Origin of the sequence: Nocardia sp. NPDC020380, assembly GCF_044386975.1 — a bacterium.
Taxonomy (GTDB): Bacteria; Actinomycetota; Actinomycetes; order Mycobacteriales; family Mycobacteriaceae; genus Nocardia.
The window spans coordinates 338894-394810 of the sequence record NZ_JBIRVQ010000010.1 but is presented as its reverse complement, the minus strand read 5'-3'; the positions used below and the strand labels follow the sequence as shown (position 1 = coordinate 394810).

Here is a 55917-nt window from a genome sequence, read left to right as displayed (position 1 = left end):
CTGCCCGCCGCCCTCCGCGCCGAAACCGAGGGTCAGCTCACCGTCGACCTGCGCTCGGGCACCTACCAGAACCTGGGCCGCGTCCCCGGCGCGGTCACCGCCACCGTCCTCACCGAACGCCCCGACGGCAGCCGCACCGTGGTCAGCCACTTCAACAAGCACCACAAGGGCCTGCTCGCCCGCGCCCTCGTGCTCTCCCGCAGCGAGCCCTCGGACATCAAGGGCCTCGCCGCCATCGCCGAGAAATCCGGCCTCCGCATCGAAATCGCCTCCCCGACCGAACTTCTCGTGCTGACTTCCTGACCTGCCGACTGCGGGCAGGTCAGCCGGCAGGACTTGCAGTGTCAAGGCCGGCTTCAAGTATTCCGGCACGGTCGTCGCCGGCCGGCCGGGCAACTCGGCTTGCCACGGTGTGGCGGCGCAACCTGCCGGACATCAGTGCTGCGTCAGCGCCGACTTCAAGTACTCGGCCATAGTCGTGGTGGGTCGGCCGAGCAGGTCGGCGAGTGTGGGTGAGACAGGGGCGAATTCGCCGTTCCGGCTAGCTTGGAACAGGCCTACCAGCAGGTCGGCGGCTGATTCCGGGACGCCGTGGCCGATCAGGGCATCGCGATAGTCGTTGTCGGACACGATGATCCGGCGGATGGGGCGACCACTGAGTTCGGCCGCCCGGTCTGCCACCTCGGCCATGGTCAGGGCTTCGGGACCCGTGAGGGGTGAGGTGACGGCGGCGGGGGCCGGGGTGGTCAAGAGGGTTGCGGCGGCGTCGGCCAGGTCGGCGTGGGCGGTCCAGGACACCGGACCGTCCTCTGGCGCAACGAGTTCGCCGGTCTCCACCGCATCGCCGAGCAGCATCACGGCGGACTGCGCGTAGAAACCGTTGCGCAGCACTGTGAACGGGACACCGCTGTCCAACAGGGCGGCCTCGGTCGCGGCGTGGTCGGGCATCGGCGGGAAGGGTGAGTTCGGGTTCGCGCCCATGTGGCTGGTGTAGACGATCCGCCCGGCCCCGGCTGCCGCGGCGGCGTCGATGGCGGCGCGATGCTGAGCGACGGCCGCTGACCCGCTGGAATTGCTCGAGACGATCAGCACCTGGTCCGCGCCTTCGAAGGCGGTCGCGAGGCTCGCCGGGTCGGTGAAATCTCCCTGCCGTACGCGCACGCCGCGCGCTTCGAGTGCGCCCGACTGCTGTGGGTCGCGCACGCTGACGCCCAGCTCCCCGGCGGGCACCCGTTCCAGCAATCTCTCGACGACCATGCGTCCGAGCAGGCCATTTGCTCCGGTAATGACGATCACGGCCAAACCTCCATGTTGTTTCCACTGATAACATAATCACGGTACCACTGATAACAGTGATCTGTTACCGTTGGAAACGTGGAGAGTGAAGAGACCGTCGAAGGCCACCGCGAGCGCATCGTGGCCGCTGCCGCCCGGCTGCTCACCGAGGGCGGTCCGGACGCGGTATCGACCCGCGCGGTGAGCACCGCCGCGGGCGTGCAGCCGCCGACCATCTACCGGCTGTTCGGCGACAAACAGGGCCTGCTCGACGCGGTCGCCGCGCACGGCTTCGCCGCCTACCTCGCCACCAAGACGACGCGCGAACCCACCGGCGACCCGATCGAGGACCTGCGCACCGGCTGGGACCTGCACGTCGGCCTGGGTCTCGCCGATCCGGCGCTGTACACCCTCATGTACACCCGCCCGGGCACGGGCGCGGCCACCCCGGCCGCCGTCACCGCCTTCGCCATGCTCGCCGCACTCATCCGCCGCATCGCCGAGGCCGGCCGCCTGCGCATCCCCGAAGAGCGCGCCGCGGCACTGGTGCACGCGGCGGGCAGCGGCACCACCCTCGCGCTCATCGCCACACCCGAGGGGAATCGCGACCCGGAACTGTCCAGCACCGCACGCGAAGCCGTCATCGCCGCCATCACCACCGGCAGTGCCGGATCAACCACCGACAGTGAGTCAGCAATGGCGAGTCCGGCATCAACCACCGCCGGCGCGGCATCGTCGACAGTCGGCGCAGCAACAACCTCCGGCGGTGTAGCACCGGCGACGGCGGCGGTCACGCTACGGGCCCTGCTGCCCCGCGTCGAGGCCCTGACCATGGCTGAGGTCGGCTTGCTGCGCGAATGGCTGGACCGCATCGCCGGCCACACCCCCTGACCGCCGGATTTCATATACGGCTCTTTCCCGGGCAGCATGGCCGCGGCTCGATAGAGTGGCCTGGTGGAACCCAAAGACCTGGACCCCGAAGTGCTGGAGCTGGCGAGCAAGATCTTCGATCTGGCCCGCAGCGGTGACGCCACCACCCTCGGCGTCTACCTCGACGCCGGTGTACCGGTGAACCTCACCAACGAGAACGGCGACACGCTGCTCATGCTGGCCGCCTACCACGCCCACCCGGAGGCGGTGAGCGTGCTGCTGGACCACAAGGCCGACCCCAACTTCGGCAACGACAAGGGCCAGACACCCTTGTCCGGCGCGGTTTTCAAGGGCGAGGACGTCATCGTCAACGCCCTGCTGACCGCCGGCGCGGACCCGGACGCGGGCAGCCCCTCCGCCCGCGACGCCGCCGAAATGTTCGGTCAGACCAAGTATTTGAAGCTGTTCACGAAATAGACACAGCACCAAGTAAATACCGTCTCACAGCCAGTCATTGCGGTGGAAATTCGCATAGAGCCCACCGCAGATGACGAGCATGACCGCGATGACCGCGGGATACCCGAAATGCCAAGTCAATTCGGGCATGTGCTCGAAGTTCATACCGTAGATTCCGGCGATCATGGTCGGCACCGCAGCCAGGGCCGCCCACGCCGAAATCTTGCGCATATCGGTGTTCTGCTGCACACCGACCTTCGCCAACGCGGCATTGATCAGGGCGCTGAGCGATTCGTTGAAATTCATGATCTGCTCGGTGACCTGAGTGTGGTGGTCGGCGACATCCCGCAGATAACTCCGGATCTGATCCCGCAATGGCAGCGTGTCGTCCTGCACGAGCGTACGCAGCGCCAGGCCCAAAGGCCGCACCGCACCACGCAATTCGACGACTTCGCTCTTGAGCTGATAAATAGCTTCCACCGCGATCCGGCTCCCCGGCCGGAAGACGGCCTCCTCCATCTCGTCGATGTCCTTGTCGATGGATTCGATGACGCCCAGGTAGGAGTCCACGACATGGTCGGCCGCCGCGTGCATGACCGCGCTCGGCCCCAGCCGCAGCCGAGACGGGTTGGCCTCCAGCTCATCCCGCACCCGCAACAACCCGCCGAAGTCCCCGTGCCGCACGATAATGACGAAATCCGGCCCGAGAAAGATCATGATCTCGCCCGTATCGACGATTTGCGCACTTGCACTGGTCAATTCGTGTTCGAGATAGCGCACGGTACGCATGACGAGAAACAGCGTGTCGCCATAGCGTTCCAGCTTCGGCCGCTGATGTGCGTGGATGACGTCCTCAGCGGCGAGCTCGTGTAATCCGAAAGCCTGCGCCACATCGTCCATCGTGGCTTCGTCCGGCTCCAGCAGCCCCAGCCAGACGAAACCGTCCTTTCGCGCCCGCACATCCGCGAGGGCCTCGCGATAAGTGAGCTGATCCGAGAATCGCCGGCCATTGAGGTAAACAGCGCAAACCATCTCACCGGATCGGATATCGGCCACGGCCCGACAGTAGACACAGAATCGTCCGGCCCGCGGACGACATTCGCCGCGCGGGCCGGATTCTTCGCGAGAGCCGCGGTTACTGCGTGCGCTGGTAGCTGCGGAAGGCGGACAGGGCCCAGACGAAGGCGAGTGCCGCCAGCGCGGTCAGATACCCCAGGTGCGCGGCCACGAACCCCGCGTCCGCTGTGCCCGCCAGCCCGCTCCGGCCGATATCGACCGCCCACGACACCGGGTTGAACTTCGAGATGTCCTGCACCCACCGCGGCATGAGCGCGGGCGACATCATGCCCGAGGACAGGAACGTCAACGGCAGGATGATCAACTGCGACATGCCGATCAGCGCGATCTGGCTCCGCGAGATCAGCGCCAGCGCCACCGAACCCGCGCAGAAGATGGCCGCCAGCAGCGTCGCCGCCGCCAGCGCGAGCAGCATGCCGGCCACCCCGCCCGGATACCGTGCGCCCCCGGCGAATCCGATCACCAGTACCAGCGCCGACTGCACCAGCCCGATGAGCAGCTGCACCCCGAGCTGCCCCGCGATCACGGCGCTGCGCGAAATCGGCGCGGTAAGAATCTGATTCATGACACCGTTGTCGATGTCCTCGATATAGCCGGTGCCCGCCCACACGCCGGAGTAGAGCACGGTCATCATGAGCACGCCCGGGGCCAGGAACGTGATGTAGTTGGCGGCCCCGAAGCCCGGAATGTCACCCACCGACTTGAAGACCTGCCCGAACAGCAGGATCCACACGATCGGCTGCAACAGCGCGGCGAACACGCCCCAGGACTCCCGCAGGGTGTTCACCATCCACCGCCGGAAGACCTGCCCGGCCGCGACCAGCCAACCGGCCGTGGGCACTTCGAACGTGGCGGTGTTCTCGTAGGTCGCGAGCGCGGTCATGCCGCCACCCCCGTCCGGCCGTTGTCGGCCCGGTACGAGCGGCCCGCGTAATGCAAGTACACATCGTCCAAACTCGGCCGCGACACCGACACCGCACCGAAAGCGATTGCCGCGGCATCGAATTCGCCGATGACCCGGCCGACCACGCCGGACAGGTCGTCGGTGCGGGCGATCAGCTTCCCGTTCGGTCCGTCCTGCTCGACGATCACATCGTGCAGCGCCGGAATGGCCTCGCCCACCGCGCGCACGGCGGCGATATCCGGTTCGATGAGCTCCACCGTCAAGGTGTCGCCGTCCAGGGTCGACTTCAGTTGCGCCGGAGTGCCTTCGATGACGGCCCGGCCGTGATCGATGATGACCAGCCGGTCGGCCAGCTCATCGGCCTCCTCCAGATAATGCGTGGTCAGCACCACGGTCAAGGCCGCCTCGGTGGCCAGCCGCCGGATCTCCGACCACATTTCGGCCCGCGCCTGCGGATCCAGGCCGGTGGTCGGCTCGTCCAGGAACAGCACCTGCGGACGATGCACCAGCCCGACCGCGACATCCAGCTTGCGCCGCATACCGCCGGACAGCTTGGCCACCTTGCGATTCCGGGCCTCGGTCAGCTGGAACTGCTCGAGCAGCCGCTCCGCGCGGTCCGCGGCATCGTGCCGCGTCATCCCGTGCAGCCGGCCCGCCATGACGAGATTCTCGAACGGGTTCTGCCGCGGGTCCGCGCCCGAACCCTGTGAGACATAACCGATCCGCTGCCGGATGGCCGCCGCGTCGGTGGTGACATCGAACCCGGCCACGCGCGCCGTACCGGAGGTGGCGGCGGACAAGGTGGTGCAGATCTTGGTGGTGGTGGATTTGCCCGCGCCATTGGGGCCGAGCATGCCGTAGACGGTGCCCGCGGCAATGCCGAAGGTCAGCCCGTCCAGCGCCCGGACATCGGGCTCGCGCCGCCCGCCCGGATAGATCTTGACGAGATCGGAGACCTCGACCGCGGTCGAGGGCATGGATGTACGAGACATGAGTGGGTCCTCGTGTTCGGGGATGCGAACGACCGCGGGACCGCAGATATGCTGTGAGTGCAGTTCGAGCATCGGCGGTTTGCTGCCGGTCGTTCGGATCCGGCTCCGGCTCGGGTGTTGGCGCACCCGGGCCGTTGTCGTTGCTGGGAGAGGAAGCTGTCGTTGCTGGGGGAGAGATCAGCTCGGTGGTTTCGGCATCCCCCGTTCTTCCATGAACTTGTCGGTCTCTTCCGGTGGCACGCGGCCGCCGGGGTACTTGTCGGCCAGCGCCCGCATCGCGTGCCAGCCGTCGAGGCCGCCGAATACGCCCGATTCGATGCGGCCGGCGAGCTCGGCCGTGAAATCCCGTTCGGCTTCGAGCATGCGGACCTCGTAATTGCCCTCGACCATGAGCAGTTCGGGCAGCCAGTCCTCGACCTCGGCGGCTTGTGCGCGGGCCGCGCCGATCTGCCCGTCCAGCAAGGCAACTCGCCGGCGCAGCAGCTCGGTGACCTCCTCGGGCCCCAGCACCGGCAGGAAGGACAACGCGGCCATGAACCGCGGATACTCCTTCTCCGGCTCGGACAGCCAGGCCCGCATCCAGTCCCGCGTCTCCGTATATCCGGCGTCGGTCACCCGATAGATGGTGCGGGCCGGCCGATTACCGTCCTGTTCCGCGCCGACGACCTCGATGAAACCCTGCTGCAGAAGCGACTCCACCACGGCGTAGAGCGCCCCGAAGTTGATTCGGACACTGCCTTCTTTGCCACGCTGCTTCAGGGTTTGCGAGAGCTGGTACGGATGCATAGGACGCTCGGACAACAGGGTGAGCACTGCGAGCGCCAGCGGGTTCACCCGCCGGAAGGGCCGCTTCCCTGCCATGCTCGCCTCCGAGTACTCTGACCGAAGTATTTCCTTACTCTGGTCAGAGTATCCCCGTCGCGGCACCGGGACAAGAGTCCGGGCTCAATTGCTATAAGACCTGGCCACGTCGTCGAGCAGGTGCTCGAGGGTGTCGTAGTCAGGCGGATCCACCACATTCACGAGATCCGGAATCACCGGCGCGTGATGCTCGGCCGTCACCTTGGTGAACAGGCTCGGGTCCTGCGGCCGGAAACCGTGCTCGGCGGCCAGCCGCTGCAGGTCCGGATCGGTGGCCAGCAGCTTGCCCACGCTGTCGCCCTTGTCGTCCAGCGGCACCACCGTGTGCTGTGACAGCACCGTCGGCTTCGGATACATGAGCACCATGTCCGGCTTCAGCTGATCGTGCACCGCGGCGTCCACGTACTGCGCCTCGTAGATCCACGCCATCGGGATCGGGCCCATGCCGTTGGCCAGGTACTCCTTGAACGGCGCGTCCGAACTGCTCTCGGTGTAGCCCTGCCGGGTGAACAGGCGCGAAATGCGGGACACCGCATAGTCTTCCGCCTTGGTGCCGCGCACGATGGTGTTGTCATTGGCGACGTACGCCGTCACCGCCACGTACATGGCCGCCGAATTCGAGGTCCGCGGATCGGTGGTGGACACCAGCACGTTCTTGCTCACCGGATAGCTGGTATTGCCCGCCAGTTGATCCCACTGCGTGCCCTGCTCCGCCAGCTCCAGATACTTCTGCACATCGAAAGCCGGTGCGGGGCCGGGCGTCACGATCCCGGCCGCCGTCAGCAGATCGGCGATGGGCTTGAAGGTCGCCACGGCCATGGGGGAGGAGAACGGCGTGTACTTGCCGCTCACCCCGCGCTGCCGCTGGATCCGCTCGGCCGCCGACGAACTGGACGGGAACGCGAAGTCGTAGTGGCTCAGATCCACCGAGGTCGCGATCTGCCGCGACCCGGCCGGATCCACATCCACCCGCAGGCCGTGCTTCTTGAAGACATCCGCCACCTTCGAGTCCGCGAAGAAGTCGGATTTCTCCGACCCCACCACGCCGTGCACGACGGTCAGCGCCGCCGCTGGCGCACCCGCCGCGGGCGCCGAATCCGGTTGCCGCACCGACAGTGCCACGGTCACGCCGAGGACCACCACCACGCCCGCGGCGACGGCGCCCACGAGCTTCTTGTCGGCGGTCACCTTCCCCAAGATGTCCTGGAGATTACGGCCATCCGAATTCGAATTGTCGCCCAATGGAATTGATGGTGATTTATCCAGAACAACTGTTACCGCTTCGGTTTTCGCGCCGGGCTGCGCCAATTCCCTGCGCGCTATTCGCTCCACCAGAATCGGCACGAACTCACGCACCTTGTGCCCGGTGAACCGGCCCCGCACCGCCCCCACCACGGCCTCGACCCGCTCCTGCGTATGTGCCTCGCCATAGTCGTTCACCAGGCGATTCGTCACCTCGCGCAGCGCTTTTTCTTCCCGGGCAGCATCGACCGCCACAGTATCTCCCTCGACCTCACACCGGAATCGAATTGCGCGGCAAAGAAATACGCCACCGCGCAATCCGACACCCTACCGTGGAAATCGAATTCAGGGCTTGCCGGGAAATGCGATGGTCGCCGGGTTGGTGCCGAGGATGGCCTGCCAATTGGCCAACCGCACAGCGGAATCGGTGAGCGCCTCGATCCCGGTCCGGCGGGTGGCCGGCAGATCCGACTGCTCCACCACCGACCGCCACGCCACCGCGCAATCCGATTCCACGGTGACCGCCAGCTTCGCGGCCGGAATCGGATCGTCCACCGGGAACGGCGCGGTATACGCCGCAGCGGAATCGGGCACCGGCGCACCGGCGGCCTTCAGCGCATCGATGGTGGCATCCCGCCGGGCCCGATGCGCGGCGGTGTACTCCGCCACCAGCTTTGCCCGATCGGTATTGGCGTAGGCGGCGATGACCCCGTACGCGTAGACAGCGGCGTACTCGGCGCTCAAGGCATCGGTGAGCGCCTGCTGATCTGCGGTTGTCATGCGAGCAGTACCCCCACGTGAGTCGCGCAGGCGGCACTGATCGAGGCGAGCAGGCCGGCGCGGTATCCGGTCGATTGGGCCGAGAGATCGGCGGCGGAACGTTGCGATTGGCCCAGGTCGGTACGCAATTGGCCGATCGACGGCGGCGACGCCACCGTCGGCGTGATCGGCGGCGTGCGCTTGCTCGGCGTGGTGCCGTCCCCGTAAACGCCGATGGCACGGTCGATTTCGGTGCGCAGCGCATCGGCGTGCGCGGTGCGCTGGGTGGCGATGGTCTGCAGGGCCCCGGCGCGATCCGGCGTGGTGGCGATGGCGGCGGTCGCGGCCGCCGCGTCGGTGCGGGCCGCGGCCTCCTGCACCAGCAGCGGATCCGGCGCCGACGGCGACTCGTCCTTCGAGCATGCGGCCAGCGCCCCGACCGTGATAACCGCCACAGCCCCGCCACCGGCCAACCGCAGTGCCGACCGGCGATCGACGGTCACCCCGCGAGGGTTGCTGAGCTCGGCGGACGGAGGTTCGGGCGGCAGCGGGGACGGGCCTGTTCGGTCCGGTCGGACCACTGCACCGGCCGGGCGGCCGCTCTGACTGCTGGACACGGCATACATCGTGCCAGTCGTTGCGGCCGGCTTGCCGACTCAGGGCCGTCGGATAGGCTGTGATCTCGCACGATTTGTCGTTGCCACGGGCGCGTCACTCCTGGACACGCCGCCGGCCCGGCGGACCCCACCATGCCGAACTCGAGCAGGTTGGCTGGTCCTTTACACTCTTTCCGCGCGTTACGCTAGAGCTTCGGTCGGGTATTTCGCCGACGCCGCCGCGAGCGGCTCGCCGACCATGCCCCACCAGGATCTATACCGACAACTCAAACCGTCACAACTGAACCAGGAGCCGCCCAACATGCCGATGCCGACCGAGGAAAGGGTGAGCCAGCTAGTTGCTGGGCTCGTCGAACGCCGAGGGTTCGACCTCGAAGGCGTCGCGATTTCGGCCGCGGGTGCGCAGACCAAGGTGAAGGTGACCGTCGACAGCGATACGGCCTCCGATCTGGACGCCGTCGCCGACCTGAGTTCGGAGATCTCGCAGGCCCTCGACGACGCGGGCGACTTCGGAGAGACGCCCTACCTGCTGGAGGTCACCACCCCCGGCGTGGACCGGCCGCTCACCCAACCCCGGCATTGGCGCCGCGCACAGGGCCGCAAGGTCAAGCTCGTGCTGCGCCCCGGGGTCGAGTCGCCCGAAGAAAAAGGCAAGCCACAGTTCGAAGCCCGCGTCGGCGTTCTCACCGATGATTCGGTGGCGCTGGTGCTGGGCGGTAAGCGGAAGCCACACCGGGTGACGGTGCCGCTGGCCGATATTCAGTCCGCGGTGGTCCAGGTGGAGTTCAGCCCGCCCGGAGCGGCGGAACTCGAACTCGCGGGGGGAGTAGCGCAGGGCCGTCCCCAGCCCGGCGCCCAGGAGGAATCCGAAGCATCGCAGGAATTCGACACCGCAACAGCATCCGAAACAGCCACAGCCACAGCAGCGGCCGTATCACTGACCGAAGGGATCGTGGAATGAACATCGAAATCGAAGCCCTGCGCGCGATAGTCGCCGACAAGGGGATCTCGATGGAGACCGTGATCTCCGCGATCGAGTCGGCACTGCTCACCGCCTACCGGCACACCGAGGGCCACCAGCCCAACGCCCGCATCGACATCAACCAGAAGACCGGTGTCGTGCGCGTGATGGCCCGCGAGGTCGACGCCGACGGCAATGTCATCTCCGAATGGGACGACACCCCCGAAGGTTTCGGCCGCATCGCCGCCACCACCGCCCGCCAGGTCGTGCTGCAGCGCCTGCGCGACGCCGAGAACGAGAAGTCCTTCGGCGAATTCTCCACGCACGAGGGCGATATCGTCGGCGGCGTCGTGCAACGCGACGCCCGCATGAACGCCCGCGGCACCATCGTGGTCCGCATCGGCTCGGAAGCCCATGGCGCCGAAGGCGTCATCCCGCCCGCCGAGCAGGTGCCGGGCGAGACCTACGAGCACGGCGACCGCATCAAGTGCTACGTGGTCGGCGTCTCGCGCGGTCCGCGCGGCCCGCAGATCACTCTCTCGCGCACGCACCCGAATCTGGTGCGCCGCCTGTTCGCGCTCGAGGTCCCCGAAATCGCCGACGGCTCAGTCGAAATCGTGGCCGTGGCGCGGGAGGCGGGGCATCGCTCCAAGATCGCGGTACGCTCCACCGTGCCCGGTGTGAACGCCAAGGGCGCCTGCATCGGCCCGATGGGTCAGCGCGTGCGCAATGTGATGAGCGAGCTCGCCGGCGAGAAGATCGACATCATCGACTACGCCGAGGATCCCGCCGCTTTCGTCGGGAATGCTCTGTCCCCGTCGAAAGTTGTATCCGTCACCATCGTGGATCCCGAGGCCCGTGCCGCACGGGTCGTGGTCCCGGACTTCCAGCTCTCGCTGGCGATCGGCAAGGAGGGGCAGAACGCCCGCCTCGCCGCCCGCCTCACGGGCTGGCGCATCGATATCCGCAGCGACGCGGCGCCCGATGTGACCGGATCGATGCGCACGGAGGCGCATCGGGGTTGATCTTGCCGCGCGGCGGTGACCATGGAAAACATGGTCCGATCGCGCCCGGGATTTGTGAAACGGACCCCGCGGGTGACAGGTTGGTAACTTCCAAGGGGTACGGATGCGGAGATCGGGACGTGACAGCGGTAGAGTGGACGCAGGCTCAGCACGAGTCTCCGGCTTCTCTGTGCGCCGAGCGGATGCAATCAAGATCAGCACCCGTCCGGACCTGCATCGGATGCCGGAAACGAGAGCTGGCTGCCGAGTTGGTGCGGGTCGTGGCGCAGGGCATTGCCGCCGAGGGTGAGAACTTTGGCGTCGAGAGCATTGCGATCGTTCCGGATCCGCGGCGCAGACTTCCCGGAAGGGGTGCGTGGTTGCACCCCTCATCGGCTTGTCTGAGTCAAGCAATTCGGCGCCGAGCATTCGGCAGAGCACTACGAGTGTCCGGAAATCTGGATATCTCAGCCCTGGAGCAGTACGTAGAGAACAGGCACGAGCACTCATGAGCACACCGTGAAGTCCAAGCGATGATCGACCATCGGCATTAATCGAGGTCGTGCGGGTCAACCGTCCTAAGACGGCGAGCCACGCTCGACCTCTGAGTGAGGAGAGCAGTGGCAGGCAAGGCCCGCGTGCACGAGTTGGCAAAAGAACTCGGTGTCACGAGCAAGGAACTACTCGCAAGGCTCAAGGAGCAGGGCGAGTTCGTGAAGTCGGCGTCGTCGACGGTGGAAGCACCCGTCGCACGCCGTCTGCGTGAGTCGTTCGCGTCGAAGGACGCCTCGTCGAACGGCGCGTCGAAGACCGGCGGCGCACGGCCCGGTCCCAATGCGGCACGACCCGCCCGTCCGGGCGATTCGGCGGCCGCCAAGCCCAACCCCGGCGCTTCGGGCGGACCTCGCCCCGGCGCCCCCCGTCCGGCTGCACCCGCGCCGGCTCCCGCTGCGAAGCCGGCCCCGGCCGTCGCCGAGCAGTCTGCACCCGCTGTCCGCGCCGAGGCTCCCGCCGCGCGCCCGGCTCAGCAAGGTGGCCCGCGTCCCGGCCCGGCGCCCAAGCCGATTCCGCCGCGTGCACCCGAAACCTCCGCTCCCGCAGCGGCTTCCGCGGCTCCGGCCGCACCGGCTCCGGCGGCGCCCGCCGCGTCGGCTCCGAGCGCTCCCGCGCCGCAGTCGGGTCAGCGTCCGGCTCCGGGCGGACAGCGTCCCGGCCAGTCCGGTCAGCGTCCGGCCCAGCCGCAGCAGCAGGGCGGCAGCCCGTCCGCCGCTCCGCGTCCGGGTGGCCCGAAGCCGGGTCCGAAGGCGCCGCGCGTCGGCAACAACCCCTTCTCTTCCGCACCGGAGCGTCCCGCGCCGCGTCCGGCCCCGCGCCCGGGTGGGCAGCAGGGTCAGGGCGGCCCGCGTCCGGGCCCGCAGGGCGGTCCCCGTCCGGGTCCCGGCCAGGGTGGCCCGCGTCCGGCTCCCGGCCAGGGCGGTCCCCGTCCCGGTCCGGGTCAGGGTGGTCAGCGTCCGGCCGCCGCGCAGGGCCAGGGTGGCCCGCGTCCCGGCGGTCCGCGTCCCAGCCCCGGTTCGATGCCCCCGCGGCCGAACCCGGGTGCCATGCCCGCACGCACCAACCGTCCGGGCGGAGGCCCGGGTGGCGGTGCGGGTCGTCCCGCGCGTCCGGGTGGTCCCGGCGGCGCCGGTGCCGGTCGTCCCGGTGGCGGCGGCGGTGGCGGCTACCGCGGTGGCGGTGGCGGCGCTCCCGGCGCAGGTGCCGGTGCAGGTGCCGGTAACACCGGTGGCGGTGCCGCGGGTGGTTTCCGCGGTCGTCCCGGTGGCGGTGGCGGTGGCGGCCGTCCCGGTTCGGGTGGCGGTCGCGGCGGTGCCGCGGGTGCCTTCGGACGTCCGGGTGGCGCGCCCCGCAAGGGCCGCAAGTCGAAGCGGGCGAAGCGCGCCGAGTACGAGTCGATGCAGGCTCCCGCCGTCGGTGGCGTGCGGCTGCCGCGCGGCAACGGCGAGATCATCCGTCTCGCCCGTGGCGCGTCGCTGTCCGACTTCGCCGAGAAGATCGGCGCCAACCCGGCCTCGCTGGTACAGGCGTTGTTCAACCTCGGTGAGATGGTCACCGCTACCCAGTCGGTGAGCGAGGAGACCCTCGAGCTGCTGGGTTCGGAGATGAACTACGTCGTGAACGTGGTCTCCCCGGAGGACGAGGACCGCGAGCTGCTCGCCAACTTCGACCTCACCTACGGCGAGGACGCCGGCGACGAGGACGACCTGCAGATCCGCCCGCCGGTCGTGACCGTCATGGGTCACGTCGACCACGGTAAGACCCGACTGCTGGACACCATCCGTAAGGCCAACGTCCGTGAGGGCGAGGCCGGCGGTATCACCCAGCACATCGGCGCCTACCAGGTGCTGACGCACGTCAACGACGAAGACCGGCTCATCACCTTCATCGATACCCCGGGTCACGAGGCGTTCACCGCCATGCGTGCCCGTGGTGCGAAGGCGACCGATATCGCGATCCTCGTGGTCGCCGCCGACGACGGCGTCATGCCGCAGACGGTGGAGGCCATCAACCACGCGCAGGCCGCTGACGTGCCGATCGTGGTGGCGGTCAACAAGATCGACAAGGAAGGCGCGAATCCGCAGAAGATTCGCCAGCAGCTGACCGAATACGGTCTGGTCGCCGAGGAATACGGCGGCGACACCATGTTCGTGGACATCTCGGCGAAGCAGGGCACCAATATCGAGCAGCTGCTCGAGGCGGTCGTCCTGACCGCGGATGCCTCCCTGGATCTGCGGGCGAACCCGGACATGGACGCGCAGGGTGTGGCCATCGAGGCCCACCTCGACCGTGGCCGTGGTCCCGTGGCGACCGTGCTGGTCCAGCGCGGCACCCTGCGGGTCGGCGACTCGATCGTGGCGGGTGACGCCTACGGCCGCGTCCGCCGCATGGTCGACGAGCACGGCGACGACGTCGAGGCGGCCCTGCCGTCGCGGCCCGTCCAGGTCATCGGTTTCACCTCGGTGCCGGGCGCGGGCGACAACCTGCTCGTGGTCGAGGAAGACCGGATCGCGCGTCAGATCGCCGATCGCCGCAACGCTCGCAAGCGCAACGCCCTGGCCGCGCGCAGCCGCAAGCGGATCTCCCTGGAAGATCTGGATGCCGCCCTGAAGGAGACTTCGGAGCTGAACCTGATCCTCAAGGGCGACAACTCCGGTACCGTCGAGGCCCTCGAAGAGGCGCTGCTCGGTATCGATGTGGGCGACGAGGTGCGACTGCGCGTCATCGACCGCGGTGTCGGTGGCGTCACCGAGACCAACGTCAACCTGGCGTCGGCGTCCAACGCGATCATCATCGGCTTCAACGTCCGTGCCGAGGGCAAGGCGACCGAGCTGGCGAACCGCGAAGGCGTGGACATCCGCTACTACTCGGTCATCTACCAGGCGATCGACGAGATCGAGAAGGCCCTCAAGGGTCTGCTCAAGCCGATCTACGAGGAGCACGAGCTGGGCCGGGCGGAGATCCGCCAGATCTTCCGCTCCTCCAAGTTCGGCAATATCGCGGGTTGCTGGGTGCTCTCGGGCTCGGTCAAGCGCAACGCCAAGGCGCGCTTGCTCCGCGACAATGTCGTGGTCGCCGAGACCATGACCATCGCCTCGCTGCGGCGTGAGAAGGACGACGCCACCGAGGTCCGCGAAGGCTACGAATGCGGTATGACCGTGACCTTCAACGACATTCGCGAGGGTGACATCATCGAGGCCTACGAGCTGCGGGAGAAGCCGCGCGACTAGGCAGTACGCGATCCCGCCGGGTCTTCGGGCCCGGCGGGATTGTGCCGCTTCCCTTTCCGTCCTCGCCGGGTAACAGCGCGCGCATTCCCCGGGGCGCGTTCATATGACTGAAAAGATGTTCTTCGGAGCGCTCGAGTTCGATATCTTGCTCGGTGATGTGCATTCACTGAAGGAGAAGCGCTCCGTCATCCGCCCCATACTCGCGGACCTGAAGCGGTTCGAGGTGAGTGTGACCGAGGGCGGCGACCATGACCGGTACCGGCGGACATTGCTCGGTGTGGCAATGGTCAGTTACGGCATGAATCACCTGACCGAGGTGCTGGACAAGTGCGAACGGCACGTCGCGAATCGTCCGGAGTTAGAGTTGCTGGCGGTACGCCGCCGCGTCTTCGGACCCGAAGATTAATTACCGGCGGAGAGTTCTCCGCCAGGAGCAAGAGGAGGTAACTGCCATGGTCGACCAGGCCCGGGCACGCCGACTCGCCAAGCGGATTTCCTCGATCGTGGCCACCGCGATCGAATACGAGATCAAGGATCCGCGGCTGCGGTTCGTCACGATCACCGACACCAAGGTGACCGGCGATCTGCGCGAGGCGACCGTCTACTACACCGTCATGGGTGAAACCATCGACGCCACACCCGATTACACCGAGGCAGAGGCCGGCCTGAAGAAGGCCACCGGCATCCTGCGCTCCAAGGTGGGCGCCGGCACGGGCGTGAAATTCACGCCCACCCTGGCATTCGTCCTCGACAAGGTCCCGGACGCCGCCCGCGAGATGGAAGAACTGCTGGCCAAGGCCCGCGCCGTCGACGAACGAGTGGCGCAGGTCGCGGTCAACGCGAGCTACGCCGGCGAAGCCGACCCCTACAAGACCGAAGAAGACGACGAAGAAGACTGATCTTCGGTCGTAAGTCCGGGGAGGAGACGCCGGTGAACGAACCGGTCGACCTGGCCGCGGCGGTGTCGGTGCTCGACACCGCTCGCTCGGCAACCGTGCTCTGCCATGTGCAACCCGACGCCGACACCATCGGCAGCGGTCTCGCGCTCGCGCAGGTGCTGCATCGGCGCGGTGTGCCGGTGCGGGTGTCCTTCGCCGAGCCCGCGGCACTACCGGTCTCCATGCGGTCCCTGCCCGGCACCGAATTCCTGGTGCCGCCCGCGAAGGTGCCGGCCGAGGTCGATGTGCTGATCGCGGTCGACTGCGGCAGCGCGGGACGCCTCGGCTCGCTGCGGGACCGGCTGGACGGTGCGCGGGTGAGCCTGGTGCTCGACCATCACCGGTCCAATACGCGCTTCGGTTCCGTGAACGTGGTCGACGAGACCGCGGAATCCACGGCCGGTCTGATCGCGCGCGTCCTGGACGCCTGGGGTGAACCGATCGACCGATCCATCGCGCACTGCCTGTTCGCCGGATTGGTCACCGACACCGGCTCTTTCAAATGGGCGCGGCCCGGTTCGCACGCGCTCGCCGAACGGCTGCTGGCCACCGGCATCGACGACGCGGCCATTACCCGCACCCTCATGGACACCCACCCCTTCGCGTGGCTGCCCATGCTCTCGCGAGTGCTGTCTTCTGCTCAGCTGAACCCCGCCGCCGCGAAGGGCGCCGGCCTGGTCTACGCGGTGGTCCGCCAAGCCGACCTGACCGGCGTGCGTTCCGAAGAGGTCGAAAGCATCATCGACCTCATCCGCACCACCTCCGAAGCTCAGGTAGCTGCGGTCTTCAAGGAGTCCCGCACCTCTTCCGAGCACTGGACGGTATCGCTGCGTTCCCACGACAATGCCGACGGCACCCTCGGCGTCGACGTGGCCCAGGTGGCCACCGCCCTGGGTGGCGGCGGACATCGTTATGCCGCAGGCTATTCCACCACCGGCACCGCCGACCACCTCGTCGCGGCGTTGGTCGCTGCTCTCGCCTGATCAAGAGTGTCTGCCATACCGTGCACGATCCCGTACGTAATCATGTAGGTAATGGAGTGTTCTTGTGAGTGTCATCCAGCGCTGAACGGAGAGTCACTGTGCGCGCGATTCACGTAACCGAAGCTCGCGCCAACTTCGCTGCTGTCCTGGACGCCGCAACCGAGGACAACGAGGAAGTAGTCATTACTCGCAGCGGTGACAAGGAACCCGCAGTGTTGATCAGCCTCCGCGAATACGAGGCATTGAAGGAGACCGCGTACTTGCTCGGGAGCCGGGCGAACGCGCGCCGACTACTCGAGTCCGTCGAGAATGCCCGTGCTGAACGCGTCTAGCCGCGCGCATCGGCAAGCCGGAACCGTTGCGGCAGAACCTGTCCGGGTGGTGGTCGAGACGTATCACTCAGGAGCATCGCATCGTCTGCTTGGCGGATGAAGAGACCGTAACGATCATTGCCTGTCGGTACCACTACGACGACTGACGGCCGGGGTGCGGATCTCATTCTGGGGCAGGGTATTACAAGCTACGTGATGTTCCAGAGTGTGCGCGGCACGGCTCTGGCGTCCGGGATTGCTATGCAGGAGCCGGCGGCGTGCATGCCCGCGGAGGCAAGCATGCACGCGCTGTACGACACCGCTGAGACCGTGTTCGACGGGCTGGAAGCGATCGGTCAGATCTGACTCGGGTCAGTCGGGCAGGCCGCTTACGGTGACGCCCTTGGCGGCCTCGACTCGGTAGCCGAAGGCGATGGTTGTTTCGGCTTGGGCGTTGAGTTCTGTTTTCCAGGTGAGGATTCCGAGTTCGTCGCGTTCCGTGGGCTGGGGTTTCAGGACGGTGTCGCGGACTGTGATCACGGCGTCGCGGGAGACCGGGAGGCGGTCGAGGACCGTGACCCGGGCGGGGCGGGGTGTGTGGTTCGCGATGGTGATGGCGTATTCGACTTCTATGCGGCGGCTGGAACCGAGCGTTGCCTTGGTTGCGTTGCGGCGCACCAGTTCTCGCTCGACGCGGATACGGGCGTCGACGCCGAGGGCGAGTTCGCGTTCTTCGCCGGGAGCCCAGGGGTCGAGGTCGGTTGCGCCGACGTATTCGGCGTCGTGGAAGAGCGAAGCGCGGCCCTCGGGGAGGGTGTGCTCGGAGGTGTTGCGGGCCGTGGCTCGGAGGATGGCTTCCAGGGAGCGGGCGGGGGCGGTGACGTAATCGAGGTCGGCTTCGAGGTCGAGGGCGGTGATCTGGGTGCGATGGGCGGTGCCGTCGGAGGGGACGGCGATGGTCCGCTGCGGGGTGTAGGTCGCGGCGGTGATGCCCTGTTCGACGGTGGCGACCGATTCGCGGACCGGGGGCGGTGCCGGCTGTGGGCTGCCCGGGGCGGCCATCATCGGGGCGGAGCCTGCCAGCGGATAGGAGCCGACGGTGTCGTCCATGCTGGCGCCGTAGGACATGGCGCGCCGGCGGGGGACCGGGGTGGCCGGGACTGCGGGGCTGATGAACCAGGGGCTCAGTTCCGGGATGTCGACGGCTTGGGCGGGGCGGGCGGTGGACAGTTGCAGGCGGCATTCCGGCCAGTCCTCGCCGGTGCTCTGCTGGATCAGGCCGAACCAGCGCAGGGACAGGCCGGCGTCGCCGAGGCGCAGGTCGTAGCTGCTGTGCCAGCTCGCGCCGCGCACCACGTAGGAGAGTTCGAGATCCACGGTCACCGGGTTGGCGGCCTCGACGGTGATGATCGCGGCCTGGGCGTCGGGCTTGGTCTTTCCGCGCAGGTCGGCCAGCCGCCGTTCGAGGGCCTGGTGTTCGCGAATGTGCTCCTGCCGCAATCGTTCCCGGTCGCGCCGGGCGGCATGCACGGCGCTGTACTGGGATTCGAGGCTGTCGCCGAAGGCGATGACGCGCGCCTCATCGGTCTTCGCCAGCTGTTCGGCCGATTCCCGCGCGAGGCGCTCGAGGAACTTGATCCGCGCCTCGGAGGCGCGGTCGGCGTCGGCGAGCTGATTCATCGCGGCATCGAGTTCGCGCATGCGGGCGAGCAGTTCCGAAACCTGTTCGTCGGAGGGTTCCGCCTGCCGTTCGGTCACGACATCCACCCCGAGCACGGTGACCTCGCCCTGCCCGGCCACCCTGATCGAATCCCGCAACAGGCTCACCGGTAGCGGCGTGACCCGGATCCGATGCTCGCCCGCGGCCAGACTCGCCTTTCCGGACCGGGTGACCCGCGCCCGATCCGGATAGACCGTGACCGCGGTAATGGCAGTGTCGAGAGTCGTCATGCTCCCAGCCTGCCGCAATTGTCCCGGAATTGGCCGCGCCCGACCGGAATCCGCGCCCGTTCCTCAGCGCGCCGAGCCCGCACGGCGTGGCGGCAGACGCTGCATCACACTTCACGGACGCGCGGGCTCGCGTCTCGCCCGCTGTCGGCTGGCCTCGTTGCCGGCGCGAGGGTGCGCGCTGTGATCATTTGCCCTGCGGCATGCTGCGCCTGCTGCCGCCGCGGAGCAGATCTGCCTGCCGCCTGTCCGGGGTCGTGGCGAGTGTGCGTGATGCGGACGGGTCTCGGGTTGTGTCGGAGGCGTGTGCGATCGTGGCTGGATGAGCAGCAGCGAGACGGCTTTGGAGGGGGAGGACCCCGGATCTTCGGTGGCATCGCGATCGCGTGGGGAGGCGGCGGTGGAGGCGGGGCCGCGGCGGATTCTGGGGATTGCGGTGCCGACGCTCGGGGTGCTTGTCGCGGAGCCGGTTTATTTGCTTTGGGATATGGCTGTGGTGGGGCGGTTGGGGGCTTTGGCGCTGGCGGGGCTGGCGGTGGGTGGGTTGATATTGGCGCAGGTCAGTTCGCAGTTGACGTTTTTGAGTTATGGGACGACCGCGCGGGCGGCGCGGCGGCATGGGGCGGGGGATGAGCGCGGGGCGGTGGTCGAGGGGGTGCAGGCCAGTTGGATCGCGGTGGGGGTCGGGCTCGTGATCTTGGTGGTGATCGAGGGTTGTGCGGGGCCGATTTCGCGGGCGATTTCGGGTGGGGCGGATATTGCGGGGGAGGCGTTGCCTTGGTTGCGGATCGCGCTGTTCGGGGTGCCGTTGATTTTGCTGGCGATGGCGGGAAACGGGTGGATGCGGGGGGTGCAGCAGACGCGGCGTCCGTTGCTGTATGTGATTGCGGGGCTCGGGCTTTCGGCGGTGTTGTGCCCGGTGCTGGTGCACGGGCTGCTGGGGGCGCCGCGGCTGGAGTTGGCGGGGTCGGCGATCGCGAATCTGGCCGGGCAGTCGGTGACCGGTGGGTTGTTCGTGCGGGCGTTGCTGCGGTCGCAGGTGTCGCTGGCGCCGCATATCGCGATCATGAAGGCGCAGTTGGTGCTGGGGCGGGATCTGATCGTGCGGAGTCTGGGGTTCCAGGCGTGCTTCGTGTCCGCGGCGGCGGTGGCGGCACGGTTCGGGGCGGCCTCGGTGGCGGCGCATCAGCTGGTGCTGCAGTTGTGGAATTTCCTGGCGCTCACGCTGGATTCGCTGGCCATTGCGGCGCAGACCCTCGTGGGTGCGGCGCTGGGGGCCGGGAACGCCCGGGGTGCACAGGGGTTGGCGCGGCGCATCACCGGTTGGTCGACCATCTTCGCGGTGGTGCTGGCGGTGGTGTTCGCGGCCGGGTATTCGGTGGTGCCGCAGTTGTTCACGAACGATCCCTCGGTGCTGGACCGGGCGCATGTGGTGTGGTGGTTCTTCGTCGGGATCATTCCGATCGCGGGCGTGGTGTTCGCGCTCGACGGGGTGCTGCTCGGTGCGGGGGATGCCGCGTTCCTGCGCAATGCCACACTGCTTGCCGCGCTAGTGGGCTTCCTGCCCGCCATCTGGCTGTCGCTGGCCTACGACTGGGGGATCGCCGGAATCTGGTCGGGGCTGGTGGGTTTCATGGTGCTGCGCCTGGTGGCGGTGTCGTGGCGGGCGCTGTCCGGGCGGTGGGCGCGGGTCGGCGCGGAGGTGCCGCGCCGAGCCGCGTAACAGTCAGTTGCTTTCCGCCGCTGCCTTTTCCGTGGCGATCCGTTCCAGGTTCTCCGCGACTTCGGCTTGCCAGTTCTCGTTGGCGTGGGTGGTGTCGACTTCGTATTCGAAGCGGGCCGTCATCTCCGGGGTGATGTCGGCGACGTCCACGTAGAACTGCTCGTACCAGCGGCGGTGCTGGTAGACGGGCCCGTCCTCCTTGGTGAGCAGAGGATTGTCGATGCGCGTCTTGTGTTTCCAGATCTCGACGTCCTGCAGGAAGCCGACGCCGAAGCTCTTGCCGAACGCCTTGGCCAGTTTGCCGGATTTCTCCGGCGGCAGCCCGTCGATGCGCTGCACGCTGACGCCCCACTGCAGCATGAACGAGTTCTGGGTGACCGGGTAGTGGCAGTTGATGAGCGCCACTTCCACGGTGTGCTCACCGAAGTCGTTGTGCAGGTAGTTGATCATGTAGGACGGCCCGAAATAGCTGGCCTCCGAACGCAGCAGTGACATTTCGGTCGAATAGTTGGATTTGGCGTTCACGTCCGGCCGGCCCTTGGAGTGCAGATACTGGGTGGCGACGTGTCCTTCGAAGACGTTCTTGAAGTACACCGGGTAGGCGAAGTGGATGTAGAAGAAGTGCGCCATATCGACGTTGTTGTCGATGATTTCGCGGCAGTGCGCGCCCTCGATGAGCAGTGAATTCCAGTCCCAGTCGCTCCACCGATCGGTTTCGATGCCGTCGATGTGCGGGATGGCGACCTCGGGCGGCGGGGGATTGCCTTCCGGGTCGTTGTAGACGAAGAACTGCCCGTTCTCCTCGCAGGTGATCCAGGAGCGGGTGCGGGCCAGCGGCGGTACCCGGCGCGCGTACGGGATTGCGGCGCAACGGCCGTTGCCGTTCCAGCGCCAGTCGTGGAAGGGGCAGGCGATCTCGTCGCCCTTGATGGTGCCGTAGCCGAGGTCGGCGCCCATGTGCCGGCAGTAGCCGTCCAGGGCCTGGAGTTGCCCGTTGCTGTCGGCCCAGATCACGAGTTTGGTGCCGAAGGCGTTGACGGAGTGTGGTTGCCCGTCCCGGAAGGTCTCGGCGAGGCCGAGGCAGTGCCAGCCGCGGGCGAACCGGGTAATGGGTTCGCCGACATCGATCGTGCGATATTTCGGGGTCGAATTCGTTGCTGTCACTGCCGTCCTCCGGAGTCGAAAATCAGCGCACCATCACAGAGGTTAAGCACAAACGCTTAATCCGACAAGACCGAGCTCTTACCCAGCGGTCTGCGGTACCGGCGGACAACGACTTTGGCGGGTCTGATGGAGCGTTCACCGATGGTGAGGCCGGGCTGGATCACCGACTCCACGGTCCGGTCCGCGGCCGGATCATCGGTATCGGTCAGCTCGGCGGCCTCCATGGTGAGGGCGTCGAAGGCCGCGCCGCGGAAGGGGGTGACCAGTTGCCCTCCGCGTTCGGCCAGCATGCGTTCCACGCGCCGGGCCAGGGCCTCGAAACCCTGCCGATCCGGATCGGATTCGGTGGTGGTGGAGAAGGTCTGCGCCAGGCCGTGCAGGGCGAACAGGTCCCGGATGAGGGGCGCGTCGGCCTCCGCCTGTTCGATGCGGGCGCGGGCGCGGGACTCGTCCGCTAGTCGCTCGATGGTTGCCGCCTGCCGGGCGACCACGCGAGCCAAGTCGTCGATGCGCTCGGTGATCCGGTCGGCACCGTCGCGGAGTGGCGCATCGGCACCGTCGCGGAGTGGCGCATCGAGACCGTCGCGGAGTGGTGCGTCGTCGGCACGGGGTGGCGAATCGACGCTGCGGAGCGTGGGGGCGGCGCCGGGCTGATCCACTGCGGATGGTTCGGTCATGGGTGAACGATAAACCCGGTGGTCGGTGCCGACTGCTAACATCGCGGCCATGGGGGTCTACGGAATCGACCTGGGCACAACGAATTCGGCAATTGCACGAATCGACGCAAATGGACGCCCTGAAGTACTGATCGGTATGAACGGCGAACCGACCGTTCCGTCGGTGGTGTTGTTCGCCTCGGCGCAGGACCACGTCGTCGGTGAAGGCGCGCGCCGGCAGGCCCGGCTCGATCCGGAGCACGTGTGCACGCTGGTGAAACGCCGCATGGGGGATGCGGAATGGCGGTTCACGGCGCACGGGCAGCAGTGGTCGGCGCCCGCGGTGTCGGCGCTCATCCTGCGCAGTCTCGCCGGGGATGCCGAATTCGGCGGTGGCGAACCCGTGGAACGGGTGGTGATCACCGTGCCCGCCTACTTCGGTGACGAGGAGCGGCGCGCCACCATACAGGCCGGTATGTATGCGGGATTCGATGTGGCAGGCGTGCTTTCGGAGCCGATCGCCGCGGCCCTCGCCTACGGATTCGGGCGGCTGGACGGCAGCATCGACACCGGCGAGATCGCCGCCCGCGAGACCGTACTCGTCTACGACCTGGGCGGCGGCACCTTCGACGCCACCGTCATCGAACTCGCGGACCGCCGCATCTCGGTGCTGGCCGTGGAGGGCGATCATCAGCTCGGCGGCGCGGATTGGGACGAGCGCATCGCCCTGCACCTGTCCCAGCGGTTCTGTTCCGATCACCCCGATGCCGAAGACCCACTGGATGATTCGGTCGGCTCACAATTGCTGGTGCTGGCCGCTGAACAGGCCAAACGGGATCTGACCACGGCCGCGAGCACCGAAGTGGTGGTCGCGCACGACGGAGTGCGATCGGTGATCACGCTGACTCGCGCCGAACTCGAATTGCTCACCTCTTCACTGCTACGCCGGACCGTGGACCTGACCAAAGCGGTGATCGCCGCGGCCGGGCAGCGCGGGGTACGGCATGTGGATCGCCTACTGCTGGTGGGCGGTTCGTCCCGGATGCCCATGGTGGCCGAGCAGTTGCTGAAGGAATTCGGGCTGATCGGCGAGCTACACGATCCGGATCTGTCGGTGGCGCGCGGCGCCGCGCTCTACGGCGAGAAGCTGGAGATGGAGCGGCTGGTGGCCGCCGATCTGGTGACCCGCGGGCGACTATCCGCGGGCGCCGAACTGGCGGATGCCGATCCGCGCGAACTGGAGGCGTCGCTGGCGCGGGTGGCCGAATCGTTCGGGCAGCCGGTCGGGCTGGTGCGGCGCATGATCGAGATCCAGGTCGACACGGTGGTGTCGCGCGGCTTCGGGGTGCTGGCGCTGGATCCGTTCAACGGGCTGGCGGCGAGCTGGCTGGTGCATCGCAATCAGACCCTGCCCATCCGGGTGCGGCGCTCCTACGGGACGGTGCGCGCGGATCAGGATCAGATCGAGCTGACCATCGTGGAACAGCAGGGGCAGGCGGCCTCGACGCGGCCGGAGGATTCGAAGGTGCTGGTGGAGGGCAGTATTCGCGATATTCCGCCCGGATATCCGGCCGGCAGCGAGGTGCGGGTGAGTTTCGAGATGGGGTTCGACGGGGTGCTGCATGTGACGGCCCACCATGTGGACGCGGATATGCCGCTGACCCTGTCCGTACAGACCGGCGCGACGCTGTCGCAATCGGATGTGGCGCGCGAGCTGGACCAGCTGCAGCGCACCCGCCGCCGCCCGGCGTGACCGAGGTCCGGCCGAGCGAGAACCCATGCACGCCTTCGATCCCAACGATTACCGCAAACGAGTGCTGGCCGCAGTGGAAAGACGCGGCGGCCTCGAACAGTCGGATGCCTTCGAGCTGTACGACATTCCCCTCGACGCGGCCGAGCGGCTCACCGACGCCGAGGTGTCCGAACGCATCGATGCCGTGTGGGCGTTCTGGCAGAAACAGCGCGACCACCCGAAATACCGGGTGCTGGTGGGCCTGCTCGTCGACGCGCACCGCGACCTGTCCGCGCCCTTGCGTGGCGCGGCGGCCCGCAGTGTCGAAGCCGATCGCGTGCGCCGCCTGCGCGCCCGCCGCGATGCCGAACGCTACGAAATGCTCGACACCGCAATCGAACGCCTGGTGCAGCGGCACGGCGGCATCCCCGCCGCCAAACTCCCCGGCCTGGAGGACATCGGCAAACTGGGCGGCCTCACCCCCGCCGAGGTCCACGCCCGCCTGAACCGCCACCCCCGCCTCGACGACGCCCCGCCCGCCCCCGCGGTGAGCGACCAGCGCCGCCACCAGATCCGCACTCTCCTGGCCGAATACGAGCGCCTGCACGCCGGCGAGCCTTACCCCACCCTGCTCTCCCTCCTCGGCCTCGACTACGCCAAGGCCCACCGCACCCCCGAAATCCGCCTGCGCGCCAACGCCCTCCGCGCCCGCGCCCGCGAACTCCCGCCCGGCCGCATCCGAGTAGTCCTCGACGAGCTCCTCATCCACATCAGCGACCTCCTGGAACCCGGCCCCCCAACCGTCGACGCCTACCTCCGCGCCGTCACCGAGGACGTCACCACCCTCCTCCGCCCCCAGGTCCGCGCCGCCGTCCTCGTCGAAGACCGCCTGGTAGCTCCCGATTTCGACTACCTCCTCCGCCTGGCCATCACCGCCGGCCTCGACCGCCCCACCGCCGAACAAGTCCTCCACACCCTCACCGACGAACTCGGCACCACCATAGAAGGCCGCGAAAACCACCCCACCCCCACCCACCGAGCACCGGGCCGCCCGCCCATAAGCCCGCCGCCCCGCCGCGCCTCGGTTCCGCCGACAACCCCGGCTACTCACACATCCGCCGACGGCGATGGCCGAGATCCCCAACGCGGTGCGATGCCACGCCCGACGGACGCACAGTCGATGGATGCCGAACCGGCAGTCGGCAGAACCGCAACACCCGGCGATGGGACAACCGGTCCACTACAGGGCGCCGGTCGCACCGGTCCACTACAGGGCGCCGGTCGCACCGGATCGTCGGGGGCGCTCGATCCATCAGATTCCGCTGCGCGACGTGATGATTCGCCGACCGAGGCCGGGCCCGCCACGGGTGACTCGCCGCCGCTTCCGCCGATGGGCGCAACGACACCCACAGATGCTGTCGGCTCCGGTGCTGCCGATAGCAAGAATCGGGATATCCGTCCCGAATCGGCGCAGGCGGCGGATGCCTGGTCGATGGATACGGGCGCCGTGCTGCCGGGGAGCGAGTCGGGGAGTGGGGCTGCGGCTTCCGGCGTGCCCGAGCGGGATTCAACGCGGCGTCGGCGCCCGTCTCAGCCGCCGCCCGGGCTTCCGGTGCCGCCGGCCTCCGATGTACCTCCGAGCGCTGGGACGCCGCAGGAGTTCGGGGTGCCGCCTGGCGGCGAGGCGGCTTCGAGAGCCGGTGGACCGCAGGGCTTCGCGGTGCCGCCGAAGGGATCGTCGGGAACTGGAGTGCCGCAAGGGTTCTCCGTGCCGCCGGAGGGATCGTCGGGAACTGGGGTGCCGCAGGGGTTTGCGGTGCCGTCGGGGGCGGCTGTGCCGCAAGGGTTTGTGGTGCCGCCTGGGTTTGTGGGTGGGGGTGGGAGCGCGCCCGCTCGGAGTTGGGAGGCGCCGTTGCGGGCGGCTCGGGCGGCTTTGCGGGGTGGGCATCCTCGGGAGGCGGCGCAGCGGGTGGCGGAGGCGCGGCGGCGGTTGGGGGAGGACGGGGCCGGGGCGGCGGCGGTGCGGTCGGTGGGGGATGAGGTGGATCGGGTGCTGGCGGAGGCGGGGGCGCGGTGGCGGGCGGTGCATGCGGCGTTCGTGGGGAAGCGGTTCGTGGAGGGGCTGGAGCATTTGGATCATTTGCGGCAGCACGCCTCGGATGTGCCGGATCCGGATGGGAGTGGGTGGGGGCTGGAGCAGTTGGCGGGGCAGGGGCGGGCCGCGGTGCATGCGGCGGATCGGGAGTTCGGGGCCGTGCCCGCGGGGCCGCCGGCGGTGCGGACGCGGGCGTTGCGGGCGGTGCTCGAGGTGTGTGCGGATCATCCGGCGGCGGTGGCGGCCCTGGAGGGGATGCGGGTGGAGGCGCCGGCGCAGGTGACCGCCGCGCGGAAACCCGATGGGACGGTGGTGATCACGTGGTCGCCGTCCGCGGTGGACGAGGTGGAGTACCGGGTCACGCGGTTGCAGCCGGACGGGTCGTGGCGGGTGGTCGGGCGCACGCGCGGTACGGCGCTGGAGGATGGTGGCGCGGGTGGCGGGCCCACGCCGGTGTACGGGGTGGTCGCTTCGCTGTCGGGACTCGCGTCGGAGATGCGTCGTTCGGATGGGGAGATGCGGCGGGAGGTGGCGGTCGCGCCGGACGCCGCATTGCGCGGGCTGCCGACGGTGCGTGGTTTGGCCGTGCGGTCGGGGTTGCTGATCTTCCAGTGGCCGACCGGGATCACCGAGGTGATGGTGGTGGCGCGGGTGGACGCACCGCCCACCGATCCGGACGATCCGCGGGCGCGGCGCTGGAAGATCACCAACACCCGCTATCAGATCGACGGTGGCGTGCGGATTCCCGCGGAGATTCCGCGGCCCTGTCACCTGGCGATCGCGTCGTGCCGCCGGGATCCGACGGGCATTCTCATCGTGGCCGCCGGTTTCGCTCCGGACGCGCGTATCCGCTGGATCGGCTGAGTGCGCGACGCACCGGGCGAGCCCGGAACGCGCGGTTCGAGGCGGGCGTGGGAATCTGGTGGGGGCCGCGGTCGTTGCTGGCGTGGACCGGTTGTGATCAGAGAGGCGGAGCTGGGTGATTCCGAAGTTGATGGCGGTGAGCGACATTCATGTCGGTCATCAGGGCAACAAGCCGGTGGTAGAAGCCATTCGGCCGGACTCACCGGAGGACTGGCTGATCCTGGCCGGCGATGTCGGTGAGAAGACCGATGACATCCGGTGGGCGCTGGAGACCCTGAAGGGCCGCTTCGCCAAGGTGATCTGGGTGCCGGGTAATCACGAGTTGTGGACCACCGCAAAGGATCCCGTGCAGATGCACGGTGCGGCGCGGTACGACTACCTGGTGTCGATCTGCCGGGACCTGGATGTGCTCACGCCCGAGGATCCGTTCCCGGTGTGGACCGGTGACGGCGCGCAGGAGTACGGCGGCGCGGTCACGCTCGCCCCGTTGTTCATGCTCTACGACTATTCGTGGCTGCCGGCGGGCGCGACCACCAAGGCCGAGGGCCTGGCCATCGCCCGCGAGCGCAATGTGGTGGCCACGGACGAATTCCTGCTGTCCGCCGAGCCGTACCTCACCCGGGACGCCTGGTGTCATGCCCGGGTGAAGTACTCCATGCGGCGCCTCGATGCGCTGGAGTCCGGTACTCCGGTGGTGCTGATCAATCATTGGCCGCTGCTGCGCGCACCGGTCGACATGATGTGGTACCCGGAATTCGCCCTGTGGTGTGGCACCGAGCTGACCGCCGACTGGCATCTGCTCTACAACACGGTGTGTGTCGTCTACGGCCACCTGCACATTCCGCGGACCAGCTGGTACGACGAGGTGCGCTTCGAAGAGGTCTCGCTCGGCTACCCGCGGGAGTGGCAGCGGCGTGGTCTCCCGGACAAGCTGCTGCGGCAGATCCTCCCGACGCCCGACTACGGCGACACTCTCAACGAGTGGGGCGGCCATTTCAAGGTGACGCCCGAAATGCAGGCCGCCGCGCAGAAGATGCGCGAGCAGATCGAAAAGCGTCGCGGGCAGGCCTGATTCCACGGAACCGCCGGGATATTCGAATGCGCGCATCGAATTTCCCGGCGGCCGAGATTCGCTTTGTATCGAGCCATTGATTCAGGTTGTGCCGGAATCGTATTCGGCTCGGGGCGAATTACCAGTTGCGGCAGCGATCGTCGTGGTGACCCCACTGGTCGCGCTCGTCGTTGTGCCAGTTGCCGTGGCGGTCGCAGTGCCAGTCGCTGTGGTATGGGTCGCCCGGGTCGGTCCAGCCCGGACGGTTGTATCCGCCCCAGTCACCGCCCTGGCCTTGGTCCTGGCCGGGGCCGCCTGCCGAGCCGGTGTCCTGGTGCGCCGGGGTGATGGCGGTGGCGCTCGCGGTCCCGACCAAGGGGCCGGCGATGAGTGCGCCCGCTGCCGCGGCGATGAACATCGTTCCGGCAATCCTAGATTTCACTTGGGGCCTTTCCATTCGGTGCTTTCGCACGCTTCGACTTGCGGGGCCAACACTAGATCAGCGAATGGTTCGGTCAGGTGGGCTCACTGGAAGTTCTCACCATTCACAGAGGTACTACTTGCGTGTTTTGTCCAAGCTGTGAATGGCGGCCTTAATTGTTCATTGGTCCAACTTCGAATCGGGTCCGGCGCGGTCGGCCGCGTGATGCGTGCAGACCGGTCGGTTCACTGTGATGATGGGGAAATGCGTGACGTCTTGCGTCAGGTCATCGAGCGGGGACGAACGGGCCCGGTAGTGCTGGCCCGCGTGGTCGGCGTGACCGGCGCCGGACCACGCGCCGTCGGCGCGGCCATGCTCGTCACCGCGGACGGCGAGGTCATCGGGTCGCTCTCGGGCGGATGCGTCGAGGCCGCGGTGGTCGATTCGGCGGATTGCGTACTGCTCGGCGGGGTGGCGGTACTCGAACAATTCGGGCTCGCGGACGATGACGGTTTCGCTGTCGGGCTCAGCTGCGGCGGTGAAATGGAGATCTTCATCGAGCGGATCGAGCCGGAGCGGGTACCGCAACTGGAGACCTTGGAACGCGACATCCTGTCGGGCCGGCCAGTCGCGCTCGTCACGACGCTCGACGAGCAGCCGGACTGGCAACTCATCGATCCCGCGGCGGTGAATGCGTCTGCGCCGGTTGTCAGCCGGGACGCGCTGCAGTTGGCTCGCTCGGGTCGCTCCGGGGTCGTCGGATTCCATGAATGCCTGGGCGCCGACGCTCCGCGGCGGGCGTTCGTGCACAGTTTCGGTCCGCCCGCGCGCATGATCCTGGCGGGCGCCAATGATTTCGTGCGCGCCCTCAGCCGGCTCGGCGTGCAGCTCGGGTATCGGGTCACCGTGGTGGACGCGCGCGAAACCTTCACCACCCCGGCGCGTTTCCCGGCGGCGCACGAGGTGGTGGTGGAGTGGCCGCATCGCTATCTGCGCCGAGAGCACGAGCGCGGGCGCATCGATGGCCGGACCGTGGTGTGCGCGCTGACCCACGACACCAAGTTCGATGTCCCGATGCTGGCCACCGCCCTGGATATCGAACCCCTCGCCTTCATCGGCGCATTGGGCTCTCGTCGCACCGACACCGACCGGCGGCAGCGCCTCCTCGATGCGGGCGTACCGCCCGATCGAATCAGCCGCCTGCGCAGCCCGATCGGGCTGGACCTCAACGCACATACTCCGGACCAGACCGCCGTATCCATTGCGGCACAGATCATCGCGGAAGCCGGGGGCGCCTCGGCCCGCCCGCTAGCGGAAACAGACGGCCCGATCCACCGCTGAGATCGTGGACATGAACAGCTTCGGATCAGGTGTCCTGTAGCTCAGATCAAGTGCTCTATCCGCACCGGGATTTCGCGGATGGGTTTGCCGGTGGCGTGGCGGATGGCATTGATGATGGCCGCGGAGGCGCCGACCATGCCGATTTCGCCGAGGCCCTTGACGCCGAGGGGATTTACTACCGCGTCGGTTACTTCGACGAACGTGATGTCCACGGCCGGGGCGTCCGCGTTGACCGGGAGCAGGTACTCGAGGAGAGAAGCGTTGGCCCAGGCACCATTGCGGGCGTCGGCGAGGGTGGCTTCCATCAGAGCTTGGGAGAGGCCCCAATTCATGCCGCCGAGGATCTGGCTGCGCGCGAGTTTGGCGTTCAGGACGCGGCCGGGCGCGAAGGCGCCGACCATGCGGCGCACGCGGACCAGTCCGAGTTCCGGATCGACTGCCACCTCGGCGAACTGGGCGCCGAAGCTGATCTTGCCGTAGGGCGCGTCGCCGCTCGGCGGGAACCAGGTGCCGATGGTTTCGAGGTCGGTGAGGTGATGCCGGGCGAGGAGGGCCGAATAGGTTTCGCCGACAGCGGGATTGGAGCGCACCCGCATGCGCCCGTCACGGCATTCGATCTCCTGCACGATGCGGTCGTGCAGCGGCGATTCCGGGTCTCCGGTCGCCAGCCCGATCAGCTGGGTGCGCAGGTCGGTGCAGGCGGTGTGCACGGCGGCGCTGACATTGCCCGCGCCCATCGAGCCGACCGCGGCGGCGATGTTCGGGTGGTCGCTGTCGCCGATATCGACTCGGATGCGGTCGAATTCGATGCCGAGCGCATCACCGGCAACCTGCGCCATGGTGGTGGCGACGCCGGTACCGAAGTCCTGGGTGCCGGCCTGCACGATCAGTGAGCCGTCGGCCAGTAGTCGCGCGTGCGCGCGTTGCGGTTGGCCGGGTGTGTACACCGGATACCCGGCGGTGCTCACGCCCTGGCCGATCAGCCAGTTCCCGTCCGTGCGCGGCCCGGCCCGATGCTCGGCCGCCGACCAGCCGAAGCGTTCGGCGGCCACGCGCACGCATTCGGCGTAACCGTCGGAGCTCCACGGATGTCCGCTCTCCGGATCGATGGCGGCGTGATTGCGCAGCCGCAATTCCACCGGGTCCACACCGATATCGGTGGCGAGCTCGTCGACGGCGCATTCCATGGCGAGCATCCCGGAGGCTTCGCCGGGCCCGCGCATGAAGGTGGGCGTCATGGTGTTGCCGCGGATCAGCCGATACCGCGCGTCCCAGTTGGGGATGGCGTACGCCTGTCCCGCGACGCCCAGCGATACTTCGGCGAAGTCGTCGAAAGGTGAAGTGACCGAGAGCTTGTGGTGCCGCAGCCCGGTGAAGATGCCCTGGTCGTCGCAGACCAGCGTGATGCGCTGTTCCTGTTCTTCGCGCAGTCCGGTGCCGTGGAACATCTGCTCGCGGGTGAGCACCACCTTCACCGGGCGGCCCAGCTCGCGCGCGATCATGGGTGCGAGCGTGACGTGCGGCCAGATCATGGCCTTGCCGCCGAAACCACCGCCCACGAAATGCGCTACCACCCGCACGTTTCCGGGCGAGATGCCGAGGTATGCGGCGATGGTGGCCTGACTGGCGCTGACGCCCTGAGTGGCGTCGTAGACGGTCACCTGGTCGCCGTCCCACACCGCCGCGGTGGCCGAGCATTCGATGGGATTGTGGTGGTTCGCGGCGAAATGGTAAGTGGCGTCGACGGAATGGGTCGCCGCCTGTGCGGCTGCCTCGAAGTCACCGCGCGATTGAATCGCGGGCACCAGGCCGCAGAACACCTTCTCAGGCTGATACTGCGCGTCCCGGCCGTCGTCCAGGCGGACCACTGGGTCGAGCCGGTCGTACTCGGCGGTCACCAATTCCGCCGCATGCTGGGCGGTTTCGAAGGTGTCCGCGAGCACCACCGCGATGGGCTGCCCGTAATAGTGAACGACATTGTCTTGCATGGGAAAGAACGTCTGCCCGGGTGCGATGCCGCCGAATCCGGACGGGAACACCGGTGGCACGGTGGCGACCTTGGGCAGGTTCTCGTGGGTGTACACCGCGACCGCACCGGCCGCCATGGCCAGGGAGATATCGATGGATCGCACTGTCCCGCTGCCGATCCGGGCGCCGACCAGGACCGCGTGCGCGATGCCGGGCAGTGGGATCTCCGCGGTGTAGTGCGCTTTCCCGGTCACCTTCGCGCGGCCGTCGACACGGTCGAACCCGCGCCCGATCAGCGGGCCCGCGGCGGTGGCGGTCACCGCGTTCCGTCCAGCGGATTCACCTGCGGTCGTACGGCTTCCAGGGCACGCACCATGGTGCGCTGGGCGAGTCTCACTTTGAAGGCGTTCATCGGATGCGAGGTGTCGGCGGCCTCCAGTTCGGCGGCCGCGGCCTTGGCGAAGGTGGCGGGGGTCGCGGACTTGCCGATGAGCAGGCTTTCCGCGGTGCGTGCCCGCCACGGTTTGGTGGCCACGCCGCCGAGTCCGATGCGCACGTCGACCACGGTGCCGTCGGCGACGTTCATGGCCACCGCGGCCGAGGTGAGCGCGAATTCGTAGGATTCCCGGTCCCGCACCTTCAGGTAGTGCGAATTCCTGGCGAACGGCAGCGGCGGCACGTCGATGCGCGTGATCAGCTCGTCCTCGGCGATCGGATGCTCGAGATGCGGTGTCTCGCCGGGCAGCAGGAAGAAGTCGTCGAACCCGATGGTGCGTTCCCCGCGCGGCCCCCACACGGTGACCGTGACGTCGAGGGCAACGAGCGGGATCGCCACATCCGAGGGATGGGTCGCAAAGCATTGCGGGCTGGTGCCGAGGATCGCGTGCCCGCGGTGAATGCCGTCCAGGGCCGCGCAGCCGGAGCCGGGTTCGCGTTTGTTGCAGGCGGTTCCGGGTTCGCGGAAGTAGGCGCAGCGCACCTTCTGCATGAGGTTGCCGCCCATGGTCGCCATGTTCCGCAATTGCGCGGACGCGCCCTTCCACAGTGCGACGGAGAGGAACGGATAGCGTTCCCGCACACCGGGTTCGGCGGCGACCTCGCTCATCTTGGCGAGCGCCCCGATACGCAGTCCGCCGCCGGGCGTGTGCTCGAGTCCGCCGAGCGGCAGCCAGGTGATGTCGACGACATTGTCGGGTTCCATGGCGCCGATGCGCAGCATGTCGACGAGAGTGGTACCGCCGGCCAGGAAAACGGTTCGGGGCCTGGCGGTTACGGTGGTGACGGCCTGTTCGAGGGTGGTGGGGCGGGCGTAGGCGATGGGTTTCACGGCCGGCTCCCGTCGGCTGTTCGCATGGCGTCGCGGGCCTGCAGGACGGCCTCGCGAATGTTCTGGTAGGCGGCGCAGCGGCAGATATTGCCGCTCATCCATTCGGCGATATCGGTCTCGGTGCCGGCGTGGCCCTCTTCGATGCATTTGACGGCCGACATGATCTGGCCGGGCGTGCAGTAGCCGCACTGGAATCCGTCGGCGTCGAGGAAGGCCTGCTGGACGGGGTGCAGGGTGTCGCCGTCGGCGACGCCTTCGATGGTGGTGATATCGCGGCCTTCGCAGGCCAGGGCGAGGGTGAGGCAGGCGAGGACGCGCCGGTTGTCGACCCAGACGGTGCAGGCGCCGCAGCCGCCTTGATCGCAGCCCTTCTTGGTGCCGGTGAGGTGGAGGTGTTCGCGTAGGGCGTCGAGCAGGCTGGTGCGTGGTTCGAGGACCGCGTAGTGGTCGTGGCCGTTGACGCGCAGCGTGGCCATGATGCGGCCGGGGCCGATGAATTCGGCCGGTTTCGCGCCCGCGCGTCCGGTCGACGGTTCGACTGTCATACCTTCGCCTCCTTGCCGCGCGGGTCTCGAAGGACACCGCGAGCCTCGCCGGACTGCGTGTGGTGATGAGCTGGGCAAAATCCTAGCAACTGACCGGTTCGTCCGCAGCACGAACGAGAAAGCCCCGCGTCAGGGCACTTTCGCGGCACCCCGGTGCGACTCCGCCGTCAGCTGTCAGCACGACTCCGCGGTCAGCCGGACCGTCTCGGCGACCTTCGCGCGGAAATGCGGGCAGGTGCGGAAATCCTCCGCCTGACATTCCATGGCGTGCTCGACGGTCTCCAACGCCGCCTGCGCGCGAGCGATCCGCTCACGCAACCGGGCACAGTGGCCCTGCAGCAGCCGCTGCCGGGTCGCGCGATCCGACGCCCGCGCGAACAGCTCCCCCAGATCCTGCAGCGACAGGCCGACACCACGACCCGCCAGGATCATGGCCACCGCCTCCACATCGGCCTCGCGGAAACGCCGCCGCCCGGCCGAATCGCGCCGCGGCTGCAGCAACCCGACATCCTCCCAATGCCGCAGCACGTGCGTGGCGAGCCCGAACCGGCCCGCCACCGCACCGATGGTCATTTCGGCGGCTGACATAGTCGAACTCTAGGCCGCCCAGTTCACCAGCCGGACGAACAATCCGATCGGATGGCCTGGGAGACGGATGTTTTCGCGATGCGCGTCATCGGACGATATGCGCAGCACGGCCAGGGCGTGACCGGTGCGCACGAAACGGAAGTCGTAGACGGCCAGCCGGCCGCCGGGGCGCAGTACGCGCTGGAGTTCGTCCAGCGCCTCGGGCACATCCGTCCATTCGTGCAGGCTGAGACTGGACAGCACGATGTCGAAACTGTTGTCCGGGTAGGGGAGTGCGGTCACATCCCCTACCGCCAGCTCCACCGGGTGCGCGAGCATGCGATTTTCAGCGAGTTCGATCATGTGCGGGGACAGGTCGATCCCGTGCAGGCCCAGGTCCGGTCGCCGCCGGGCGATGTGCTCGAGCAGCAGGCCCGGTCCCGTGCCGGCGTCGAGCACGGTCGCTCCGATCGCGGTCAGGTCGTCGACATCGGCGGCGATGCGGCGGTAGAGGCCCTGGTTGAGGCGGGTGGCGATGCCCTCGTACTGCCGGCTCTGCGTCGCGTCGAAATGCCTGCTGCGCTTGGCTCCGAAGGTGGTCATGGCGGGTCCTTTCCGATTCCTGCCGTCAGCTTCCGACTTCAGGCCGACCTGAAGTCAAGGGCCGCGCAGCGGCGCGGTCGGGGCCGCTCTCACCGGCCGGTAGGCTCGAACCGGCAGGATTCGCGCGAGGAGGAGGCGGTCATCGAGGAGCGGGCAGTCGCGGCGACGGAGTCGGCACGATCGGCGACGGGGTCAGCGCATTTGATCGGCAGCATCCTTCCCGGCGGTGTCGCCGCCGCCGAACTGACGGTGTATCCGGAGGGCTTACAAGCACATCCGGCCGAAGAACATCTGATCTCCCGCGCGGTCGAGAAGCGGCGGCGCGATTTCATCGGCGCGCGCTACTGCGCCCGCCAGGCGCTGGCACAACTCGGTGAACCCGAGGTGCCCATCGGCAAGGCCGAGGACGGCGGCCCGGTGTGGCCGCGCGGCATCGTGGGCAGCCTCACCCACTGCGACGGGTACAAGGGGGCCGTGCTCGCGCACAAGCTCCGCTTCCGATCCATCGGCATCGACGCGGAACCGCACGCCCAGCTCCCCGACGGCGTCCTGGAGTCGGTGAGCCTGCCGTCCGAACGCGACTGGCTGTCCGCCGCGCTACCCGGCACCGGACTGCACCTGGACCGCCTCCTGTTCTGCGCGAAGGAAGCCACCTACAAGGCATGGCGGCCCTTGACCGGCCGCTGGCTCGGCTTCGAGGACGCCCACATCACCTTCACCGTCGACGAGCAGTCGGCGGGTGGCGCGGGCACCTTCCACAGCGACCTCCTCATCCCCGGCAACACCACCGACGGCGGCACTCCCCTCACCTCTTTCGACGGCCGCTGGCGCATCACCGACGGCCTCATCCTCACCGCGATCGTGACGGTGTGATGAGCGCGAATCAGGTCCGCGAGCAGCAGCCGGTGCCCGAGCAACCGGCGGCGCACGGGCAGGAACCGGTCCGCGAGCAGGACTCGGCGCGTGAGCGCGGGACGGTCCGCAAGCGGCAAGCGGTTCGGGTGCAGCAGCCGGTGCGGGAGAAGTTGCCGCCGCGGGTGGATGCGTTCGGCGGGTTGGTCATTGTCGACAAGGACGGTGGCTGGACCAGTCACGATGTGGTGGCCAAGGGGCGAGGGCTGTTGCGCACCAAGAAGGTCGGGCATGCGGGCACCTTGGACCCGATGGCCACCGGGGTGCTGGTGCTGGGTGTGGAACGCGCTACCAAGCTGCTCGGTCAGCTGATCCTGACCACGAAGGCGTACACGGCGACGATCCGGCTGGGGCAGTCCACGATCACCGATGACGCCGAAGGTGAAGTCACCGCCACGACGGCGGCCGGGCACCTCACCGACGCCGAGATCGCCGCTGCCGTAGCCGAATTGACCGGTGACATCCAGCAGGTGCCGGCCACAGTGAGCGCCATCAAGATCAATGGTGAGCGCGCCTACGCTCGTGCTCGCGCCGGCGAGGAAGTAGAACTGGCCGCTCGCCCCGTCACGGTGAGCCGCTTCGATATTCTGGCTCGCCGCGATATCGACTCGGACGGAACACAATTCGTGGATCTGGACGTCGACGTGGAGTGCTCCTCCGGCACCTACATTCGCGCCCTGGCCCGCGACCTCGGCGAAAAGCTCGGCGTCGGCGGCCATCTCACCGCCCTGCGCCGCACCCGGGTCGGCCCCTTCACCCTCGAACACGCCCGCACCCTCGAACAACTCGCCGCAGCCGCCGAGGCCGACGAGGATCTCCTCAGCCTCGACATCGACGCAGCGGTCCGCACCGCCTTCCCGGTACGAGACATCACCGACGCGCAAGCCGGCGACCTCCGTAACGGCCGCTGGCTCGACCCGGTCGGCATCCCGGGCGTTTACGCCGCGATCGACCCGCAAGGGCATGCCGTTGCGCTCCTGAAGGAGAGCGGCAAGCGCGCAGCCTCGGTCATGGTGGTCCGCCCCGCGAACCTCTGACGCGCTCCTGGGCGGGCTTGGACTCCAGGGGCTGGGCCGTCGGCGCGTGCGCTGCTCGATTGTCGGTCCTGCGCTGCCACTCCCCTGAACGTCCCGTTGGCCGGCGCGGCTGTAGAGGCCGGCCGCGCGGCCTACAGTTCGAGGGTGGAATTGCGGCAGTTGCGGTACTTCGTGGCGGTAGCGGAGGAGTTGCATTTCCGGCGCGCGGCGGAGCGGTTGTTCATTTCGACGCCGACATTGAGTCAGCAGATCCGGTCGATCGAGCGGGAGGTGGGCGGGCCGCTCTTGATCCGGGGGACGCAGGGCGTCGAATTGACCGCGGCGGGTGAGGTGCTGTTGAAGGCGTCCCGGGACATCCTCGATGCTGCCGACAATGCCCTGCGTGACACCCGGGCGGTGGCGCAGCCGGACAGTGCCGTCTTCCGGCTCGGCGTGGTGAACGGGGCGCCGCCTTGGCTGCCGAGTCGTATCGAGGCGCTGTTGAAGTCCCGTCAGCCTGCGGCGCGCATCATCCTTACCGGCGGGCCCTCGGCCGATCAGGTGCGGCTGCTCGACCGGGAGGATGTGGACCTGGCCATCCTCCGGAAACCGGTTCGGTTGCCAGAGAACCTGTCCTATGCGCCGATTGCCGATGAGGAACTCGGGATAGTCATGTCGCGCGAGAGTGACCTAGCCGCCGAGGACGCTATTGCCCCTTCGAATCTCGTGGGCCGCGAACTGATCATGTTCCCGCGCGGTTCCGCTCCTGAGGTGCACGATTCGATGCTGTCGCAACTGCGTGAGCGGGGCGCGACGGTCAGCCTCAGCGCCACCGCCCTGAGCCACGCCCAGATGCTCACCCTGCTCCCGCTGCGGCCGGATGCCGTGGGCCTCGGCTCGATTCGCACCAGCGAGGTGCCCGGCCTCGTCTGGCGGCCCCTGCTGCCGCGACCCGTGATCATCACGTACATCGCCGCCTGGCGGGCCAGCGCCCGGAACCCGGTATTGCACACCGTGACCGACGCGCTGTCCGGTGGATTGCGGCTCGCACCGGACTGAGCTGGATCGTTAGCGCGCGCCTCACGCGCATTCGATCATGCGTCGTGGACGGTGGGTGCGGCCGCGGGTTTGCTGAATGTCATGACGCAGAACGAAATTCAGGTGAAGACCGGACGCGCCGTGGTGATCGGCGGCGGGTCCGGAATGGGGCAGGCGATCGCCGATGCACTGCTCGCCGCGGGCAGTGAAGTGATCATTGTCGGGCGGTCCGAGCAGCGGCTGGCGGATGCGGTGCGGGAACTGGGCGAGGGAAAGGTGACTGCCATCGCCGCCGACGTCGGGGATGAGCAGCAGATCGCGCGGGTATTCGAGAGCGTCGGCGAGATCGATCATGTGATCACCACGGCAGGCGATACCACCGGAAGCTACGGGCCCATAAAGGAATTCGATTTCAAGGCCGGCAGCGGTTTCGTCGAGACGAAGCTCATCGGCTCCATGCTGCTGGCCAAGCATGCTCAGATCGTCGAGGGCGGATCCCTCATTTTCACCTCGGGCATCGCCGCTTATCGACCGGCGGCCGGTGGGGCGATGGTGGCCGCGGTGAATGCCGCCCTGGAGGGTTTGGCGCGCGCCTTGGCGATCGAACTCGCGCCGACCCGGGTGAATGCCGTCTCACCGGGCTGGGTGCGCACGGGAATCTGGGACAAGCTGGGCTGGGACGACAAGGAGGAGCGTTTGCAAACGATGGCCGAGCGCCTGCCCGCCGGCCGCCTCGGTACACCGGAAGATATTGCGCAAGCGGTGCTTTCGCTGCTGCGGAATCGATTCATCACCGGCACCGTCGTGCACGTGGACGGTGGTCATCGGCTGGTGTGAATGCCCTCTCCCCACTTCAACGTATATCGCGCGGGGGGTCTTGCCGCAAGGCCCCGGTGCGCGTTCATAATCGCTGAACTGGGCAAAGGGAAGGGGAATGATGACCGAGCAGCTGGCCGGGCAGGTCGGGCCGTCCGGAATCGATATCGCCTACGAGCGTTTCGGTGACCCCGGAGATCCGGCGGTAGTGCTGATCATGGGTGCGGGTGCGCAACTGATCAATTGGCCCGAGGAATTCTGCACGGAATTGGCCGCGCGCGGGCTGCAGGTGATCCGCTTCGACAATCGGGACGTGGGGCGTTCGACGCATCTGTCGGAGGCGCCGGCGCCGGATGTCATGGCGGCTCTGGGCGGGGATCTCTCCCAGGCCACCTACAACCTCTCGGATCTGGCGGCCGACACCATCGGCCTGCTGGATGCGCTCGGTATCGGCGCCGCGCATCTGGTGGGGATGTCGATGGGCGGGATGATCGCGCAGACCATCGCCATCGAATATCCCGAGCGCGTGCTGTGGCTCACCTCGATTTCGAGCACCACGGGCGATCCCGCGGTGGGGCGGCCCGCACCGGGCTCTTTCGGTGGCGGTGGCACCGTGCCGGACGACCGGGATGGCTACATTGCGTGGCAGGTGCAGAATTCGTGCCGATTGCGCTCGCCCGGTTACGAATTCGACGAGGCCGCGGTGACCGCCCGCGCCGCACTGGCCTACGACCGCGGCTACGACCCCGACGGCATGATGCGCCAGTTCGTGGCGGTCATCGCCTCGAATCCGGCCGACCGCACGCAATTACTGCGGAAGCTGGATGTCCCCGCCCTGGTGATCCACGGCGCCGACGACCTCATGATCGATGTCAGCGGCGGCCGCGCCACCGCCGAGGCGATTCCGGAGTCGAAGCTGCTGATCGTCGACGGCATGGGCCATCACCTGCCGCGTGAGCTCTACGCCGCGTTCGCCGACGAGATCGCGGCTCTCGTCGAGCGGGGCGCTACTGCGGGTCGCTGAGCCAGATGGCCTCGGCGGCAATGCTGCCGAGGTCGATGGTGCGTTCGTCCACCAGCACCGCGATGCTGCCCGCGAAGTCGCGTCGTTCCACGATGGCGATCGGCGTATCGAGATTGATGCCGAGCGAATCGAAGTAGCGCAGCATGGCCGGATCGGAGTCGGAAATCCGTGCCACCCGCCCGGATTCGCCGTCCTTGAAGTCGCTGAGCTGCCGGGCCGGGGGCGTGGGCACCGCGCCGTCCACGGACGGGATGGGGTCGCCGTGCGGATCCCGGTCCGGGTGGCCGAGTTTGGCGTCGATGCGGTCCATGAGGGTTTCGGAGACGGCGTGCTCGAGGATCTCGGCCTCGTCGTGTACCTCGTCCCAGCCGTAGCCGAGTTCGTTGACGAGGAAGGTTTCGATGAGCCGATGCCGCCGCACCATGGCGATGGCGGCGCGCCGGCCGTCCTCGGTGAGGGTGATGGCCCCGTAGCGGGCGTGCTCGACCAGTCCCTGGTCGGCGAGCTTGCGGACGGCCTCGGACACGGTGGACGCGGAGACGCCGATCTTCTCGGCGAGCAGCTTGGTGGACACCTTCTCCGGCGACCATTCCTGCGCGGTCCAGATCACTTTCAGGTAGTCCTGGGCCACCGAGGACAGCACGGGAGCGGCGGTGGTCACGCGGGCCGCGGAGGTGGCGGCGGCCTGCCGGTCCGGTTCGGCAGGTGCGGAGGTATCGGCCAGCTCGCGGCGCGTGGCGATGTCTCGTTTTCCGGGCACGTACCCGAGCTTAGGCACACCTGCGCCCGTTTCCCACATCGGCACGCGCGCTCCCCGCCGGAGCGAAACCGCGAGCACGGAGGGCCTTCGCTCGCGGGTGGCGGTGGGATACGGATGGGCGAACATGTGATGAAGAGCGTGCTTCGGAGCGGCAAGATCCGCACCGCCGAATATTGTCTGTGACGCGCTTTGCGTAGGCTTCCGGTGTGCAGAGATGGCGAAGTCTCGATGAGATGCCCGCGGAGTGGGGCCGGTGCGTGCTCACGATCGGTGTGTTCGACGGCGTGCATCGCGGACATGCGCAGCTCATCAGTCGTGCGGTGAAATCCGCTGCGGTGCGGGGCGTTCCGTCGGTGCTCATGACTTTCGACCCGCACCCGCTGGACGTGGTCCGGCCCGGTGCGCATCCGGCGCAGCTGGCCACCCTGGATCGGCGCGCGGAACTGGCGGCCGAACTCGGTATCGACGTGTTCGTGGTGATGCCGTTCACCAAGGACTTCATGAAGCTCACCCCCGAGGAGTACGTCGAGGAACTGCTGGTGAACCGCCTGCATGTGGCCGAGGTGGTGGTGGGCGACAACTTCACCTTCGGCAAGCAGGCCGCCGGCACCGTCGACACCATGCGGGAGCTGGGCCGCCGCTACGGCTTCGACGTGGACGGCGTGCAGCTGCTCGGCGAGCACGCGGTCACCTTCTCCTCTACTTACATCCGTTCCTGCCTGGCGGCCGGTGATGTGGCGGCTGCCGCGGAGGCGCTGGGCCGGCCGCATCGCATCGAAGGCGTGGTCGTGCACGGTGACGGCCGTGGCAAGGGGTTGGGCTTCCCGACCGCGAATGTCGCCCCGACCATGTACGCCGCCATCCCGGCCGACGGTGTCTACGCCGGCTGGTTCACCGACCTTGACGATCCGGCCGCCGAACCCCGCATGGCGGCGATCTCGGTCGGCACGAACCCGACCTTCGACGGCCGCAATCGCACGGTCGAACCGCACATCCTCGATTTCGACGGCGACCTCTACGACCACCACGTGGCCGTGGATTTTGTCGAACAGCTGCGCGGCATGCGCAGATTCGACTCGATCGAGGACCTCGTCGAAGCCATCGGCCGCGACGTCGACCAGGCCCGAAAAGTCCTGACCTCGGCCGACGTGTAAACTGGCCCGCTGGGTTTGCTGCGGTCCGCGGTGGCGCCCACGAAATCCCCTGGGATCTCGACCTAGAGCGCGGACTGAAACACAGGAGAGAAATAAGTGGCTCTGACCACCGAGCAGAAGAAGACGATCCTCGCCGAGTACGGCCTGCACGAGACGGACACCGGTTCTCCGGAGGCCCAGATCGCGATGCTGTCGAAGCGGATCGCCGACATCACCGAGCACCTCAAGAAGCACAAGCACGACCACCACACGCGCCACGGTCTGATGGCGCTGATCGGTCGCCGCAAGCGCCTCTCGAAGTACCTGGCCAGCAACGACATCGAGCGTTACCGTTCGCTGATCGAGCGGCTCGGCCTGCGTCGCTGATCCTGTACGCATCCTCGGCCGCCCGAGGTGCGACACGCGTGTCGCCGCCTTTGCGACACAACACAGCTACCCGAGGTAGTTGACGAACCGGCCAGCGGGGAGGCATAGAATCTCCTCGTTGGCCTTTCGTGCATGTGGCGAAATCCGCGAGAAGCCGCCGTGTGCATGCCAACGCAAGCCGTATGTACCCGTCGCGTGGCGTCGGTCTTCGGTAGTGGCTTTTCGGGGCGTACAAGAGGAACCCTGTCCCGAAGGCTTCGATCGATGACCGCCTCCGCGTCGCCGAACCCAAGGGGGTTGGGCCGGGTGCCCGTGTAGTGGCCACGAGGGCCGCCGCATGCCCATGCCGGGTACGGCACCGCCGGATCGCGCAGAACGAGCGCTGGATTCGGCAAAGACGAGAGGTTGAGATAACAACAATGTCAGACACTGTGACCAGTTCCGCCACCGAGGTTGAGCCCGGAGTCTTCGAGTCCGTCGCGCTGATCGACAACGGCAGCTACGGCACCCGTACCGTCCGCTTCGAGACCGGCCGTCTGGCCAAGCAGGCCGCGGGTTCCGTGGTCGCCTACCTGGACGACGAGACCATGCTGCTGTCGGCCACCACCGCCGGCAAGTCGCCCAAGGACCAGTTCGATTTCTTCCCGCTGACGGTCGACGTCGAAGAGCGCATGTACGCCGCGGGCCGTATCCCGGGTTCGTTCTTCCGTCGTGAGGGCCGCCCCTCCACCGACGCGATCCTGACCTGCCGCCTGATCGACCGGCCGCTGCGCCCGTCGTTCGTCGACGGCCTGCGTAACGAGATCCAGGTCGTCGTGACCGTCATGTCGCTGGATCCGAAGGATCTGTACGACGTGGTCGCGATCAATGCCGCGTCGGCGTCCACCCAGCTCGCCGGTCTGCCGTTCTCCGGCCCGGTCGGCGGCGTGCGCGTCGCGCTGATCGAGGGTCAGTGGGTCGCGTTCCCGACCGTGGAGCAGCTGGAGAAGGCCGTGTTCGACATGGTCGTCGCCGGTCGCGTGGTCGAGGGTGACGTCGCCATCATGATGGTCGAGGCCGAGGCCACCGACAATGTGCTCGCGCTGATCGCCGACGGTGCCGCCGCGCCGACGGAAATCGTTGTGGCGCAGGGCCTCGAGGCCGCCAAGCCGTTCATCGCCCGGCTGTGCAAGGCGCAGGCGGACCTGGCCGAGAAGGCCGCCAAGGAGACCGCCGAGTTCCCGGTGTTCCTGCCCTACGAGGCGGATGTCTACCAGGCCGTCGAGGGCACCTCGAAGCGTGAGCTGAACGAGGCGCTGTCCATCGCCGGCAAGCACGAGCGCGAAGAGAAGATCGACGAGATCAAGCTCGACGTGCTGTCCGAGCTGGCCGAGACCTTCGCGGGCCGCGAGAAGGAGATCGGCGCGGCGTTCCGCTCGGTCACCAAGAAGCTGGTGCGCCAGCGGATCCTGACCGACGGCTTCCGCATCGACGGCCGTGGCCTGGCGGACATCCGTGCGCTGTCGGCCGAGGTCGCGGTGGTCCCGCGCGCCCACGGTTCCGCGCTGTTCGAGCGTGGCGAGACCCAGATCCTGGGTGTCACCACCCTGGACATGGTGAAGATGGCGCAGCAGGTCGACTCGCTCGGCCCGGAGAAGTCCAAGCGCTACATGCACCACTACAACTTCCCGCCGTTCTCCACCGGTGAGACCGGTCGCGTGGGTTCGCCCAAGCGCCGCGAGATCGGCCACGGCGCGCTCGCCGAGCGGGCCCTGATGCCGGTGCTGCCGTCGCAGGAAGAGTTCCCGTACGCCATCCGTCAGGTGTCGGAAGCGTTGAGCTCCAACGGTTCCACCTCGATGGGTTCGGTCTGCGCCTCGACCCTGTCGCTGCTGAACGCCGGTGTGCCGCTGAAGGCTCCGGTCGCCGGTATCGCCATGGGCCTGGTGTCCGACACCATCAAGAACGACAAGGGTGAGGACGAGGTCCGCTACGTGGCCCTCACCGACATCCTGGGCGCCGAGGATGCCTTCGGCGACATGGACTTCAAGGTGGCCGGTACCCGCGAGTTCGTGACCGCGCTGCAGCTCGACACCAAGCTGGACGGCATCCCGTCGCAGGTGCTCGCCGGTGCGCTGAACCAGGCCAAGGATGCCCGCGACACCATCTTGGATGTCATGGCCGAGGCCATCAACACCCCGGACGAGATGAGCCCGTACGCTCCGCGCGTCACGGCCATCAAGATCCCGGTCGACAAGATCGGCGAGGTGATCGGGCCCAAGGGCAAGGTCATCAACCAGATCACCGAGGACACCGGCGCCAACATCTCCATCGAGGATGACGGCACCGTGTTCGTCGGCGCGACCGACGGCCCGTCGGCGCAGGCGGCGATCGACCTGATCAACGCCATTGCGAACCCGCAGCTGCCGAAGGTCGGCGAGCGCTTCCTGGGCACGGTCGTGAAGACCACCGCCTTCGGTGCGTTCGTCTCGCTGCTGCCGGGTCGCGACGGTCTGGTGCACATCTCGAAGCTGGGCAACGGCAAGCGCGTCGCCAAGGTCGAGGATGTCGTCAACGTGGGTGACAAGATCCGCGTCGAGATCGCCGATATCGACAACCGCGGCAAGATCTCCCTCGTCCCGATCGACGAGGATTCGGACAACTCCGAGTCCTCTGCTGCGGTCGAGGCTGTGGCCGAGTAAATATTTGTCTGTGACGACGAAGAAGTCCCCGGCACGCGCATCAGGCCCGGAGGCGGCAGCCTGCGTAACCACGCAGGGCCCCGCGCGTGCCGCAAGGGAAACAGCGCGCAAGGGTGCCCCGAGCACCCCGCGCGCCGCGACCGACAGCGCCCCCTTGCTCCGGAATCTGGAGCAGGGGGGCTCTGCTCTGACCCTGGCCCAAGCCGATTCGACCGTTTCCGATACCGGAGTGCGAAAGACCGTGCTGCCCGGCGGTCTACGTGTTGTCACCGAACATGTGCCGGGGGTGCGTTCGGCCTCCATCGGCGTATGGGTCGGAGTCGGTTCGCGCGACGAAGGCCCGAGTGTGGCCGGCGCCGCGCACTTCCTGGAACATCTGCTGTTCAAGGCGACGCCCTCGCGGTCGGCCCTGGATATCGCGCAGGCCATGGACGCGGTCGGCGGTGAGTTGAACGCGTTCACGGCCAAGGAGCAGACCTGCTACTACGCACACGTTCTGGACGAGGATCTGCCGCTGGCGGTGGATCTGGTCTCGGATGTGGTGCTCAACGGGCTGTGCCGCATGGAGGACGTGTCCGTGGAACGTCAAGTGGTGCTGGAGGAGATCTCCATGCGCGACGACGATCCCGAGGACATGGTCGGCGACGCGTTCCTCACCGCGCTGTTCGGTGATCATCCGATCGGGCGGCCGGTGATCGGCTCCATCGAATCCATCGAAGAGATGCAGGCCGCCCAGCTGCGCTCGTTCCATCTGCGCCGCTATCGTCCCGACCGCATGGTGGTCGCGGTCGCGGGCAATATCGAGCACGACCACACGGTCGAACTCGTCTACCGCGCCTTCGAGAATCGACTGCAGCCCGGCCTGGATCCCGCGCCACGGCGTGAGGGCCGATTCCGCCCGCGCAGCAATCCCGAACTGCTGCGCATCCACCGCGACAGCGAACAAGCCCACCTGGTCTTCGGCACCCGCGCCTTCGGCCGCCACGAAGGCCAGAAACGCTGGCCCCTGTCCGTGCTCAACACCGTGCTGGGCGGTGGCCTGAGTTCCCGCCTGTTCCAGCGCATCCGCGAGGAGCGCGGCCTGGCCTACTCGGTCTACTCCAGCGTCGACACCTTCGCCGACACCGGCGCCTTCTCGCTCTACATCGGCTGCCAGCCCGAAAACCTCGGGCGCGTAGCGGATCTGGCGCGCGGAGTACTGGAAGAGGTGGCCGCCGACGGCATCACGGACGCCGAATGCGCCCGGGCCAAGGGCTCATTGCGTGGCGGCCTGGTCCTCGGCCTGGAAGACTCCGGCTCCCGCATGAACCGCATAGGCCGCAGCGAACTCAGCTACGGCAACCACCGCAGCGTCTCCGAAACCCTCGCTCGCATAGACGAAGTCACCACCGACGAGGTCTCGAAAATCGCCGCAACCCTGCTCTCCCGCCCCATGGGCGTGGCAGTCGCAGGCCCCTACCGCCGCACCCGAGACCTCCCCGCCGCAGTCCGCCGCCTGACGGATTAGCCGAGGTCCCCGGTCAGGCTTCCGCGCCGGGGATCTCGACACCGGGCGGAATCATCCGCGCGCGAGCGGCTTGTAGCCGCTCGCGTTCGGCCGGGCTCATGGCCGCGAAGGCGTCGGCGCGTTTTTTCATCAGTGCCGCAAAGTCTTCCGCGCTCAGCCCCCGCGCATCCTGCCCCGCCTGCGTATCCAACAGCGTCCCGATCTCCTCCAACGGAAATCCGAACCCGCGCAAAGCCACGATGCGATGCAATCTCAGAACATCGGCCTCCGTATAACACCGATGCCCACCACCCGTCCGCGAAGCCGGAATCAGCAACCCGAGCCGGTCGTAATGATGCAACGTCCGCACCGTCACCCCACTCTCGCGAGCCAATTCCCCGATCCGCCATACCCTCCCACTCAAAACCGTTCCTCCCGATGTGTCCTTCCACGCTAAAACCTGACGCAACGTCAGGTTCAAGTGTTACGGAACGGAATACGCGATTACCTGCGGGTTCGGCTGCGCGTCAGAGTTTTGGTCGTGTCACGGGTACGACGGTCAGTAGGCGCTCGAGGCCGATGTAGTCATCGGGGTTTGTTGTGTACAGCGGCAAGTTCTCAGCGATCGCTGTTGCGGCGATCATGAGGTCGGCCAGTCGGCGACGTGGCTTGCGGCCGACTGCGATCACGGCCGCTGTGATGCGTCCGTAGATGCGAGCTGTCTCGGCGTCGAAGGGGAGCGGATCGAATTCGCTTTCAGCGCGTTGGAGGACCTCGAGGCGCCGGGCTCGCTCTTCGTGCTCGTCGTAGGCATCCTGCTCGTCGTTGCTGCGGACTTCGTGTGGCCCAGCGGACAGTTCGGCGAGAGTGATGGCGCTGATCGCGAATTGGGCCGGCAGCTCAGCCGGATCGATGTGTTTGCGAAGGATCAAGATGTTCGTGTCGAGCAGTCCGATTTCGTGCGGGCTAGTCGTCATATGGGCTGCTCGTCTCGTGATCGAGCGCGGAATCCTGATCGGCTCGGAATGCATCGATGTCCATTGCGGGAGCGTTCCGTGACATTGCGGCGAACTGTTCGCGGGTGACGAATCGCCGACGTCTGCGGAGCGGGATCAGCTCAGCGATTCGGTGGCCGTCGCGGGTGACGGTGAAGGATTGACCATCCTGAACAGCGTCCATGATCTCTTTCGACCTATTGCGTAGATCTCGTTGGGTGATTTCGGGCTGAACAGACATACCCCCAGCGTACGGGCCTGTAGCACCAAATGCTACAGGGTGCCACACGGGGACATCCCTCGCCGTATGTGACTCGCATCACAGTCGTGGGCTGTTATGGGGGAGGGGTGGGCGGCGTCTGGTGGGTGTACGGAATTCGAGAGATTGGAGAGTGTGATGGATGTTCGGATTGATTTGGTGGGGAATGAGCTGGCGGGGAAGTTCGGGAAGAGGTTTGCCGCTGCGAGTTTGGTGATTATGGGGGCGGGGTTGGATCGGGTGGTGCAGGAGTTGGTTTCGTTGCGGGCCAGTCAGATCAATGGGTGTGGGGTTTGTGTGGATATGCATACGAAGGAGTTGGGGGCGGCGGGGGAGAGTGCGGTTCGGATCAATATGGTTGCGGCTTGGCGGGATTCGAATGTGTTCAGTGACGGGGAGCGGGCTGCGCTGGCGCTGGCCGAGGAGGGGACTCGGCTGGCCGATAATGGGCGAGGGGTGTCGGATGAGACTTGGGGGGAGGTGCGTAAGCATTTCGATGAGGATCAGGTTGTTGCTCTTGTGGGTGTTGTTGCGATGATCAATGCCGCCAATCGGATCAATGTGATTACGCATCAGGTGGGCGGAAATTATGAAGCGGGGATGCTCGACGCTATGGCGTGAGTCGGGGTTTCGCTTTCCAGGCGAGGTAGGCCGGGTGCAGGCAGACCGAGCAGGGGCGGTAGCCGGCGGCGATGGCGGTGGCTTCGTCGGCGAAGAAGACGCGATGTGGGGCGTAGTGGCCGCGGGACAGGGCGCGTAGGGCGGACGGGCAGTCGAGGCGGCCGTAGATGCGGAGGCGGCGGTTGCCGCCGAGTGTGCCGGGAGTCGCACTCGGGTAGGGCTTTTCGTCGGGGCCCAGCAGGGTGAAGGTCATGCTTCGTGGAAGACGAGGCCGAGGGTGCGGCGGTGGCCGGAGCGGACGGTGCTGACGCCGTGGCGCATGGGGGCGGCGGACCAGCCGCGGGTGGAGCGGACCGGCCGGTCACGGGTGGTGAAGATGAGGCCGTGGCCCTGGGGGAGGGGGATTGCGGTGCCGCGGGATTGGGCGCGGGGGCGTTGTTCGAGCATGAGGAATTCGCCGCCGGTGTAGTCGGCGCCGGGCACGTCGAGGCCGACTACCACTTGCAGCGGGAAGATCATGTCGCCGAACAGGTCCCGGTGCAGGGCGTTCCAGTCGCCGGGGCCGTAGCGGAGCAGGATCTGACTGGATTGGGTCTGGCCAGCGCGGTGGCAGCGGTCCAGCCACTCGTCGAATCGGTCGGGCCAGGAACCGGGCCGGCCGAGGCGGTCGGCCCAGTCCCGGGCGATGGGCAGCAGGCGCGGATAGAACGCTTCCCGCAGGGCCCGAACCGGTTCCGGCAGATCGTGGGTGAAATACCGGTACCGGCCGGAGCCGAAGCGGTGCCGGGCCATGTCGACGGTGGAGCGGAAGCGTTCGGTCTCGTCGAACAGGTCCGCGAGACCGGCGCATTCCTCACCGTTGAGCAACGGACCGGTCAGCGCGTACCCCTGCTCGCCGAGGTCGTTCGCCAATGCGGCCCAATCCTGTTCGGCGACCCGCCTCGCGAGTCCGGCCGGATGCTGCCCGGCATCGGCCGTGACCCGCGGCTCGGCATCGAGCACAGCGCGCGAATCGGCGAGGGCTGCGTCACGCGGCACGTTCGAGCTCCAGCAGTTGCTGCTTGCGCTCGATGCCGCCCGCATAACCGGTCAGGGAACCGTTTGCGCCGAGTACGCGGTGGCAGGGGCGGATGATCAGCAGGGGATTGGCCCCGATGGCCGCGCCGACCGCGCGCACGGCCGCGCGGGGAGCGCCGATATCCGCCGCGATACGCCCGTAGGTGACGGTCTCGCCATAGGGGATCTCGTCCAGCGCCTGCCACACCTGCTGCTGGAATTCGCTGCCCGCGCTGGCGAATTCGATGTCGAAGCGGGTGAGTTCACCGGCGAAATACGCGCGGAGCTGGGCGACGATCCCGTCGAATGCGGCGGCGTCGTGAATCCGGTCCGGCTGTACCGCGAAGGCCTTCTGACCGGGCATGGCGACGCGGGTGAGGGTGGTGGTGTTGCCGAGGGATTCCCCGACCAGCAGTAGCTCGCCGAGCGGGCTGTCGATCGTGGTGTACACGCTCATCGCGAATCCTTTCGTCCGTTTCGATGTTCCGCACTCCAATCTGCTCGCCGCGCGTACTGGATACCGGCGGAAATCGGACACGTCATTTCCGCTCCTGCGTGGCTACGATTTCCCTGCTCGGCCCGAACACCGGGCGTCATGTGAAAGTGCTTGTGCCCGAGCCTGAACCACGGCGGCGAGTGCAGTGGAAAGGCCGGGCCCGGGCCGCGGTGTTCATCGGCGTCTGCCTGGCGGCGGCGCTGGCGCTGGCACTGTTTCTCACGACGCCGTCGGGCCGGTCGGCGAAGCCCAAGCCGGTAATGCCCGAAATCACCGAAATGAGTAGTGCTTTCCCGGGTTTGGTGCCCGAGACCGGCTCAGCGGGCACCGGCTTCCAGGGCTCGACCTGTCAGTCGGCGGACCATGAGACTGCGGATTTCAAGCCGCGGGAGGCGTTCTCGGGTTGGGTGGCGGCCTGGTACTGCACGTACTCGCGTGGTCACGACGTGCAGGAATTCCAGCTGCTGGCCTTCCGCTCCGCTGCCAGCGCCCGGTGGGCGGCGAGTCAGGTGCGGCCGTTCGCGTCGTCTGCCGAGGACCCGGGGTTCACCGAGACGTGTGGCGGAAAGCCCTACTCCAACTACCGATTCGACGGCCCGCCGGATAAACCGTCCATGATCTTCGCGACGTCGTTCTTCGATGATCCGCGACGGGAGGCGGTGCTGTTGTACATCCACGGTGAGTCCGCGACGCCGGCCGGTGTCGTGAATTGGTGGAAGTCGCTCCCGCTCTCCTGACCGCCCCCGCCGCCCCGATCTGCGTGCCGTTTTCCGCATCCGCCGGGTTGCCCCCTATTCTCTTCCCGCGGGGGCGGACTCGGATCCATCGGATTGAGGAGTGGAATGGCGCTGGTGGCGCGATTGGCGGGCGCGATAGCGGCGATGGCGCTGCTGAGCGGGTGCGGCGGGCATTCGGAAGCCGCGGACACCACCGCGCCGCAGGAGTCGGCGGTCAAGCACGCGGTGCAGGCGTACTTCGATTCGCTGGGCCAGAACAATCTGAATGCCGCGGTGGACGCTTACACCCCGGACGGCGTGCTGGAGCTGGCCGGCGCCGAGACCGTGCAGGGCACGGCGGCGCTACGCACGGCCTACGCGGATACGTTCCAGGCGATCCGTTTCGGCCAGGCAACCCACAATTACGACGAGGTCCGCATCTACGGTGATCAGGCCTTCGTGCGCACCAGCAGCGAGGTCGCGACCACCTCGCTGGCGGACGATACCGAGTCGACCGACCGTTATCGCGAGTTCTTCATCCTGAAGAAGACCGATATCGGCTGGAAGATCGACCGCTACCTGAACAACAAGCCGACCACTCCCGCGCCGCCACCCCCGGCGGGGTGAACGCTACCCACTGGTAGATTCGATTCCTGGGATGTTTCGAAGGGAGTCGCCGTGTCGAATCGCTATGCGCAGATCGTCTTCTCACCGGCCGCGGTGGAGAAGCAGCGGCAGGCCGGCAGCTTCCCGGATTACGGCGCTCAGCTGGAGGAACGCCCGGACGGCCCGCAGGAACTCGAACTGCACGAGAGCGGTTTCATCCGGAATTCGGACTCGTTCTTCCTCGGCACGGTCACTCCGGACGGCTGGCCCTACATCCAGCATCGGGGCGGCCCACAGGGTTTCGTGCAGGTGCTGGACAAGCACACCGTCGCCTTCGCCGACCTGTCCGGCAATCGCCAGTATGTGACGGTCGGCAATCTCACCGAGAACAACCGGGTGGCGTTGTTCTTCATCGACTATCCGCTGCGGCAGCGCCTGAAGGTGTACGGCACCGCCCGCCTGGTGGAGCGCGCCGACGATCCCGACCTGGTCGACCGGGTGGCCTCCGCGTACAACGGGGCCATCCAGAAGATCGCCGAGCGCGTCATCGTGGTCGATGTGGAGGCCTACAACTGGAATTGCGTGAAGTACATCCGCCCGCGGTTCACCAAGGAACGCATCGACGAGGCCATCGCCCTGGAGCGCCGCGACGCCGCGGCCGACCGCCGGAGTCTGGAGGCGGAGATCGCGGCGCTGCGGCGCGAGAACGATTCGCTCCGTGTGCAATTGGACGAAGCGCGCGCCAGGGTCTGAAGCTCTTACAGATCCCGCCGCGTGTCTACAGGTCCCGCCACATAGCGGTGCGCGGCCACCGATCCAGCCCCACGTCCGCTTCCTGCTCCCGGATCTTGCGTAATTCCGGCGGCAGTTCCGCGGCGTCGAGCTGCCGGAATCCCAGCGTTTCGTAATACCTTGCGTTCCACGGCACTTCGACAAATGTAGTCAGGGTGAGCGCGGCAAGCCCGGCGGCTCGTGCGTGCCCGGCCGTGTGCTCGATGAGTTCTCGTCCGATGCCGCGGCGCGCCATGCGCGGATGCACCGATACCTGCGCGATGTATTCGGTGCCGTCCACGGGACGGCTGATGAGATACGCCACCGGAATATCGTCTTCGCCGGCGGCCACCCAGGCCCGTCCCGCCCGTCGATACTCTTCGAGCATTTCGACGGCCGGCGGCGGATCATCGGCGATTTCGATCATTCCTATGGTGCGGAACGGTTCTCCGGTGGCTACTTCGATCCCCTGCAGGATTGTCAGTTCTTCCGGCCGGACGGCTCGAATACGCATTCGGCGACGGTAGCGCACCCGCGCCCGGGCGTGCCGCGCAATTCACGCCTGGTGGTGGTTGGCGGCGTCGAGGATGGCGGCGAGCAGTCCGGGGTAGGCCTCGTCCATGGCCTCGGTGCGCAGGCGCTGCCAGGTATTGCCTTCGGCGACCCAGCCTTCGGTGACTCCGGCCTCGCGCAGGATCTTGAAGTGGTGCGAGGCGGTGGATTTGCCGATGGTGTCGTAGAGGCTGCTACAGCGCTGAGCGGCGCCGGCATTGCCGAGTCGGCGGACCATTTCCAATCGGACGGGGTCCTGCAGGGCGCCCAGGATGGTGGGCAGTGCGGCCACTCGGGGAATCTCGCCGGCGTCGGACATGACCTACCTCACTTCCGGAACTAGTTTGACGGCCATCAAACCAGGTGTACTGTCAGGTTCGATGTTAATCGAACTTACCTGATGGAGTCTGTGATGGTAGCGACAACACAAGCTGCGACCCGGGCCGAGCAGGGTAGTCGTCAGACCTGGGCGTACGCGCTGATCCTGATCGCAAGCGGCGTGGCCCTCGGCGTGTCGGGAGCCCCGGCGCCGCTGTACGGGCTGTACCAGCAGAGCTGGCACTTCTCGGCCTTGACCACCACCTTCGTCTTCGCCACCTACGCGGTGGCCGCGCTGGGGGCCGTGCTGGTCTCGGGCCGCATCTCCGATGTGGTCGGGCGGAAGCCGGTGCTGCTGGGGGCCTTCGGGCTCATGATCGTCGGGCTCGTGGTCTTCCTGCTGGCCGACAATGTCGCCATGCTGCTGATCGCGCGGGCGCTGCACGGCGCCGCGGTCGGCGCGACCGTGGTGGCCGGCTCGGCGGCGCTGCTGGATCTGCGGCCCAAGGACGGCGCCCGCACCGGCCAGCTGTCCGGCGTGGCCTTCAATGTCGGTATGGCCGTGGCCATCCTGGGTTCGGCCGTGCTCGCGCAGTACGCACCCCACCCGCTGCGCACCCCGTACCTGGTGATCACCGTGCTCTGCCTGCTGATCGCGGTCGGCATGGTGGTGCTGGAGGAGCCGCACACCGCGCGCAAGACCGGGCGCATCACCATTGCCAAGCCCGCTGTGCCGCAGGAGATTCGCGCCGACTTCTGGTTCTCGGCGCTGGGCGTGATGGCGGCCTGGTCGGTGCTGGGCGTGCTGCTCTCGCTGTACCCGTCGCTGGCGCAGGCCAAGACCGGCATCCACAATCTGGTCTTCGGCGGCGCGGTGGTGGCCTCGACCGCGACGGCTGGCGCGCTGGCGCAGGCCATCGCGGGCGGCGTGACCGCCCGGCGCGCGGCCATCATCGGCGATATCGGCATGGCGGTGACGCTGCTGCTGACCATTCCCGCGCTGAACACCCACAACTGGGTGCTGGTGCTGCTCGCCGGCGTCGCGCTCGGCGGGACCTTCGGTCTCGGCTTCGGCGGGTCGCTGCGGCACCTGTCCAATGTTGTGCCGCAGCACAAGCGGGGCGAGACCATGTCGGCCTACTACCTGCTGGCCTACTCGGCCATGGCGGTGCCGACCGTGATCGCGGGCTGGGCGGCCACCACCTGGAGCCTGAGCACCGTGTTCCCGTGGTTCGTCGTCGTGGTGGCGGTGGCTTGCCTCGGTGCGGCGGGCATCGGGTTGCGCCGCAACGCCGAAGCGGCCTGACAGTGCGGGGCCTCGGTCTGACAGTGTAGGAATCGCAAGTCGGCATCCGCCCGGTGGGAGCTCTCCCGCCGGGCGGATGCCGTATTTCGGGCTGTGGCGATATTCCGGACAAAAGTGTTGCGCCGCTGGGTATCTGGAGTGATACGCCCGGCTCGATCCTTCCGTCCGGAAAGACTGCGGAGTGGCATCGAAACGGCCGGTCGGCTTCGAAAAGGCGTGGCGCGGACCGGAATCCTCACATCCGGTGCGCCGTGCGGCCGCTGTCGCTAATCTTCTGCTATGCGACGGTGGAGGTTCGGGGGCACGCTGAACCGGACGATACATCGGTCGGCGCTGTTGTTGTCGGTACTGGCGGCGGTCGTGGGTGGGCTGGCCCTCGCGGCCCTCACCTGGTGGCTGCTCTGGTACCTGCTCGGCGCCAAGACCGAAACCCCGAATCAACTGGATCTCACCAAGATTGCGCTATCGGTCACCGCCGGCGTGGGCGGTGCGGTGGCGCTGGTGGTTGCCTACCGGCGGCAGCGGGACCTGGAACGCGGCCGCTTCTCCGAGGTGTTCGGCGCGGCCGCCCGCCAGCTCGGCGACGCCGATGTGGCGGTGCGCATCGCCGGTGTCTACGCCATGGCGGGCGTGGCCGACGAGTTCTCGGCGCGCGGCCGCCGCCAGCAGTGCGTGGACGTGCTGTGCGGCTACCTGCGCTTGCCCTATATGCCCGATGAGGGCAACAGTCACCTGGTGTCCAAATCCCAGCGCATCGAGGACACCGGCACCGCGGTCGAACGCATCTACAACTTCCGCCAGAACGACCGCCAGGTCCGCGACACCATCGTCCGGGTGATCGGCGAGCACCTCCGCGACTCCGCCGAAGTCTCCTGGTCCGCCTACGATTTCGACTTCACCGACGCGGTCTTCGAGGACGCCGACTTCCGCTACGCCATCTTCGCCGGGCGCAATACCCGCTTCACCGACGCCATGTTCATCGGCTCGCACGGCACCAGCTTCGAGAAGGCCCGGTTCCTGGGGAAGCGGATCACCTTCCGCGGCGCCATGTTCCGCAACACCACCACCTTCGATCACGCGGTGTTCGCGCCCACCGAGGTCGCCAAACCGGATCGGGACGGCAGTGGCACCACCTTCGTCGACACCACCTTCGGCGGCACGGTGACCTTCGAGGGCACGGAGTTCGACGGTGCGCAGACCGACTTCACCCGCTCCACCTTCGCGGGTGATCGCACCAGCTTCGCCAATGCCACCTTCACCGGTGACCTGGTCACCTTCGAGCGCGCCATCTTCGACGGCGACCGCGTCACCTTCACCGGCAGCGAATTCACCGGCGCGCGAGCGCTTTTCAACAGTGTCCGCTTCTATGCCGAATCGTGCTCCTTCGACTGCGCGCACCTGGGTGCGGGCTCGCGCTGGCGGCGCAGCCAGGAGATCTCCTTCCTGCGCGCCGAACTGCACGGCAAGGTGTCCTTCGCCGATGCGGTGTTCGCGGGACGCAGTGTGTCCTTCACCGGCGCGGATTTCTTCGGCGCGATCTCCTTCCGCCGGGTGTCGTTCGATGCGCGCGAGATCCTCTTCGAACGCCCGAAGGCCTGGGTCGGCGTCCACTTCGACTGGGATGCCACACCCTCCACCAAACCCGCGAACATCAGCCCCGAACCATGGCCGCCCACCCCGGCCGAGAATCCGGAACTCACCGCCTGAACCAGCATGGCGGCCGGTCGCCCGCAACTTCCAGCGACCGGCAGGCGCTGGGACGCGCAGTGCTCCAGTATGTGAGAACGGCACTGCAGCGTGAGATCGGAGCGAACGGTGACCCATCCTGACGAGAGGGATAAACGCGCCAGCGATATCGATCGCTCGACGGTGTGCGCACGCCTGGACTCCGCGTATGCGGACGGTGAACTCGACTTCGCTGAACACGAC

Annotated in this window: 60 protein-coding genes (2 of these 60 only partly in view); 34 read left to right on the top strand and 26 right to left on the bottom strand. The window is 67.6% G+C overall.

Annotation, left to right across the window (positions count from 1 at the left end; translation table 11 throughout):
* Positions 1-303: the 3' portion of a peroxide stress protein YaaA gene (gene yaaA / locus ACH438_RS28995; protein ID WP_397010763.1), read on the top strand. It extends 444 nt beyond the left edge of the window; 303 of the gene's 747 nt are visible here — the last part of the coding sequence; its start codon lies off the left edge, out of view; it ends in the stop codon at positions 301-303.
* A gap of 132 nt (positions 304-435) precedes the next feature.
* Here the strand turns inward: yaaA and ACH438_RS28990 are convergent, their stop codons facing one another.
* Positions 436-1296, bottom strand: a complete 861-nt coding sequence (locus ACH438_RS28990; RefSeq protein ID WP_397010761.1) for an NAD(P)H-binding protein — start codon at positions 1294-1296, stop codon at positions 436-438.
* A gap of 78 nt (positions 1297-1374) precedes the next feature.
* Between ACH438_RS28990 and ACH438_RS28985 the strand changes: the two genes are divergently transcribed.
* Both ACH438_RS28985 and ACH438_RS28980 read left to right on the top strand, forming a co-directional pair.
* The gene (locus ACH438_RS28985; RefSeq protein WP_397010759.1) at positions 1375-2166 is read left to right on the top strand and encodes a TetR/AcrR family transcriptional regulator; all 792 of its coding nucleotides are present in this window, start codon (positions 1375-1377) and stop codon (positions 2164-2166) included.
* Between the two features lie 63 nt (positions 2167-2229).
* On the top strand, positions 2230-2622 hold the full coding sequence (locus ACH438_RS28980; protein ID WP_397010757.1) for an ankyrin repeat domain-containing protein: 393 nt from the start codon (positions 2230-2232) through the stop codon (positions 2620-2622).
* Between the two features lie 24 nt (positions 2623-2646).
* On the opposite strand, the gene ACH438_RS28975 is transcribed toward ACH438_RS28980, so the two are convergent.
* From ACH438_RS28975 to ACH438_RS28945, 7 genes are all read right to left on the bottom strand, one after another.
* Positions 2647-3657 carry a magnesium and cobalt transport protein CorA gene (locus ACH438_RS28975; protein WP_397010754.1) on the bottom strand — a complete coding sequence of 337 codons (1011 nt, stop codon included), beginning with the start codon at positions 3655-3657 and terminating at the stop codon, positions 2647-2649.
* Between the two features lie 79 nt (positions 3658-3736).
* Complete coding sequence (locus tag ACH438_RS28970; RefSeq protein WP_397010752.1) at positions 3737-4561, bottom strand: ABC transporter permease; 825 nt, start codon at positions 4559-4561, stop codon at positions 3737-3739.
* The gene (locus ACH438_RS28965) at positions 4558-5574 is read right to left on the bottom strand and encodes an ABC transporter ATP-binding protein (protein ID WP_397010750.1); all 1017 of its coding nucleotides are present in this window, start codon (positions 5572-5574) and stop codon (positions 4558-4560) included. The genes ACH438_RS28970 and ACH438_RS28965 overlap by 4 nt, the downstream gene beginning before the upstream one ends.
* A 177-nt stretch (positions 5575-5751) precedes the next feature.
* A complete protein-coding gene (locus tag ACH438_RS28960; RefSeq protein ID WP_397010748.1) occupies positions 5752-6435 on the bottom strand; it encodes a PadR family transcriptional regulator in 684 nt (227 codons plus the stop codon).
* 84 nt (positions 6436-6519) lie between these two features.
* On the bottom strand, positions 6520-7932 hold the full coding sequence (locus ACH438_RS28955; RefSeq protein ID WP_397010747.1) for a three-helix bundle dimerization domain-containing protein: 1413 nt from the start codon (positions 7930-7932) through the stop codon (positions 6520-6522).
* 90 nt (positions 7933-8022) lie between these two features.
* Complete coding sequence (locus tag ACH438_RS28950; RefSeq protein WP_397010745.1) at positions 8023-8457, bottom strand: ferritin-like domain-containing protein; 435 nt, start codon at positions 8455-8457, stop codon at positions 8023-8025.
* The gene (locus ACH438_RS28945) at positions 8454-8939 is read right to left on the bottom strand and encodes a hypothetical protein (RefSeq protein WP_397010743.1); all 486 of its coding nucleotides are present in this window, start codon (positions 8937-8939) and stop codon (positions 8454-8456) included. The genes ACH438_RS28950 and ACH438_RS28945 overlap by 4 nt, the downstream gene beginning before the upstream one ends.
* 415 nt (positions 8940-9354) lie before the next feature.
* Between ACH438_RS28945 and rimP the strand changes: the two genes are divergently transcribed.
* The 10 genes from rimP (at position 9355) to ACH438_RS28895 (ending at position 17401) form a co-directional block, all read left to right on the top strand.
* Positions 9355-10014, top strand: coding sequence for a ribosome maturation factor RimP (rimP, locus tag ACH438_RS28940; protein ID WP_397010741.1), 660 nt, complete (start codon positions 9355-9357; stop codon positions 10012-10014).
* A complete protein-coding gene (nusA, locus tag ACH438_RS28935; RefSeq protein WP_397010739.1) occupies positions 10011-11039 on the top strand; it encodes a transcription termination factor NusA in 1029 nt (342 codons plus the stop codon). Before rimP ends, nusA begins: the two co-directional genes overlap by 4 nt.
* Before the next feature lie 182 nt (positions 11040-11221).
* Positions 11222-11530: a YlxR family protein gene (locus tag ACH438_RS28930; RefSeq protein WP_397010821.1), complete on the top strand. Its 309-nt coding sequence runs from the start codon at positions 11222-11224 to the stop codon at positions 11528-11530.
* Between the two features lie 108 nt (positions 11531-11638).
* The gene (gene infB / locus ACH438_RS28925; protein WP_397010737.1) at positions 11639-14803 is read left to right on the top strand and encodes a translation initiation factor IF-2; all 3165 of its coding nucleotides are present in this window, start codon (positions 11639-11641) and stop codon (positions 14801-14803) included.
* Between the two features lie 115 nt (positions 14804-14918).
* The gene (locus ACH438_RS28920) at positions 14919-15209 is read left to right on the top strand and encodes a DUF503 domain-containing protein (protein ID WP_397010819.1); all 291 of its coding nucleotides are present in this window, start codon (positions 14919-14921) and stop codon (positions 15207-15209) included.
* Between the two features lie 46 nt (positions 15210-15255).
* The gene (gene rbfA / locus ACH438_RS28915; protein WP_397010735.1) at positions 15256-15702 is read left to right on the top strand and encodes a 30S ribosome-binding factor RbfA; all 447 of its coding nucleotides are present in this window, start codon (positions 15256-15258) and stop codon (positions 15700-15702) included.
* Between the two features lie 32 nt (positions 15703-15734).
* Positions 15735-16724 carry a bifunctional oligoribonuclease/PAP phosphatase NrnA gene (locus ACH438_RS28910; protein WP_397010733.1) on the top strand — a complete coding sequence of 330 codons (990 nt, stop codon included), beginning with the start codon at positions 15735-15737 and terminating at the stop codon, positions 16722-16724.
* 98 nt (positions 16725-16822) lie between these two features.
* The gene (locus ACH438_RS28905) at positions 16823-17056 is read left to right on the top strand and encodes a type II toxin-antitoxin system Phd/YefM family antitoxin (protein ID WP_397010731.1); all 234 of its coding nucleotides are present in this window, start codon (positions 16823-16825) and stop codon (positions 17054-17056) included.
* 8 nt (positions 17057-17064) lie between these two features.
* The gene (locus tag ACH438_RS28900) at positions 17065-17202 is read left to right on the top strand and encodes a Txe/YoeB family addiction module toxin (RefSeq protein WP_397010817.1); all 138 of its coding nucleotides are present in this window, start codon (positions 17065-17067) and stop codon (positions 17200-17202) included.
* Between the two features lie 46 nt (positions 17203-17248).
* Complete coding sequence (locus tag ACH438_RS28895; protein WP_397010729.1) at positions 17249-17401, top strand: hypothetical protein; 153 nt, start codon at positions 17249-17251, stop codon at positions 17399-17401.
* 6 nt (positions 17402-17407) lie between these two features.
* Here the strand turns inward: ACH438_RS28895 and ACH438_RS28890 are convergent, their stop codons facing one another.
* A complete protein-coding gene (locus ACH438_RS28890; RefSeq protein WP_397010727.1) occupies positions 17408-18985 on the bottom strand; it encodes a mucoidy inhibitor MuiA family protein in 1578 nt (525 codons plus the stop codon).
* Positions 18986-19304: 319 nt separating this feature from the next.
* Between ACH438_RS28890 and ACH438_RS28885 the strand changes: the two genes are divergently transcribed.
* Positions 19305-20705, top strand: a complete 1401-nt coding sequence (locus tag ACH438_RS28885) for an MATE family efflux transporter (RefSeq protein WP_397010725.1) — start codon at positions 19305-19307, stop codon at positions 20703-20705.
* A gap of 3 nt (positions 20706-20708) precedes the next feature.
* Here ACH438_RS28885 and ACH438_RS28880 read toward each other — a convergent pair whose 3' ends face one another.
* Entirely contained in the window at positions 20709-21869 is a 1161-nt protein-coding gene (locus tag ACH438_RS28880) for a Rieske 2Fe-2S domain-containing protein (RefSeq protein ID WP_397010723.1), read from the bottom strand.
* Positions 21870-21925: 56 nt separating this feature from the next.
* Positions 21926-22546 (bottom strand): nucleotide exchange factor GrpE, encoded by a 621-nt coding sequence (gene grpE, locus ACH438_RS28875; protein ID WP_397010721.1) that lies wholly within the window; start codon positions 22544-22546, stop codon positions 21926-21928.
* Positions 22547-22595: 49 nt separating this feature from the next.
* On the opposite strand from grpE, the gene ACH438_RS28870 reads away from it, so the two are divergent.
* The 3 genes from ACH438_RS28870 to ACH438_RS28860 all read left to right on the top strand — a co-directional run bounded on the left by ACH438_RS28870 (position 22596) and on the right by ACH438_RS28860 (position 28288).
* On the top strand, positions 22596-24278 hold the full coding sequence (locus ACH438_RS28870; RefSeq protein ID WP_397010719.1) for an Hsp70 family protein: 1683 nt from the start codon (positions 22596-22598) through the stop codon (positions 24276-24278).
* Between the two features lie 25 nt (positions 24279-24303).
* Entirely contained in the window at positions 24304-27216 is a 2913-nt protein-coding gene (locus ACH438_RS28865; protein WP_397010717.1) for a hypothetical protein, read from the top strand.
* A 115-nt stretch (positions 27217-27331) separates the two neighbouring features.
* Entirely contained in the window at positions 27332-28288 is a 957-nt protein-coding gene (locus ACH438_RS28860; RefSeq protein WP_397010715.1) for a metallophosphoesterase family protein, read from the top strand.
* A gap of 118 nt (positions 28289-28406) precedes the next feature.
* On the opposite strand, the gene ACH438_RS28855 is transcribed toward ACH438_RS28860, so the two are convergent.
* Positions 28407-28685 (bottom strand): hypothetical protein, encoded by a 279-nt coding sequence (locus ACH438_RS28855; protein ID WP_397010713.1) that lies wholly within the window; start codon positions 28683-28685, stop codon positions 28407-28409.
* 267 nt (positions 28686-28952) lie between these two features.
* Here ACH438_RS28855 and ACH438_RS28850 point away from each other — a divergent pair, with 267 nt between their 5' ends.
* Positions 28953-30029, top strand: a complete 1077-nt coding sequence (locus tag ACH438_RS28850; protein ID WP_397010711.1) for an XdhC family protein — start codon at positions 28953-28955, stop codon at positions 30027-30029.
* Between the two features lie 41 nt (positions 30030-30070).
* Here ACH438_RS28850 and ACH438_RS28845 read toward each other — a convergent pair whose 3' ends face one another.
* From ACH438_RS28845 to ACH438_RS28825, 5 genes are all read right to left on the bottom strand, one after another.
* Positions 30071-32317, bottom strand: a complete 2247-nt coding sequence (locus tag ACH438_RS28845; RefSeq protein WP_397010709.1) for a xanthine dehydrogenase family protein molybdopterin-binding subunit — start codon at positions 32315-32317, stop codon at positions 30071-30073.
* Positions 32314-33324, bottom strand: a complete 1011-nt coding sequence (locus ACH438_RS28840; protein ID WP_397010707.1) for an FAD binding domain-containing protein — start codon at positions 33322-33324, stop codon at positions 32314-32316. Before ACH438_RS28840 ends, ACH438_RS28845 begins: the two co-directional genes overlap by 4 nt.
* Positions 33321-33869 carry a (2Fe-2S)-binding protein gene (locus ACH438_RS28835; RefSeq protein ID WP_397010705.1) on the bottom strand — a complete coding sequence of 183 codons (549 nt, stop codon included), beginning with the start codon at positions 33867-33869 and terminating at the stop codon, positions 33321-33323. Before ACH438_RS28835 ends, ACH438_RS28840 begins: the two co-directional genes overlap by 4 nt.
* 174 nt (positions 33870-34043) lie before the next feature.
* Complete coding sequence (locus tag ACH438_RS28830) at positions 34044-34457, bottom strand: MerR family transcriptional regulator (protein WP_397010703.1); 414 nt, start codon at positions 34455-34457, stop codon at positions 34044-34046.
* Positions 34458-34466: 9 nt separating this feature from the next.
* Positions 34467-35039: a class I SAM-dependent methyltransferase gene (locus tag ACH438_RS28825; RefSeq protein WP_397010701.1), complete on the bottom strand. Its 573-nt coding sequence runs from the start codon at positions 35037-35039 to the stop codon at positions 34467-34469.
* 201 nt (positions 35040-35240) lie between these two features.
* Between ACH438_RS28825 and npt the strand changes: the two genes are divergently transcribed.
* From npt to ACH438_RS28800, 5 genes are all read left to right on the top strand, one after another.
* A complete protein-coding gene (gene npt, locus ACH438_RS28820) occupies positions 35241-35912 on the top strand; it encodes a 4'-phosphopantetheinyl transferase Npt (RefSeq protein WP_397010699.1) in 672 nt (223 codons plus the stop codon).
* Entirely contained in the window at positions 35912-36988 is a 1077-nt protein-coding gene (gene truB / locus ACH438_RS28815; protein WP_397010697.1) for a tRNA pseudouridine(55) synthase TruB, read from the top strand. The genes npt and truB overlap by 1 nt, the downstream gene beginning before the upstream one ends.
* A gap of 144 nt (positions 36989-37132) precedes the next feature.
* Positions 37133-38026, top strand: a complete 894-nt coding sequence (locus ACH438_RS28810) for a LysR family transcriptional regulator (RefSeq protein ID WP_397010695.1) — start codon at positions 37133-37135, stop codon at positions 38024-38026.
* A gap of 81 nt (positions 38027-38107) precedes the next feature.
* A complete protein-coding gene (locus ACH438_RS28805) occupies positions 38108-38842 on the top strand; it encodes an SDR family oxidoreductase (protein ID WP_397010693.1) in 735 nt (244 codons plus the stop codon).
* 97 nt (positions 38843-38939) lie between these two features.
* Positions 38940-39845: an alpha/beta fold hydrolase gene (locus tag ACH438_RS28800; protein ID WP_397010691.1), complete on the top strand. Its 906-nt coding sequence runs from the start codon at positions 38940-38942 to the stop codon at positions 39843-39845.
* On the opposite strand, the gene ACH438_RS28795 is transcribed toward ACH438_RS28800, so the two are convergent.
* Complete coding sequence (locus ACH438_RS28795; RefSeq protein WP_397010689.1) at positions 39829-40605, bottom strand: metal-dependent transcriptional regulator; 777 nt, start codon at positions 40603-40605, stop codon at positions 39829-39831. The two genes, ACH438_RS28800 and ACH438_RS28795, sit on opposite strands and share 17 nt — an antisense overlap.
* Positions 40606-40811: 206 nt before the next feature.
* On the opposite strand from ACH438_RS28795, the gene ACH438_RS28790 reads away from it, so the two are divergent.
* From ACH438_RS28790 to ACH438_RS28775, 4 genes are all read left to right on the top strand, one after another.
* Entirely contained in the window at positions 40812-41759 is a 948-nt protein-coding gene (locus ACH438_RS28790) for a bifunctional riboflavin kinase/FAD synthetase (RefSeq protein WP_397010687.1), read from the top strand.
* A gap of 96 nt (positions 41760-41855) precedes the next feature.
* On the top strand, positions 41856-42125 hold the full coding sequence (rpsO, locus tag ACH438_RS28785) for a 30S ribosomal protein S15 (protein WP_397010685.1): 270 nt from the start codon (positions 41856-41858) through the stop codon (positions 42123-42125).
* A 419-nt stretch (positions 42126-42544) separates the two neighbouring features.
* Positions 42545-44806, top strand: a complete 2262-nt coding sequence (locus ACH438_RS28780) for a polyribonucleotide nucleotidyltransferase (protein WP_397010683.1) — start codon at positions 42545-42547, stop codon at positions 44804-44806.
* A gap of 187 nt (positions 44807-44993) precedes the next feature.
* Positions 44994-46313, top strand: a complete 1320-nt coding sequence (locus tag ACH438_RS28775; RefSeq protein WP_397010815.1) for a M16 family metallopeptidase — start codon at positions 44994-44996, stop codon at positions 46311-46313.
* 13 nt (positions 46314-46326) lie between these two features.
* Here the strand turns inward: ACH438_RS28775 and ACH438_RS28770 are convergent, their stop codons facing one another.
* The 3 genes from ACH438_RS28770 to ACH438_RS28760 form a co-directional block, all read right to left on the bottom strand.
* Positions 46327-46686, bottom strand: coding sequence for a MerR family transcriptional regulator (locus ACH438_RS28770; RefSeq protein ID WP_397010813.1), 360 nt, complete (start codon positions 46684-46686; stop codon positions 46327-46329).
* Between the two features lie 133 nt (positions 46687-46819).
* The gene (locus ACH438_RS28765; RefSeq protein ID WP_397010681.1) at positions 46820-47269 is read right to left on the bottom strand and encodes a type II toxin-antitoxin system VapC family toxin; all 450 of its coding nucleotides are present in this window, start codon (positions 47267-47269) and stop codon (positions 46820-46822) included.
* A complete protein-coding gene (locus ACH438_RS28760; RefSeq protein WP_397010679.1) occupies positions 47259-47528 on the bottom strand; it encodes a type II toxin-antitoxin system Phd/YefM family antitoxin in 270 nt (89 codons plus the stop codon). The genes ACH438_RS28765 and ACH438_RS28760 overlap by 11 nt, the downstream gene beginning before the upstream one ends.
* Positions 47529-47684: 156 nt before the next feature.
* Here ACH438_RS28760 and ACH438_RS28755 point away from each other — a divergent pair, with 156 nt between their 5' ends.
* Positions 47685-48167: a carboxymuconolactone decarboxylase family protein gene (locus ACH438_RS28755; protein WP_397010677.1), complete on the top strand. Its 483-nt coding sequence runs from the start codon at positions 47685-47687 to the stop codon at positions 48165-48167.
* Here ACH438_RS28755 and ACH438_RS28750 read toward each other — a convergent pair.
* From ACH438_RS28750 to ACH438_RS28740, 3 genes are all read right to left on the bottom strand, one after another.
* Positions 48157-48420 (bottom strand): Ada metal-binding domain-containing protein, encoded by a 264-nt coding sequence (locus tag ACH438_RS28750; protein WP_397010675.1) that lies wholly within the window; start codon positions 48418-48420, stop codon positions 48157-48159. The two genes, ACH438_RS28755 and ACH438_RS28750, sit on opposite strands and share 11 nt — an antisense overlap.
* On the bottom strand, positions 48417-49079 hold the full coding sequence (locus ACH438_RS28745; RefSeq protein ID WP_397010811.1) for a 2OG-Fe(II) oxygenase: 663 nt from the start codon (positions 49077-49079) through the stop codon (positions 48417-48419). The genes ACH438_RS28750 and ACH438_RS28745 overlap by 4 nt, the downstream gene beginning before the upstream one ends.
* A 115-nt stretch (positions 49080-49194) precedes the next feature.
* Positions 49195-49680, bottom strand: coding sequence for a methylated-DNA--[protein]-cysteine S-methyltransferase (locus ACH438_RS28740; protein WP_397010673.1), 486 nt, complete (start codon positions 49678-49680; stop codon positions 49195-49197).
* 98 nt (positions 49681-49778) lie between these two features.
* Here ACH438_RS28740 and ACH438_RS28735 point away from each other — a divergent pair, with 98 nt between their 5' ends.
* From ACH438_RS28735 to ACH438_RS28725, 3 genes are all read left to right on the top strand, one after another.
* Entirely contained in the window at positions 49779-50456 is a 678-nt protein-coding gene (locus ACH438_RS28735; RefSeq protein WP_397010671.1) for a hypothetical protein, read from the top strand.
* A gap of 105 nt (positions 50457-50561) precedes the next feature.
* A complete protein-coding gene (locus tag ACH438_RS28730; RefSeq protein WP_397010669.1) occupies positions 50562-51062 on the top strand; it encodes a YybH family protein in 501 nt (166 codons plus the stop codon).
* 51 nt (positions 51063-51113) lie between these two features.
* A complete protein-coding gene (locus ACH438_RS28725; RefSeq protein WP_397010667.1) occupies positions 51114-51794 on the top strand; it encodes a pyridoxamine 5'-phosphate oxidase family protein in 681 nt (226 codons plus the stop codon).
* A 25-nt stretch (positions 51795-51819) separates the two neighbouring features.
* Here ACH438_RS28725 and ACH438_RS28720 read toward each other — a convergent pair whose 3' ends face one another.
* Positions 51820-52326, bottom strand: coding sequence for a GNAT family N-acetyltransferase (locus ACH438_RS28720; protein ID WP_397010665.1), 507 nt, complete (start codon positions 52324-52326; stop codon positions 51820-51822).
* A 42-nt stretch (positions 52327-52368) separates the two neighbouring features.
* Complete coding sequence (locus ACH438_RS28715; protein WP_397010663.1) at positions 52369-52683, bottom strand: ArsR/SmtB family transcription factor; 315 nt, start codon at positions 52681-52683, stop codon at positions 52369-52371.
* A 93-nt stretch (positions 52684-52776) separates the two neighbouring features.
* Here ACH438_RS28715 and ACH438_RS28710 point away from each other — a divergent pair, with 93 nt between their 5' ends.
* The 3 genes from ACH438_RS28710 to ACH438_RS28700 form a co-directional block, all read left to right on the top strand.
* Complete coding sequence (locus ACH438_RS28710; protein WP_397010661.1) at positions 52777-53988, top strand: MFS transporter; 1212 nt, start codon at positions 52777-52779, stop codon at positions 53986-53988.
* A gap of 279 nt (positions 53989-54267) precedes the next feature.
* Complete coding sequence (locus ACH438_RS28705) at positions 54268-55695, top strand: pentapeptide repeat-containing protein (RefSeq protein WP_397010659.1); 1428 nt, start codon at positions 54268-54270, stop codon at positions 55693-55695.
* Positions 55696-55803: 108 nt separating this feature from the next.
* On the top strand, positions 55804-55917 hold the 5' end (the start) of the coding sequence (locus tag ACH438_RS28700; protein ID WP_397010657.1) for a DUF1707 domain-containing protein. 525 nt of this gene lie beyond the right edge of the window; 114 of the gene's 639 nt are visible here — the first part of the coding sequence; the start codon lies at positions 55804-55806; its stop codon lies beyond the right edge, outside the window.

Coding starts and splice junctions, on each gene's coding strand:
- ACH438_RS28750 (WP_397010675.1), bottom strand. CDS start 48,420: ATGACCTTCACCCTGCTGGGCCCCGACGAAAAGCCCTACCCGAGTGCG.
- ACH438_RS28960 (WP_397010748.1), bottom strand. CDS start 6,435: ATGGCAGGGAAGCGGCCCTTCCGGCGGGTGAACCCGCTGGCGCTCGCA.
- ACH438_RS28885 (WP_397010725.1), top strand. CDS start 19,305: ATGAGCAGCAGCGAGACGGCTTTGGAGGGGGAGGACCCCGGATCTTCG.
- ACH438_RS28740 (WP_397010673.1), bottom strand. CDS start 49,680: ATGAGCGTGTACACCACGATCGACAGCCCGCTCGGCGAGCTACTGCTG.
- ACH438_RS28865 (WP_397010717.1), top strand. CDS start 24,304: ATGCACGCCTTCGATCCCAACGATTACCGCAAACGAGTGCTGGCCGCA.
- ACH438_RS28805 (WP_397010693.1), top strand. CDS start 38,108: ATGACGCAGAACGAAATTCAGGTGAAGACCGGACGCGCCGTGGTGATC.
- ACH438_RS28800 (WP_397010691.1), top strand. CDS start 38,940: ATGATGACCGAGCAGCTGGCCGGGCAGGTCGGGCCGTCCGGAATCGAT.
- ACH438_RS28760 (WP_397010679.1), bottom strand. CDS start 47,528: ATGTCTGTTCAGCCCGAAATCACCCAACGAGATCTACGCAATAGGTCG.
- ACH438_RS28890 (WP_397010727.1), bottom strand. CDS start 18,985: ATGACGACTCTCGACACTGCCATTACCGCGGTCACGGTCTATCCGGAT.
- grpE (WP_397010721.1), bottom strand. CDS start 22,546: ATGACCGAACCATCCGCAGTGGATCAGCCCGGCGCCGCCCCCACGCTC.
- ACH438_RS28765 (WP_397010681.1), bottom strand. CDS start 47,269: ATGACGACTAGCCCGCACGAAATCGGACTGCTCGACACGAACATCTTG.
- ACH438_RS28730 (WP_397010669.1), top strand. CDS start 50,562: ATGGCGCTGGTGGCGCGATTGGCGGGCGCGATAGCGGCGATGGCGCTG.
- ACH438_RS28970 (WP_397010752.1), bottom strand. CDS start 4,561: ATGACCGCGCTCGCGACCTACGAGAACACCGCCACGTTCGAAGTGCCC.
- ACH438_RS28965 (WP_397010750.1), bottom strand. CDS start 5,574: ATGTCTCGTACATCCATGCCCTCGACCGCGGTCGAGGTCTCCGATCTC.
- ACH438_RS28715 (WP_397010663.1), bottom strand. CDS start 52,683: ATGTCCGACGCCGGCGAGATTCCCCGAGTGGCCGCACTGCCCACCATC.
- ACH438_RS28720 (WP_397010665.1), bottom strand. CDS start 52,326: ATGCGTATTCGAGCCGTCCGGCCGGAAGAACTGACAATCCTGCAGGGG.
- ACH438_RS28930 (WP_397010821.1), top strand. CDS start 11,222: ATGCAATCAAGATCAGCACCCGTCCGGACCTGCATCGGATGCCGGAAA.
- rbfA (WP_397010735.1), top strand. CDS start 15,256: ATGGTCGACCAGGCCCGGGCACGCCGACTCGCCAAGCGGATTTCCTCG.
- ACH438_RS28825 (WP_397010701.1), bottom strand. CDS start 35,039: ATGACCACCTTCGGAGCCAAGCGCAGCAGGCATTTCGACGCGACGCAG.
- ACH438_RS28780 (WP_397010683.1), top strand. CDS start 42,545: ATGTCAGACACTGTGACCAGTTCCGCCACCGAGGTTGAGCCCGGAGTC.
- rimP (WP_397010741.1), top strand. CDS start 9,355: ATGCCGATGCCGACCGAGGAAAGGGTGAGCCAGCTAGTTGCTGGGCTC.
- ACH438_RS28830 (WP_397010703.1), bottom strand. CDS start 34,457: ATGTCAGCCGCCGAAATGACCATCGGTGCGGTGGCGGGCCGGTTCGGG.
- nusA (WP_397010739.1), top strand. CDS start 10,011: ATGAACATCGAAATCGAAGCCCTGCGCGCGATAGTCGCCGACAAGGGG.
- ACH438_RS28850 (WP_397010711.1), top strand. CDS start 28,953: ATGCGTGACGTCTTGCGTCAGGTCATCGAGCGGGGACGAACGGGCCCG.
- ACH438_RS28705 (WP_397010659.1), top strand. CDS start 54,268: ATGCGACGGTGGAGGTTCGGGGGCACGCTGAACCGGACGATACATCGG.
- ACH438_RS28950 (WP_397010745.1), bottom strand. CDS start 8,457: ATGACAACCGCAGATCAGCAGGCGCTCACCGATGCCTTGAGCGCCGAG.
- ACH438_RS28920 (WP_397010819.1), top strand. CDS start 14,919: ATGTTCTTCGGAGCGCTCGAGTTCGATATCTTGCTCGGTGATGTGCAT.
- truB (WP_397010697.1), top strand. CDS start 35,912: ATGAGCGCGAATCAGGTCCGCGAGCAGCAGCCGGTGCCCGAGCAACCG.
- ACH438_RS28835 (WP_397010705.1), bottom strand. CDS start 33,869: ATGACAGTCGAACCGTCGACCGGACGCGCGGGCGCGAAACCGGCCGAA.
- ACH438_RS28710 (WP_397010661.1), top strand. CDS start 52,777: ATGGTAGCGACAACACAAGCTGCGACCCGGGCCGAGCAGGGTAGTCGT.
- ACH438_RS28855 (WP_397010713.1), bottom strand. CDS start 28,685: ATGTTCATCGCCGCGGCAGCGGGCGCACTCATCGCCGGCCCCTTGGTC.
- ACH438_RS28870 (WP_397010719.1), top strand. CDS start 22,596: ATGGGGGTCTACGGAATCGACCTGGGCACAACGAATTCGGCAATTGCA.
- ACH438_RS28755 (WP_397010677.1), top strand. CDS start 47,685: ATGGATGTTCGGATTGATTTGGTGGGGAATGAGCTGGCGGGGAAGTTC.